The following is a 50611-nucleotide window of genomic DNA, read 5'->3' on the forward strand; positions in this document are numbered from 1 at the left end:
GTGACCGAAGCCGCAAAGTCACCGTTCTGGGTCATACGGTGGTGGATCAGTTTGTCGCGAATCGAGACGAATATGAGCTGTCCGAACTTCTGAAGAAGAGCCGTTTCATGGCCAATCTAACGTTTGAGGCCGGTCCCACATGGCATAACCATGTAGGATGGTTTGAGAAAGGAAGTGATTCGCACCTATGGTTGAATCAACTCAATGTTGATGCCATACGAGAGCCTAACTCAGGCCAGCTACTCGTTTTGGTGACCCATAATCAGGAGGTTAGATTTGCGGCACCGCTAGAGCTAACTGCGGTTGATGACTGTCTCGATGAAACGATGAATAAGCTTCACTCACAGAACAAGCTCGTTTTGGAAGAGTTGCTCAGCCCCGAAATGTCGAAGAAGATTGGTCTAGGCGGATGAACCATAACACTCTGAACGCATTTCGAGACGCCAACGCCGCCGCTGATTATCTGGCGTCTGATGATTTTTATGACGAGTCGGAAGAAGTTAGTGCCTATGATGTCGCGCTGGTAACAACGGCACGTTCTCTGCGACCCGGTCTTGGCTTGGCGCGCGATCCCTACCTTTCTGGGTCCTTCTCCACTTGCTCACAGGGTGTTGGCAAGTCTGGATGGATGGTCATCGGCCACTTTCCGATCGGATCTGAGCAGCAGCTTTACCTCATTGAGGCAAAAGACGAGAAGCTGCCATTTGCACCAGCTGAAACGGTCGCGGACAAGATAGTCCGTGAACTTGGCAGGGTGAAAGATGGGTGGGCAGGTCCAGGGACGGTTGCGCCTTCGAAACGTGTATTGGCCGATGTCGAAACTGTTGCGATGCGGCTTCCGCTTAATTTGAAAACTCCGATGATTGACATCGATGAAGAGGACGGCTCCGTCGCGCTGCGGTGGATTGCGGCAGACAAAGAGAGTTCGTTTTCCCTCGTGTTTCGAGGCAATGGCAAAGTCTTGGGCGTGCTTGCAACCATCGATCCTCCACGTTCCGTCTCCTGGAGTTTAGGGGTGCGCGAGGAAGTTCAGATCGCGTTCAAGCTGGAAGAAAATTCGGTCCGAAATCTTATTGCGAGCTGAGCATGCCTTGCGCACAGGTATGTGCTCGCGAACTAGTTTCGAGAGATCCCGGCGTTTCTCCAGGAGTTGTTCACTCGGAAGAGAGCATCTACCGGGGAATATTCCCGTCACAGATCAAAGGTGGACTAAAGGCCTCAGTCGTCACCGCTTCGCATCTCTGGAACGGTCAGCTTTCAGTTTGGCGGTTGGGCGAGACGGTTGCGCTTCAGCTGCCTGAGCTCCTGCAGCTTTTAGAGCCACTGATGGTTCGACCGAACGGCGAGCAGTTTCATCAACTCCGACCGGCAAGCGTTGCCGCCATTCGGGCATACGAAGTAAATGATGAGCGCGGCTTTTCCGTTCTAGACGAATGTGATCTCGACGATCAGGGCAGCAAACATCCAGCACACGCTCACATCGCGATTTGCGAGCGCCTGCGGGAGAAGATCACGCGCGATGATGAAGTGTTCGCAGGTTTACAGGAATGGCTGAAACTTCTCTTCGAGAAAAGTCCGCCAATTTGGGAGCGGACGTAAAACGTTTCTTCCACTGCTATTTTCGATGAACTGGGTCGAGCATTTCCGGTGCAAATGTCTCCCATTTCGGCGTGTACTCGGTGCCGTTCACGTTAAACCAATAACACGTACAGCCACCGCTTGAGTTCGCATTAGAAATTGTCATGACAGGCCCGCCTGATTTGAGCTTGACCGTGTCGCCCTTCTTAAATTCTGCCATCGGTTGCTTCCTGAGCTAAGTTCTCGGAATAGGATTCCGCATCCTTGGGGCGGGCACAAGCTCCGTATCCATCCGGGCTAGACCGCGGACAGGAGCTCACCGATCCCAGCGCTTGAGGAGCTCGGGGTCGTCCTTGTGCATCCTGATGAGCTCGGTCAGGTTCTCGATGCCGAAGTCGGTGAACGCCATGACCTGGTCGTCACCTATGCCGTAAACCCAGATGACGCCATCCTCAGTGTCCATTCCGTTGGCCACGTCCCAGAGCCAGTCCTCGTCTTCGCCGAGGTCTTTTGCGACGCGAGCGATGGTGAAGACGGCGTGAACCTTGTTGACGTGCATGGCTACGCCGCCGGGGCGGAGGACCTCGGCGCAGGAGGCGTCCAGTTCCAGGGCAGCAACTCGCGCAGGCGGTTCTGCGGCATGTCGGCGATGCGCGCGAAGACGTCGGCAAGCCAGGCTTTCGGGTCGATGTCGTTGAGACGCGCCGTCATGAGAAGCGTGGCCATCACGGCAGCCCGCTCGGCGCCGCGATCAGAACCGGCGAACAGCCATGCCTTTCTTCCCAGAGCAAAACCGCGCAACGCTCGCTCCGCTGCATTGTTCGTCATGCAGATCCGTCCGTCGTGGACAAGGCGGGCAAAGCCCTCCCAGCGGTTGAGCAGATAGTTGATCGGCTTAATCACGTTGGACGAGCGTGAGAGCCGGGCAGATTCCGCTCGGAGCCAAGCCTCAAGGTCGGTCAGCAGTGGCGCGCTTCTCTCCCGGCGGATCTGCAGCCGCTCCTCAGCGCTCAGCCCATAGATGTCGCGCTCGATCTCGAACAATTGGTCAATCCGACGAACCGCTTCCAGCGCAATGGGCGAGATCGCGGTCGCCGATCTTCCGCGGCGAGCGTTCTGGGCGATGTCGGCAAGTTCGAAGAACGCCCTCCGTCCATGTGCCCAACAGAAGGCGGGCGTGGCCGGCAACGCCTTGCGTCCGGGATCGAAGAGAGCGTTGAACCCGCTATAGGCATCGGCCTGCAGGATGCCAGCGAAGTTCTGAAGATGCCGCGCGGGATGCTCGCCGCGCCGATCACGTGAGGCGTAGAACAGCGCCGCCGGTGGATCTCGCCCGCCGAATGGCCGATCGTCGCGAACATAGGTCCAAATCCGGCCGGTATCTGCTTTCCCTTTCGCCAGGATCGGTATCTTGGTGTCGTCACCGTGGAGCCTGTCGGCGGAGAGCACATAGGCTTCGATCAGTTCAAAGAGCGGCCTGACCGCAAAGGCTCCTGCGCCCACCTGGTCCGCCAGCGTCGAGACCGACAGGTCGATCCCCTCGCATTTGAAGCGCTGGCTCTGTCGGTTCAACGGCTGATGCTGACCAAATTTGTCGTACAGGATCGTCGCCAGAAGCTGCGGTCCGATATAGCCCCGGGCTGTGGCATGGAACGGCGCCGGCGGCTGCGTGATCGCCTCGCAATCCCGACAACTGAACTTCTCCCGGACTGTGTCGATCACCTTGAACCGGCGTGGGATCTCCTCCAGTGTCGAGGTCACGCTTTCGCCGAGCTTCGACAGCCGCGTCGACCCGCAGCAGGGGCATTGCGTCGGAGCCGGCAGGATGACGCGTTCTCGCTCGATGTCGTCGGGGAAGGGCTGACGCACCGGCCGCTTGCGCTCAAACGAACGCACCTCTGTCTGCGTCTTCTCGGCCGCCTTCTCGGCGGCCAGCTCATCCTCGGTCGCCCCCGCCTCGAGTTCCTCAAGCTCTAGCTCCAGCTGATCGAGCAGCCGCGCCGACCGCTCGGAGCGTGCGCCATATATCGTGCGTCGTAGCTTCTCGATCTCGAGCTTGAGGTGGGCAATCAGCGCTTCGGTGCTCGATTGCTTCGCCTGGGCATTGGCCGCTTCAGCAAGCCTGGCTTCCGCCGCAAGCCTGGCAGCGCGCTCGGCCAGGATCATTGCATGCGCGGCGACAAGATCGGGCGGCAGGTCGGCGCTGGAGTCCATAGCCAGATGGAATCACATTCGCGGCCAAACTCAAATAACAAAGTCTCAGCCCACACTGGTCGGACGCCAGGACTCCTGGGGATTGCGCCAGTCGATGCCGGACAACAGATAGCTCATCTGCGCCTGCGAGATCGACACTACGCCGTCCGCCAGCGACGGCCAGACAAAACGACCTCTCTCGAGTTTTTTCGTAAACAGGCATGCTCCCTGGCCGTCATGCCAGATCACTTTCAATAGATCGCCTCTGCGTCCGCGGAAGCAGAACAAATGACCACTCAGCGGATCGCGGCGCAGCACCTCTTGCACCTGCAGTGACAATGAGGCGAAGCCTTTACGCATGTCGGTGTGGCCCGTCGCCAGCCACACCCGAACTCCCGTAGGAACCGGAATCATCGCGGATCCAAAACCTCGATGATCCGGCGAAGCGCCTCAACGTCAACGCCCGCATCAACAATGACCCGCCGCCTGCCGGTTAGCTCGATCTCGATCCGACGCTCCGTCGAATGTACGGTCGCGCTCTCCGATGACGCCGCCACCGACGCCGCGGGCACCCCTCGGCCACAACTGCCCTGACAAAGCCAGCCTCGGATTTGGTCCCCGTCGCCGCGAAGGCTCTTCGCCAGGTCACCAATAGAGAACGCGACAAGCCGTACCGCCGGGCTGTCGCCGCAACCAGGCGCGGCTCGGATAGGCTCTCCAAAACAATCCGCGCCTTCTCTTCCTCAGACCAACGCCGCCGCCGGCCCGTATCAACCACTTCCAGTCGATTCAACGTACTGATCGTATGGCTGTCCATACGTACAGTTCTCAACCATCAGGCCAGCCCGCCGCAAGGCGTCTCTCCTCGGAGGCTTACCAAGCTCCATTTGCAGTGGATTGACATTCTGAAGCCTTTGACGGGCCCCGACTCAGGCGCGCGCCTTTCTGCCTTCGGCGACTTTGTTCAAGAGGCTCAGTTGCGCCGGAGCGCACGCTCAAAATCGCTCACGAAATCTTCCGCTTGCTGCTGAGCCAGTCGAAGCTTGGTCACCGCCTCGCCCAAGGTTCGGCTGTCAAACAGAATAGAATTCAGCTGCTTGTTAAATTCAGCAGGATCGAAAGTGAAATGTTGGATGTCTGCGATGTGTTGCGCGGCCGCCATGTTAATGATGTTTCGTGCGGCATTACGCGCGTGCAAAGCCGCTGTTTCCATCGAATTGAGGAAGTTGTTCAGACGATGCATCTCTTCCGTTGTGAGAGCGATGCCAGCGCCGAATCGAGGCTGTTGATCTAGAAGATGCGCTCCAGATCTCGCATGCGCCTGCTCCAGAACCCGAAGAACCGATTCAGCTGCTTCAAAAGTGTCCTCAAGGTTGCGACGCAGGGTGCGGAGCTGTTGTCTCACATGATCAAGCGTTGGTTCACCGGCAGGAGGAATGCCCTCCCGCTGTTGGCGCAGCATTAGCCAGGTAGATGCTATAGTTGCCACGCTCGAGAGGGCCGACAGTGACTGAATGATTACGTCCAGAAACTCTGGATCTATCTCGGTATCTCGCTTTTGCATGTTTTCCCCGGCCCTGAAATCGGCACTCTGCGCCCGCGTCTTTGTTCCGCAACCACAGGGCGCACGCAAGCGGTTTCCCCCCATTTGAGGGGAATTGTTAATTGAAAAATCACCAAATCAGTGATGGATTGGTCAGTGGGCCTTAGAACCCTGACCTTGAGAGCGACAGCGACCGCTTGGCGGCGGTAGTGTCGAGCGCGACGAGCCTTGGCGGGCTTTTAGCGCAGTGGCTGCACCTTGGCGGGTGCGCCGACCTGGCTGTGACGTATCACGGCCGGGGTGGCGTAGCAATGCCTTGGGCCGCCAAGCCCACGGCTGATGTCCAAGGGGAAACCCCAAAGGCTACGCCGCGAGTCCTCAAGGCTCGTTCTAAGACCCCGGCTTTGCCGTCCGTCACGGCGATCGGCCCTTAGAAGCCAAACCTTGAGAAACCACCATGAAAACCACCATAGGAAGGCCAGCGGACTCCGCTGGTGAGCTTTACCGTCGAACCGACATTTCCCCCGAGCAGTTCTTCCAGGCGCTGGGGCGACTCCGCAAAGAGGCCCAGGACGAAATCGAGCGGCTGCTCGCCTTCCTCGATAGCACCGAGCCGGACCCGGACCTGGAGCCGTCCCTTGCCAGCCTCGGAGAGCATCATACCGACCAAACGCGATGGGCAGCAGGTGATCGGCGCGACCTTGAGCAAGATCCCGCGGAATCCGGCATCGACGATTGGAAAGGCCTGTATGAGCAGGTCGGCACGCAAGACTGGCAGCAGGGAGCGATGGCATGAGCAAGAAACCAAGCCGTCTTGCTCTAACGCGCCGTCGCGAGGCCGCGATACAGCGTCGAGAGTGGCGCAACTCGCCGGAAGGTAGGTTGGATGCCGCCGGCCGATCGAAGTACGAGCAGATGAACCGCCGTGCCCTTTGGTTGGCGATAGAGTGGCACCTGCCGCGCTGTCCAAAGATCGGGCGCACCATCACCGCGGAACTCGTCGACTACTGCCAGATCCATGGCGTGAGCGTGGAATGGCTGATCCGCGGCGACCTCAAGGGCCTGCAGCGAATGATGGAGGAGCGGCGCGCGCGCTCTGCGGCGGCGACACCTGAGAGCCTCAAGGAGAAGCTAAGCCGCCTCAGTGACTCCGAGCGTGAGATCATTCGCAGGATGATTGGGCAGATGGAGTTGTCATGAAGCGCACCCCCGATAGCGGCTGGCGGCGCACGCCCGCCGGCTGAGAGCACACGATACTGAGGCCCGCCTGCTTACGCTGGCGGGCCTCTCTACTGGCCACACCAGCTAGTCCTTGCGGCGCAGGGTGCTGTCGATGGCCAGCACTGCGACCAGAACAACCACGAGCAAGATCCATCCGATCGCTGCAACACCCATTCTGCGCCCCCGCTACCCTCGCGGAAACTGCGCCAACAGGTTGAACATGTCCCTGAGTCAAATTGACTCGCCGCTGCAGTAAACGCGAAATCCACCGCGTGAATGGCCTCACGGGTGGTTGGGTCAGATCGGCGCCTTGTCCGGAAGCCCGGGGACATCTGCGGCCTTGCCCTCACGGGGGCCGGTTAGAAACTCGGGAGACGGCGACTAGCGCTGCCCTTATCCGAGGAAGCCCAAAGCTACCACCCTCACCGCTCCTGCACAACCTTCCCATGGCATTCCCAGCAATATTTTCTGGGAAGATTAGAGCAGCGACGCGAGGCTAAGTGATTGATTTTGTTGGTCGGGGCAGCTGGATTCGAACCAACGACCTGCAGTACCCAAAACTGCCGCGCTACCAGGCTGCGCTATACCCCGAATGTCCGGCAAGCCTTGTCGATACACGCTTCCCAAGGCGCCAGCAAGCTTCCAAAGGCGCCAGCAAGCGTCCAAAGCCGCCCGCAAGGCCGGCAAGCGCCGGGGGCCTGCCCGCCTTATTTGCTGCCGAACAGAGGGTGGCCGACGCGATCACCAGGGCGGATGCCGTACTTTTGCGCCGTTCCCGCCACCACCTCCAGCACTGCCCGGGCGGGCCCCCGGGACGAGATGATTTTCGTCGACAACGGCTCGGTGTTCTCGGCGATGCGCAGGATGCGGCCGTCGGCGCGGATGAAGATCATGTCGAGCGAGACGTAAGTGTTCTTCATCCACATCGACACTTCCTGCTCGGGATTGAAGTCGAACAGCATGCCTTTGCCGTCGGCCAATTCCTTGCGATACATCAGGCCGGTCTGCTTCTCCTCCTCGGTCGTTGCCATTTCCACCGAGAACACCTGCACGCCGTTCTTGGTGACGATCTCGAGCGGCTGGAAGCTGGCGGCGCCGACAGGTGCGCTCGCGACGGCCAAGCCGGCGACGACGAGGATGGCGCCAAGCCAGCCCTTCGCAACGGACCAGACGGCCTTTCGATCAAAGTTCATGGGGGCTCTCAAGGCGTGGGACTTGGCCAGTCCTTACGCGGCGACCGCCGGAAAGGAAAGAGGCGCGCCAGCCAGCCGGCACGCCTCTGCTCACGATTGCGGGAACTCGAGCCTTTAGTGCGACTGCAATCCCGGCGATCCGGTTTCCGGATGGATCTCGGCCGCCATCATGCCCTTGGAGCCGGGCCCGAAGCGCACCAGGACATACTGGCCTGGCCTGAGCTCGGTCATGCCGAAGCGGCGCAGCGTCTCCATGTGCACGAAGATGTCGGGCGTGCCCTCGCCGCAGGTCAGGAAGCCGAAGCCGCGCAGCCGGTTGAACCATTTGACCTGGGCCCGTTCCAGCCCGCTGGTCGGGGTCACCGTGACATGGGTGCGCGGCGGCAGCATTTGCGCCGGATGGATCGCGGTCGACTCGTCCATCGAGACGACGCGGAAGGCTTGGTAACCCTTGGCGCGCTGGATGCATTCGACGACGACGCGGGCGCCTTCATAAGCCGTCTGGAAGCCGTCGCGCCTAAGCACGGTGACGTGCAGGAGGACGTCCGGCCAGCCATTGTCGGGAACGATGAAGCCATAGCCCTTGGAGGCGTCGAACCATTTGATGACGCCACGGACCTCGACGAGGTTGGCGCCGGTCTCACCAAGCCCGCTGAATGGATTGAGTGCGCCCTCGCGGCCGGCACCGCCGTGTTCGCCCGGCGTCATTCGCCCGGGCGAAGTGCCCTGTCCGGGAACTCCAAGCTTCTTGGACTCAAATCCGTCCGACGACCCCATAACCCCGGACCCCACACTGCCATGCTACCCGCCACATTGGCGGCGCTCGAATCACGCGTCTTAAGAGATTGTTCTCGGTTCGACGCGACGCGAATCTTCGACTCAAAAGATAACACTCCCGGTTGCGGCGCATAGACAAAAAAGAGATTCGCCGGAACCTATGAACAGCTTGCACAGCCGCGAATCAAACTGATGCCTCAATTGCCGACAAAGGGCCCGAGAGTCGCGCCGATGTCGTGGTGGATGACGAGGTCGGCGATGTCATCCTGATCCGTCGGCTCGCGATTGATGATCACGAGACGTGCACCTGCGCGCCTGGCCATCATCGGAAAGCCCGCGGCCGGCCAGACCACGAGCGAGGAACCGATCGCGATGAAGAGATCGCAGGCTTGCGACAGCGCGGTTGCTCGCTGCATCTCGTCATCCGGCATCATCTGGCCGAAGGAGATCGTGGCGGTCTTCACCGGCTCGTCGCACGTGGTGCAGTTGGGCGCCGCGCCATCGTCGTCGAAACGGCGCTTCACCCAATCGAGCTGATAGGCCTGCCCGCATCCGATGCAGCCCGCATAAGTGGTATTTCCGTGAAGTTCAATCACGTGTTCGGGCGCAAAGCCCGAGGCCTGGTGCAGATTGTCGATGTTCTGGGTGATGACCGCGGGAACCTTGCCGGCGCGGTAGAGCGAGGCCAGCGCGCGATGGCCGCGGCCGGGCTTCGCCGCCGCGAAGACCTCCTCCATCGCGAAGCGCCGGCGCCAGGATTCGTCCCGCGCCTCTTGGCTCGCAACGAACTCGTCGAATGGGATCGGACGGTTACGCGTCCAAATTCCACCCGGCGAACGGAAGTCGGGAATGCCGCACTCGGTCGAGATGCCGGCTCCGGTGAACGGCACGATGGTTCTGGCCTCGGCGATCATGCCGCCGAGGCGCTCGATGCCGCTCTGAAGATCCGATGCGATCAATCGCGCCTCCCGACTCGTTTTGCCTGACAGCAACATGCGCAAGCGGCAAGATCGTTGACTCTCTTATCAAGCGCGAACGCAATGCGCTCCGCAATTTTTCCCGGCCTACGCTTATCACAATCCTGCAATGCCTCCTCCCCATTGACGCCCCATTCAGGAGCGCCAATGGATGTGTTGACGCGACTCAACGTGATTGCGGCGGCAGCGCTTGAGTTCGGATGTGCACATACTCGGGTGTAGAGGGGATTTGACATGACCGAAGACGAAGAACGCAAGGTTCGTGAGCGCGACGAGATCGCCGCCCGTGTCGCCGCCTTCCGTGCCACGCAGGAAAAGTTCAAGCGCGAGCGCGAAGAACATTTCGTGTCGACACTGGAGAACGCCCGCAAGGTCGAGCGGCCATCGCTCTGGCCCTAGCATCATCGCGCAAGCAGGCGCGAAGGCGTACGAATGAAAAAAGCCCGGAGCATCGCTCCGGGCTTTTCGCTATTGGGGATTACCAATGCCGCCAGTGGTGGTGGCGGTAGTACGGTCCGCCATAATAGGCGTAGGGGCCCGGTCCGTAGTAATAGCTCGGGCCGTCATAGTAGGCGTAGCCGGGACCGTAATAGCCATAGGGGTGGGAGGCGGCGATCGCGCCCGCGGTGATCGCGCCGGCGGCAAGGCCGAACGCGAGGCCCGGGCCGATGCCGCGGCCACGCGCCTCAGCCGGTGCAGGCGCCGCGACGGCGGTCACGCCGACGGCCGCGATGGTGGCCAGAACTGCCAGTGTTTTCTTCATGATGTCCTCCTTCGCGTCTCGCGGGATAACCCCGGGCACCTGCCATGGTTGCGCGACCGGCAGAAACGACCACGGTGGAAAAATCTCGATGCAACGGGAACGAAATCGCCGAATGCAGATTGATTCGTCAGGTGTGAGCCTTGGCCATCCGGGTAGAGGCATCAGCACGTAACCCCGTCAGCATCTCCGCGATGCTGGCGGGGTTTTCAGTCTCACGGGAGCAAATGGCAGCAGACCACCATTGCTGCCAGCGGGGTGGACGATCGAGGAGGAAGGTTTGCCCTTATCCGCTTTGCTGGCCCGTATTCGCAAATTGGTTCCCAGATCCGACGATGAGCATTACGACGAGATCGTCCGCAGCTTCGGTGTCGGCGCGCTGCGCCCGCCGCCGACGCCGATGAGCGACCGCGAGCTGGCGCAGGCCATCGCCGAGTTCCTGAAGCAGCAGCCCTCGAGCGAATCCGTCGCGACCCTCGGCCGCCGGCTCGATCCCTCCTCTCCCGTCTGAGTTTCTTTGCGAGAGCAAGGAACCAGGATTGCGCGCAGACGTTGAGTTCCCTTACGCTGAGCGGAAAGTGGAAAGAGACCCCGAGATGCCCGCGTGGCTTGAGGTTTTGCTCAATCTGGTCGGCTATGCCGGCTTCGTGGCGCTCGCCTCGCGCGGCGCCGCCAGCCCGCAAGCGCCGGCCGACGATCGCAGCTACGGCGATGACAGCTAATTAGCGCGCGCCGTCTGGCCTGCCGTGCGCACCAGCCGGTCGGCCTTGATCGCAACGCGCGTGTCCTCCGCCTGCGGCCGCAGCGAGAAGCTGATCACCACGAAGGTAAGACAGAACAGCGTGCCGACGACGGCGACGCGCCGGTAGGTGTGCCGGTCGCCTTGAAAAAAGGACGGCTCCGAAAAAGGCATCATGGCAAAATTGCTTCTTGGCAAAGTCGTTTCTTGCTTGTCTTTGCCCGACACCTACCCCAACCCGCGGCAAGCGCAACGCGATTGGGCTTTTAACCTAACCGAAAAGGGTTATCGGCATCGGTGCAAGTTATCGTTAGGCAGACCAGAGGCGGCACCTCTGCCGCAAGCAGCGGTGAAAGAGCGGCCGGCTTTGTTCCAGCTTCGACTCCATTTCGTTCCCGAAGAACGAATCGGAATCACGGAAAACGGCGCGGAGCAGTTCTTAACGAATCCTCTTGCGACCTCGATCAGGCCGGCACACTTCCATGCGGCTCCTCCTTCACCACATTGCTTGCGGACAAGACAGCGGCGGGGACTGCGCCAGCATCACGCCATCTCGTTCCAATACGCGCGGTCGCATCGCCGCGGCCTGGCGCGACCTGTTCTGCATCCGACTCCATTTCGTTTTCGAAGAACGAATCGGAGTCGCAAAAATCAGCGTGGAGCAGTTCCTAATGATTGATGAAAGGGATGATTGATGAAAGCGCGCGCTGTCTCGGACGGCAGGACCCGTCGCAGGCAAATGCTGCGGCGACAAGCAAGCGCGCCCCTCAGAACGAGCCCGCGCCTGCGCATTGCCGCGTGTCGTTGCCGATGGATCAAGCCGCCCGCTTCGACTTGTCTTTCGAGAAGCATTCGAGGATCTGGATGCGGAGCTCTTCTGCGGCGGGCCCCTCGAGCTTCCTGAGCTCGTTCCACAGCCTGATCACTTCGCGCTGCTTTTCGACGGTCATGAGCACCCTCCCAATGGTCCACCAAGGCTGTCCACATTAGAACAAATAGAGAACAAAAAGTCCAGCCCTCGGGAGAGTTTTCGTGCTGAACCTTTTCGGCGCGGCAGAGACCTATGGAAGCTGGGGATTTCAGCGCCCAGTCACGCGGCAGCGCCGCCTGACGAACATACTCCGTCATTGCGGCGCCGTTGCTTTTTGGCATTTCAACTTTAAGTTACGCCCATGCTGACGGCCAGGCGCTGAAATCCCAACGCCGTCGGTGAGAAGAGCCTCGCGCGAAAGCGCGGGGTTTTTCTTGCGATGATTTGTAAGGGCGGATTGCGGCGACCGGAACGAGGTCTCGCCTTCTGCATTGACGGTCCGAAATCAGCGGGCCGGCAACCGCGCGGCGCAGCCGTTCGGCGCGATTGAAGCTCGTTCGGCGCGACTGAAGCTTGCGCCGCGGGACACGCCATCGAGCCGCTGATGATCTGCGAGTTCTGCGAGAACGAAATCCCGATCGGTCTTTCGCTCTGCCCGGCTTGCGGAAAGCCGCAGGGCGCGCCCGGACGGAGCGAGCGGCGCGCGCCGTGATTTGTCCTGATCGTCGTGGCGGTGTTCGGCATCGCCATCGCCGAGCACCACCTCTTCTTCAGCCATTGATCATTGCGCCGTCGCAAGAAGTCCGGCGACGATGACATCGTCGGCGGCTCAGACCGCGTCCTTCGCCACCTTCAAGGGCGAGGCCTTGACCGATTTGCTCGCGGGCTTCGCCGCAAACTGCATCGGCTCCTTGGTGAAGGGATTGATGCCCATGCGGGCTTCGGTCGCCGGCTTGTTCACCACCGACATCTTCACGAAGCCGGGAATGACGAACTCGCCGGACTCGTTGAGCTCCTTGTAGCCGACGGTCGCCATGTACTCGATCACCGACTTCACGTCGTTCTTCGAAAGCTGCGTGCCCTCGGCAATTGCATCGATCAATTGGGTCTTCGTCATCTTCGCCATGTCTGAATTCCTCTGAATGGGGGCGCGCGCAATTCCTGCTGGGGACGCGGCCGAACCGCGGGGGCACGCTGCTGATTCATGCCAGAAGTCATGAAGTGATCGGGCTTAGAACCCATCGAGGCCGAAAACGCAAGCACGGTTCTCGGGGACGCCCGGCCCTAATGATGCCGCCGGACACGCCCACCTTCTTTTTGAACCATTCAGCGGTTGACGCGTCTTATGTTTGAAGTCGCTGAACTTCGCCCCACCAGAGAGCCCCGCTGTCCCCAGGCGGGGCTTTCGCTGTTCGAGAGTCCAGTTGATCCCACCCGCCGCGTCACCTCCGCGTGAAACCTGTGGCTCCGCAGGCATTGTTGACGCTTCAGTAACCTAACGCGGCCAAGCTCCCATCAGGTTCGTTGCGTTGGAGTATCCCCACAGTGCTGGATTTTGACGAGCTGCGTGAACTCGCAGCTGATGTTCGTATTTTCGTCGACGTCGCCGAAGACAAGGCCGAAGCGCTCAGAGCCGTCATCGCGGCTTACGATGTCGTGCTGGCGATCTTCCCCACCGAGGAGGGCATGGGCCTCCACGTCATCAAGGGCAGCGAGATCCTGGACAGGATCGCGAAATCGCGGACGCATGCGATGTACAGCCACACGGCGATCGCGGTTCCCGATCTTGCACATGCAAGAGCGCTCAAGTTCCTGACGGCCCCTGTCGATCAGCGGATTGCGGCCTAAAGCATGATCCGGAAAAGTGCGAAGCGGTTTTCCGGAAAGATCATGCGTAAACAACAAGCTAAAGCGCGATGACGATTCATCCAAATCTCATCGCGCTTTAGTCTTCTGCAGCGCTTGCTTGTCGGCCACGCCGCTCCGCAGCAAAGCGGCGCGTGGTTCATTTCGCCCGACGGCAGAGGTGAACCGCGCATCTGCCGTCAGCGAAGCAGCGCGGGTAGTTCACCCCGATAGAGAACCCCGCCTCCTCAAGGGCGGGGTTTTCGCTTTTGCGCGCTGCATCAGTTCGCCCGGAATTTCAAGCCTCTCTTTGCCGTTGACCCGGTTCCCCTGCCGACGCACCCTCTCGAGGGGGCGGGGTTTGAGGAGGCATTATGCCGAAAACCCTTGTGGAATTCAGAGCGAAGAACCTTCGTTTACTTGAACAGCTTTGTCCCGACGACCCGCGATACATCCAAGCCTGGTTGAAGCAATTCGATGAGCAGAACGGGATCGCGCCCGAAGCTCGTCCGAAGTCCGGCAAAGCCCGACGGGCAGCTTCGCCGAAGAAGGCCGCTTCGCCCGGTCGGGCGAGGTCGGCGCCCTCCTCCTCGGCCTCGGCCCGCTGATCGGCGCAGCGACGTACGCGCCTCGGGCTTCGATCCGATGCACGAGCAACGATACGAGGGCATGGCCCTCACGGAATGTCCGCGGCCTTCCGCCTGTCGCCGATCGAAACCGGCTTGTTCAGGAAATATTCGCGGTTGCCCGTCGCGGCTTCGGCATACTGGTCGATGGCCACGATGATGGCCTGGACGTGGGCATAGCACCACCCTTCCCGCGTCGCTCGTCGGCGAACGTCTTCGAGCGCGGTCAGGAAGGGCGACAGGTCTCTCTCGTCGTCGAACCATCGCCTGCTCACCATGTCCTCCCGCCGAGCACCCTGCCCTTGTTGTGATGCGGTTCCGCATCCTTCAGTGCGTCCCGCTGGGCGCAGAGACTTTCGACCTTCGCCTCCATCCGCGACAGCAGCGCTTCGGCCGAAGCCGTCCCGATGCCCGCCCGCTGCAGCTGGAGGATCTCCTTCCTCTGCCTGCCGATTTGGATGCGCATCCGTTCGATCTCCTGCCTGACAAAATCCAGGTCCGGCATGTTCAGCCTCACGATTTGAATATGGCCCAATGAGAACAAAAACGGAACGACAAGTCCAGTCCGACGTTCTACGGAAAAGCGGAGATTTGCGATGGCGGACAACACCCGGAAGGAACCGAAGGACTGGGTTTCCGGAGGCGACCCGATGACGGGAGCCCAGGAATCCTATCTCAAGACCCTCGCCGAGCAGGCGCACGTAAAGCCGCCCGAGCGCGAGCTGACCAAGGCCGAGGCCTCGGAGCTGATCGACAAGATGCGGCAAGAGGCCGGGCTGGACGAGTGACCCGCATGATTGCAGGGACCCGAGTCCGTGTGTATGCAAACGAAATTGGGAATCGAAAATGCCTTATTTCGTTTGCGCCCGCGACGGTGCCGGGCAGATCATTTTGAAACGGGATACCAGGGAAGCGGCCGAGAAGAAGGCCGCCGAGCTCCGCGACATGGGCTATTTCGAAGTCGAGATCGTCGCGAAGGATGGCGAGAAGACGGCGTGAGGGACTGGACATGGTCGGCGGAGCTGGTTGTGCGTGACCAAACAATCGCTCCGGCATCAGCTGCCATCAAGGTCCGGCCAATCTGCTAATCGCTTCGAGGGTGGACTGCGCGGCAGCAGTCCAACAGGCGCTGACGCCGATCAGTCTCATCCTGACATCCCGATATTCGCGGTCTGGCCTGGTTCGCGCCGGGCTCAATTGCAACAACGAAGCAGCTTAGTCCTCTTCGGCGACACGCCTGCCTAGCTAGCGTCGTCTTGCATGTCCCTGGTCGCGAAGCGGCATCCAAACGCCAGCATGGCCAGGGTGAACGACGAGCCGAGCAGAATTCGGAGAGTCAATTCCATCCCCTCGCTCACATACCTGACGTCGTGCCGGTGCGCGTAACGCTCGGGATGCGCTGCATCGGGCGCTTGAGGAGAACTCGTCAAAGGCACAAGCCAGGCGACGGTGCCGCAAATCGCTGCAACCCTCGCAACCTTGCCTAACCTTGGAAGCCACCGCTTCATGCTTCCCTCAGCACCTTTATAACGCTGAGAATGACGAAAGCACCCAGACCGTAGATGAGCGCATTCACGAGCCACGACATGGCAATGCCGAGGAAGGTGGGTCCGCCGATCGCTCCCCAGAAGAAATATGCGGCGGTGATGCCAGGCCACTCCAGCGAAAGATAAGCGAAGTCGGTCAGCGGCTCGATGGCGAGGAGCAGCGCCGAAATGAGCGCCCCGACGGCCAGTGCGATGACGAGGTTCGTCTTCACGGAGGGCATCAGAGACCCAACAGCCCGGCGACAACAGGGATGAAGAAATAGGCGGCGATCCCGAGCAGGACGCCCACGACAAAGCGTGCAGCGCGGCCGTGAATCTTCGTATCGAGCCAGGCGCAAACGGCGACCGCAGCCTGCCTCAGCCAGCTACCGACGAGGCATCTGACGAGATCGAACAGGAGATCTGCGAAGAATGCGGCCATGGCGTTTAGTCGACCCCATCGCTGGCGGGGTTCAACTGCCGGCCGTTTGACCATGTCGGCCGGCACACTTCGGGATGCGGCGTAAAGCGGGAATTGGGCGAGCCGGCAGTCGGATGGCGTCCGAAGGCATGGCGACTGTCGGATACGGCGACATAGCCCCGAAATCGATAACCGCGAAGATCACCGCGGTCCTCGAGATCTGGGGTCAGTTGGTGGTCTGGAAAACACAAAAAGTCGCGCCGACAGCAAATGGGCGCGACTTTTTCGATGCCAAACTCGATCGGGAACGAGCCGTCGATTACTTCTCTTTGATGACGGTCGTGCCGCTGCTACTACCGACTGTCCCTTCCTCGCAGACTTTGGTCTGCTTGATGCGATCTTCGGCTTCCACGCGGCTCTTGAAAGCCATCGGACCAATCTGTGTTACGACCTCCTTGTCCGCCGGGCGTGTGGTGGTAACCGTGCATTGGCGGCTCGGACCTTGCACGACATAGTACTCATCGGCCAGTGCTGGGGCGGTGCATCCGATGATTAATGCGCCAGCAAGAAGTGGTGCCTTCATTGTCGCCTCTCTCTGTTCAAATGCTGCCGACCGACGCGATCAAGAGAGCTCCATCCTGTCGGCGGCTCTGTAACTCGTGCGGACTGCAAGAGTTCCGAAAGCCCCCTCCAGAGAACAAAGCCTGGAATGAGGCGAAGGTGCCGCAACGGCCAGTTGGTGGATGATGTGCTCAGGGTTTCAGGGCCGCTGCATGGCCCGCGGGCTTTCCTTCCAGAAGCACAAACAAAAACGCCGCCCGGAAGGAGCGGCGAGTGCTAAAACCTAGATAATGAGCGGAACTCACTTCTTCATGGCGTCCGCTGCGTCTCTCGCCGCATCCTTAACGTCACCTGCGGCCTTGTGCACAGCACCTTTCGCCTTGTCCGCCTTGCCTTCCGTTTGAAGGTCCTTGTCGCCGCTCAGCTTGCCGGCGCCTTCCTTAATCGTGCCCTTGGCCTTATCGGCGACACCTTTCACATGCTCGCGATCCATAACGCGCTCCTTCAATCTGGATGACGCCTAAACGCAGGAAAAGGATCAGGGTTCCTCGTACCGCCATTGACGAACAACTCGGCTAAGCAGCCAAATAAGATGTATTTTCTACTGTATTTTCGCGCTTCGACGCCATTTACCAGGAACCAGCCCGCCCGGCTTGGCGGCAACGAAGTTGAACGCATTACCGTCGCTTCGTTTCAATGCGTGCTCGGTGATGCAGAAGTCGCGGAGCGTTGCACATTTACAACCCGCACAGCCATTCGAGGTAGTAAGCTGGGCGATCAGAATGACTGAAACATATTTCGTGTTTACTTCGATCCGATCAGCGGGGGCGAAAAGTGTTTGATGTCTATCGCAATGGCAAGCGGGACTTGCTTGTTCTGAGCAACGGCTCTGCAATACCCGTCGTTTGCTCTCGGAGTAAGTGGCGCAAGAGCAGAATAAGAGTTGTCAAAGTCAGCGATGAAATCAAGTCAGCCGTTCAGCGACAGGGCTATTATGTTCGCAGCTTGCGGGTCACCAAGGAGCGGATGATCTAGCTTCGAGCAGGACGGCGGCTTCTCCAGTGCGCAACTCTACTGTTATTGTCCAGCTATTCCGCGTAACCGCAGGCGAACTGGCTTTGGGAGGTTAGGTCATCGTCGCGCGACCAACTGTGCCAATCCGGCCTCGCTCAGGCGCGTATTCGGCGAAGCTGTTGAACGAGGCAACGGTTCTCGGGCTTCAGCTCCAGCCGCGGCAATTGCGGCATGGTCTTACTTCTTGAGAATGCCGACATCGGTGTTGCCCAAGTTGTCTATGGCGCGATGGGCGGCGGGCGTATCTACCGCGTTATCGTGCGAGGTTGGAGCCTGAGTAACCGAGGAAGCATCCACGTCGCCGCCAGTCGATGCATGGCTGAGCGCATTGCCGACGTTGGGACCGGAGGAGCCAGCAGTGCCGCTTATGGCGTGCCCGGTCGATAGGGTGCCGCCCGCATAACCTGTGGAACTGGTGGCCGCAGTTCCGCCACTGCTCGATTCACCCGCACTCTGCGCCACGGCGAGCGAAGAGCCGCCAACGAGTAAGATCAAGATAATGGCGATGTGGTTCACAGGGCGGTCCTTGACATGAACAACCGGCTCAATGAGTTACACGTCCGATAGTTCCGTACGAGCTACCGCTCCCCCGGCCACACCGCTCCCCCGACCACCATGTCGAAGGCGATACACGTTACCTCTCGACCTGACAGTATCCCCATCGATCACCTGGTTTCAGATGAACCTTTGCAGGTCAGACGAGATGTCGCCCAATCAGCCACACCCAAACCCTCGGCGTCCGGAACGCCCCCCAAGATTCCCGACTCACCCAAGCCCGCACCGCAACAATCGTCGCGGTGCCAGCAGGTGACGTATCCTTGCGGGGTAAATAACAGTGAGACATGCACGGGTATGAGGTGCCAGTGAGAGGCCGCCTCGGCGGTCTCCTCATTTCAGCAGGTTTCCGTGGACGCCTGAAAGCGCTCGGCCGCCAGCTCGCGATTGCGCCACTCGGCCCGCGGCTGGCGCTCGGCCGCCAGCTGTAGACCGGCGACCGTCGTTGCGACCACGTCATCGATCTCCGAATTGCGGTGACAGTGTTGGAAACTCGCCTAATTGCTGTTTGAGTTGAGTGCACTGTCGGCGTAGTTGCCCGCGACGTCATCCAGCCTCTGCTTGCCCGAGAACACCGAGCACATTGCAGCCGGAACTGCGCCGATAAAGCCGAACTGCAAGGCCTCAAACACGCTGACATCGCGCATCAGGAGCCCCGCGCCAGCCGCAAGCGCGTACCCGGACAGCGCTGTCGGAAGAATGCGGGAGAGATGGTGCCGCCTGAGCAACCAGTCCACGAGCGCAGTTACAAGCGCCGGAACGATGCCGATCAGATATCCTCTCCAGATCATGCCCGGCATGACCTGCATGTCGGCAACCGAGCTGTCCTCGTAGAAAGAGAGTGCGCTCAGAATCAGCGTCAGTATCAGCGGGAATATCAGGACGAAAACAAGAAACCGTCTCATACGACCTCGCGGGACTCTCGGGACTCCGCGTCCGAATTGCGCCGCTCTCCGTTCATGGGCGTCAACGATCTCGGCGCCGGAGGCTCATCCCGCCCTGCCCTGCACCGCGATCAGGCAGCCCACGATGTATCGTTTGAACCAAGTCACGGCGAATGAATCTCGTTTCCGGGCATTCGTCGCGGCGAATGCTGCGCTGGTTCACCGCGCTATCGAGTCGATAGTGTCGTGCTTCCGTTCAAAAACTCCGGCCATGTAGATGCAATAAGTGGAAAGGTATGCGTGCGGGGCGAAACGAAAGAATTCGCCGTTAGTAGTAGCGGCTTTGCCCCTCAGCTTCGAGGTACATTGGCAGACAATCATTTTTGCGAGGCTTTTCTGCCCCTGCCGCTCCCCCTACTTTCCTGCTATCTCTCCTCCCGCCGTCCCGGCCCAAAGCAAAACCCTCCGTCAATCCAAGGGAGCAATAACCATGCGATACCTCCACACCATGCTGCGCGTGCGCAATCTCGATGTCGCGCTGAAGTTCTACCAGGATGCGCTGGGCTTGAAGGAGGTGCGGCGGATCGAGAACGAGAAGGGGCGGTTCACGCTGGTGTTCCTGTGCTCGGCGGACGATCTGGAGGCGCTGAAGCAGCAGCCGCCGACGCGGGGGGCGCCGCTGGTCGAGCTCACCTACAATTGGGACGAGGAGACGTACGGCGAGGATCGCTTCTTTGGCCATCTCGCCTATGAGGTCGACGACATCTACGCCACCTGCGAGAAGCTGATGAAGGCCGGCGTCACCATCAACCGTCCCCCCCGCGACGGCAACATGGCTTTCGTCCGGTCGCCGGACCTGCATTCGATCGAGCTGCTGCAGAAGGGCGAGCCGAAGCCGCCGCAGGAGCCGTGGGCATCGATGCCCAACACCGGCCACTGGTAAGCTTGCGCGCCGGAACAAGCGCTCGCGGCGGGCGTTCACCCTCCAGTGATGCGATTGGAGGAGGATGCGATGGCGAGAGGGCTGTTGCTGTGGCTGCTTGGCGTGCCGATCCCGGTGATCATTCTGTTGTGGCTGTTCTTCGGCCGCTGAGCGTCAGATCGAACTTTGCAATGAAAGCTCCGTCGCGTACGGAGCTTTTTGCATGAGGGGCGCGCAGGTATCGCGCATCGCTCCGAGCGCCGAATTCCGCTATCACCCGCAGCAAGGTGGATTTCGACACCGAACAATGCCGCGGGAGACGCTTCATGCCTGACACCAAGCTGACGATTTGGGGCCGCGCCAATTCGGTCAACGTGCAGAAGGTGCTGTGGTGCCTCACCGAGCTTGGCCTTGCTTACGAGCGGATCGATGCCGGCATGCAATACGGCAAGACCCGCGAGGCCGAGTATCTCGCGATGAACCCCAACGCGCGGATCCCGACGCTGGTCGAGGGCGACTTCATGCTTTGGGAGTCCAATTCGATCATGCGCTATCTCTGCCTCGCGCATGGGCGCGGCACGCCGATCTATCCGGAGGCGCCGAAGCAGCGCGCCTCGGTCGACCGCTGGCTCGACTGGACGCTGTCGACGGTGCAGCCTGTCGACCGCCCGGTGTTCTGGGGCATCGTGCGCACGGCGCCCGCCGAGCGCGACATGATCCAGGTGCAGCGCGATGCCGATGCCGCGGCCGAGGTCTGGGCCATCGCCGACCGCCTGCTCGCCACCCGCCGCTTCATCGAGGGCGAACAATTCACGCTGGCGGACATCGCGATCGGGTCCTATGCGCGGCGCTGGCTCGGCGTCGAAGGCATCAGCCGGCCGGCGCAGCCGCACCTCACCCGCTGGCTCGCCGAGCTCGGCAAACGGCCCGGATTTGCGCAATTCGTCGCACCGCCGATGTCGTGAGCGCCGGCGCGGCGCAAGCTGCGACGATCGCGCGAGGAACCGTCGTCGGAGCAAGCCGCGCGACCGATCGGCCGCATCTTTCGACCATGGCATCATACCCCTGTTTTGCCCGACGCCTCAAGCTCGATTTCGCAAAATCATAATTCTGAAAAACATAAGCATTTGCCGCGGCTTGGCTACTGTGCATGGGGTTGTTTTCGCGGTTTTTGTTTTTGGGGCCCTAGCGCCAGCCGCGCTCGACCACCACCACGCAGATGATCAGCAACAGAGTCACCGCGGCGGTGGCGAGGCGCGCGGTCCAGCTGAGGCCGCGGCCGACCCACAGCAAAAGCGCGCAATACATCAGCACGGGGACGATGATGTCGAGCCGTATCAGATCCGCAGGCATGGCACATCAGCGCCGGATGGTGGTGTCGATGCTGATCGCGCCGCCAATCTTGACGCAGGTGCCGGTGCCCTCGACCAGGACGAAGCGCGGGCCGTAGGAGGCGCAGGATCCTGTCCTCGCCGTCCGGGCCGTGCCCGCGAGCGGCAGCGCCTTGCCGGTCTCCTTGCCCGCCTGCGGCCGCTCGGCAGGCGGCAGGCGCAAGCTCTCAGCCGCAGTCGCGGACGTGACCAGCAACGAGATCAGGATGAGGAGCGGCGTGCGCATCACCGCCTTGTAGCCCGGACCGGCGCTGCGCGCCATCGGCGTCCGCGTCCGTGATCAGATGAACTTGACGCCGGCCGACTTGCCGCGGCGCCACACCACCTGGCAGCTCCGCCCGGTGCGCGCGTCGCGTGCGAAGGCCATCCGGATCACGCCCGGAAGCTGGCTCGCGTCCTCGTCCAGTGTGATCTTGGCGCCCGTATCCGAAATGTCCTGAACCAGGCAATGCCGCGCGGCGAAGCCGCCGTCGAGCGTGATCCAGGCGTGCCGCGACAGCAGCTTGCGGGCTGCGCGCTTCTTCGGCGGTGGCATTGGCGAAAAATCTCCCCTGTCCAGCGCTAAGCAGGGAACCCTAACAAACCGTTGAAATCGCGCCTCCGGATGATCCCGGAGCCGGTGCTGTCCACTGGAGCCAAAAGTCCGTTCCCGAATGGCTTGCCCGGGAGCGCAAAGGCCACTATACGTTCGCGCGCTGCAGCCGCCGGGCACTGCTCGGCCGGCCAGCGGCCGTGCCGCGGAAAGCGGCGGGGCCCTGCGTTTGCTCCCTTCGTCTATCGGTCAGGACGCCACCCTTTCACGGTGGAGAGAGCGGTTCGATTCCGCTAGGGAGCGCCATATCTGCCGCCGCTCCTCATCGCCGAAACACCTGAGTTGGAAAGCTGCTTCGAGTAGGCACGGACCTCGCCTGCGACTATTCGACCTTTGCGATCACGCGGTGGCTCAGTGGCGTCTGGGGTTAACCGGAAATTTACCCCTGCTCATGTACGCTGGTATCATTTGCTTAGAGTTTGACCGCTACCGTGGGAATACGGAAATCCCCCAAAACCCCGGTTTGCGTTCATGTCCGTCGCAGAGTTCCTCAGACAGCGAGCAGTGGACCTTGCGGTGAGCGGCAGCTATTCGCTGCCCCGCTGGTACGATTGCGAAGGCAAGCTCCGCAGCTTCGCCTGCCGCACCAAGCGTGTCTCGCCTTTCCGGATGATCGTGGACGTGCCTGTCGTCGGCAAGGTCGGCGAACGCGTGACCTCCTACTTCCAGGATTTCGGCGAACTCCAGTGCACCATCAGCGCGACGTTGAAGGCGGGCTTCCTGATGGAGCTCGAGATGACGCGGGCGCGGCGCGCCTGGATGTCGGAGAAGCTGACCTGGCTCGAGAAGAAGCAAAAGGATGCCAGCGTTCGCGAGCTGCGGCGTGACGCGCGTTTCGTTCCGCAGGTCTCGCACACCGTCCTCACTCTCGCCGACGGCAGCAGTCACCCGTGCTTCATCATCGACGTCTCGACGGCCGGCGTCGCGGTGTCCTCAGAGTACGATCCGCCGCTCGGAACCGCGCTCGCGGTCGGCGCCTGCGTCGGGCGGGTGATCCGCAAGTTCGACCATGGCTTTGCGGTCAAATTCGCCGAAAAGCAGAACCGGGACGACCTCAACCGCCTGATCGTCCGCACGCACTTGCTGAAGTCGGCCTGACCTCGCCGCCCTATAGCGGCCCCAATGCCGGATCAGCCTTTGCGCGTCCGTGCCGCGGGCCGGACGTCATTTTGCAGACTTGCGATCGGGGGACCGAATGGCAGTCGACAAGATCACAGTTGATAAGATCAAAGTTGGTAAGATCACCTGGGACAGGGTCGGCCGGGTGACCGAGCCCGGACGCTACATGTACACGTTCGGCTGGCTCACCATCACGGCCGGCGATCTCGAGATCTGGAAGCGATACCCACAGGCCGCGTTCACGCTGCTGGCGCAGCATTCCGAATCACATGAGTCGGCCGGCGAGGAGTTCCATCTCGGCGCCTTCGACGTCGCCCCCGACGCGCCGACGATCACCACGCACTGAGCCGGAAAAGGGCGGGCCATCACTGGGCCACTACAGCCGGCGCATGCCCCGCGGTGCTGCCGTCAGGACAACTGCGCCGGGAAGCGAAGAAACCCACGCACTTCCTTGATCTGGCTTGCCGAATCCCCATCCCATGTCGGGCGCATTGTTGTTGCGATGGATGACGAGCATTCTTTGTCATGCAATTGATTGCGCTTGTATTCTGCTTCTTGGTCCGGGCATCGATGAACGGAAGCTGTCGCGCGCGTTAAGCGCACCGACAGCAGGCGCATGACACATGGTCGCATCGTTGAACGTAGATAAGCGGAACAAGGGAACCTATCTTCGGCGCCGATGTACCTGATTGAAGCGCTCCCCACCGTCCTTGGAACTGCCGCCGTCGCCCCGGCGCTGCTAATGCTGTGGCTTGTCATTGCCGCCGAAGAGCGCCCAGGACCGCCGACCCAGGTCTGGACCGCGTTCTTGTTAGGTGCGGCCAGCATTTCGCTGCTGGGTCTCGCCCGCGCCCCCTTCGCCAAAATGGTCGCCGCCCCCGACGACCCCTGGGCGGCGCTGGCCATGCATTCGATCTTCGGCGTCGCGCTGCCTGAGGAGGCCGTCAAGGTGATCGCCATCGTGCTGGTCTCCTCGACCAAGCGGCGGACTTTTGCCAATCCGATGGACACCGTGGTCTATGGCGCCGCGGTCGGCCTCGGTTTCGCCGCCTATGAGAACCTCGCTTATCTGGTCCAGCACGCGGAGATGTGGCGCTCGCTGGCCGCTCTGCGCAGCGTGCTGACTGTGCCATTCCACGGCGCGCTCGGCATCATTGCGGGCGCTTACCTGACGATCGCGCGCGCCGGCACGGCACTGGGCGCCAACCGCCACCATCGCGATTGGGCCCGTTTTTCCAGCCGGCTGTTGATCTTCGCCGGCCCGCTCGCGCTGCATTCGGCCTTCGATTTCCCGCTACTGACCCTGCAAAGAATGCCCGACCTGGATCCGACGCTTCGCATGTGGCTGGGCGCGGCGAGCCTCCTGATCGGCTTCGGCTCGATTGCCTTCGCCATCCGCCTGGTCCGGCGCGTCGCGCGCCATCATGCGCCGCGGACTGATGTGGCACGCGAACGGCTCAGCCAGTTGCGGCGGATGTGGGCGCTGCTGCTTGCCGGCGGCGGCATCGGCTTTGTCGGGCTCGCCTTCGTGCTGACCTCGATCCACCACTGGCTGATCAACCCCGAACGCAACCTGACGCTGGCGCTGATCCCGATTGGTTTCGTCTCGATCCTGCTCGGCCTCGCGCTTCTGATTGTCACAACGGCGATCTACATTCTCGGCCGCAACCGCATTCGCACGAGTGGTGAAGGTTTTTCCTCAATGCAGGGCGGTGGCTGAGGCGCGGGATGGCAAGCGCGGTGCACACCTACTAGATTGGACCGCATGGAACGGCTTTCGAGATCGAGGCCATCATGACATCGCCTGAGGAATTTTCACGGCTGCAATCCGCGATGAGCCAGGCGGTCGAGGCGCATTGGAAGGCCTTCCTGTTCGAAGGCATCCTCCTTGCGGTTCTCGGCGTCGCCGCATTGATCCTTCCGCCGCTCGCGAGTCTTGCGACCACGATCTTCCTCGGCTGGATGTTCCTGATCAGCGGTATCGGCGGACTGATCGCGACCTATTGGGCGCGCAGCACGCCAGGCTTCTGGTGGTCGCTGATCTCGGCCGCGTTGGCCATGCTCACCGGTATGTTGCTGCTGGCCCGGCCGATGCAGGCCGTGCTGACGCTGACCATCGTGCTCGGCGCCTATTTCCTCGCCGAGGGCGTTGCCACTATCATGTACGCACTGGAGCACCGCCGCGAGCTGAGCAGCCGCTGGTCATGGCTCCTGATCTCGGGCCTCATCGACATCGCGATCTCGTTCATGGTGATCACGGGACTGCCGAGCTCGGCAGAATGGGCGATCGGCGTGCTCGTCGGTATCAACCTGCTGTTCGGTGGCGCCACCCTGACCGGCATGGCGCTGGCGGCGCGCAAGAGCAACACCTGAGACGCATCATCGCCTCCCGCGCATTTTTTTGGGGGTGACAATCCGCCAGCGGCACGCTATATGGCCTGCCATGATCACCGTCGCCACCAGCTATTTTTGGTACTTTAGCTACGACAGCTCGCTGGCGGCGGGAGGATCGCGCTCAATCTGACACATTGCAGCAAACGTCCGAACAAGCCGCCAGACCTGGCGGTTTTTTATTGGCCGGCAGGTTTCCAACACAGACAGGAGCCCGCCGTGCTGAGCACGACCGACGATCTTCGTATCCGTGAACTGAAAGAACTGAGCACGCCGGAAGAGGTGATGCGGGAGGTTCCGCGCACGCTCACCGCAACGCGCGTGGTGATGGCCGCCCGCAACGCCATCCACGCCATCCTGAGCGGCCAGGACGACCGCCTGCTGGTCGTGGTCGGCCCCTGCTCGGTGCACGATCCCAAGGCGGCGCTCGACTACGCCGAGCGCCTTGCACGCCTGCGCGAAGACCTTGCCGACCAGCTCGAGATCGTCATGCGGGTCTATTTCGAGAAGCCGCGGACCACGGTCGGCTGGAAGGGCCTCATCAACGACCCCGATCTCGACGGCAGCTTCGACATCAACAAGGGCCTGAGGCTGGCGCGCAACGTGCTGTCGGCGGTGAACAATCTCGGCCTCCCCGCGGGCACCGAATTCCTTGATATGACGACGCCGCAATACATCGCAGACCTCGTCTCCTGGGCCGCGATCGGTGCGCGGACGACCGAGAGCCAGATCCATCGCGAGCTGGCCTCGGGGCTGTCCTGCCCGGTCGGCTTCAAGAACGGCACCGACGGCAATGTGCGGATCGCAGCGGACGCGGTGAAGTCGGCCTCGCATCCGCATCACTTCATGGCGGTGACGAAGCTCGGCCGTTCGGCGATCGCCTCGACCGCCGGCAACGAGGATTGCCACGTCATCCTGCGCGGCGGCAGCAAGCCGAACTACGATGCGGCAAGCGTTGCGGCCGCCTGCAATGAATTGACCAGATCCGGCGTCGCGCCGCTGGTGATGGTCGATGCGAGCCATGCCAATTCGAGCAAGAAGCCGGAGAACCAGCCGCTGGTGATGGCCGATATCGCTGGTCAGATCTCGGGCGGCGAGAGCCGCATCATGGGTGTGATGATCGAGAGCAACCTCGTCGCCGGCCGTCAGGACGTGGTGCCTGGCAAGCCGCTCACTTACGGGCAGAGCATCACCGACGGCTGCATCGACTGGGCGACCACGGCAACCGCGCTCGAGCAGCTCGCCGACGCGGTCGAGATCCGCCGCAACACCCAGCGCGCAGGGCGCCACGAACGGTCGGCCTGAGAAATGACGCGGCTAAGTTGGCTTGATTACCTCTCCCCGCCGGGGGCCCCGCCGGGGAGAGGTGAAGCAATCAGCAGCCGCGGCAGATGCTCTTGATCTTGCGATCGAGCTCCGCATCTTCCTTGTTCGCGGGAGTGCTCGGATTGCTCAGATTCTTCTCGCTCGGCACATCGGCCGCGCGCGGCTGGCGGTGGCCGACGGGCGCCGGCAACACCGTTCCCGGGCCGCCGCCGGATGTCGAACCCTTGGAGCCGCCTGTCTGTGCGACCGCAGCGCCGCCGAGCAAGACCACGAGCGATGCTGCCAGCATGATCTTTTTCATGTCCGCTTCTCCATTCTCCAACCGGCTCGCATTTCAGCCCCGCTCATCTTTCGGGCGGATAGAGATGAACATCGCCGCAATAATCCACGATACGATAGCGCGTTTCGGCTCCCGCTTCACGCGCATCGTCCGCGATATTTCGTGCCTCCGACACATAATTTGGTCCGACCGGTGATTTGCCGGCGCCGCCGGGAATATCGATGACGTAGTCAGGCTGACACAACCCCGACACCCGCCCGCGCAACTGCCGCATCAAATCCTGTCCCTCGGCCAGCGTCGTTCGCAAATGCCCGGTGCCGGGCGCGAGATCACCGTGATGCAGGTAGTAGGGCTTGATCCGGCATTCGACGAAAGCTCGCATCAAATCCGACAGAGCGGCGATGTTGTCATTGACGCCGCGCAAAAGTACGGACTGGCTCACCATGGGAATGCCGGCGTCGACGAGACGCGCGCAGGCGGCGCGCGCCGTTCCGGTCAGCTCCCGCGCATGGTTGGCATGCAGCGCGACCCAGGTGGTGGCTCCCTCGACCTTCAGCGCCGCAATCATCTCCTCGCTGACGCGCGCGGGATCGGCCACGGGTACGCGGGTGTGAAGACGGATGATCTTGACGTGATCGATTGCCGCGAGGTCGGCCATGATCTCGCTCATCCGCCGCGGCGACAGCATCAGGGGGTCGCCGCCCGTCAGGATCACCTCCCAGATCTCGCCATGCGAGCGGATGTAGTCGATCGCCGCGCGATAGGCGCTGTCCGACAGCGCGTTCTCCTTGCCGGGCCCCACCATCTCGCGGCGGAAGCAGAACCGGCAATAGACCGCGCAGACGTGAACGAGCTTGAACAACACGCGGTCGGGATAGCGGTGCACGATCCCGGGAACCGGCGAATGCGGATGGTCGCCGATCGGGTCAGCGTTCTCGCCCGGCGTCAGGTCCAGCTCGGCTGCGGTCGGAACGAACTGCCGCGCGATGGGGTCGTCGGGATCGGCCATCTCGATCAGCTCGACCAGATCAGGCGTGATCGCCACGGCATAGCGCGCGGCAACGCGGTCGAGCGCCGGCAGCGCCGATGCGGGAGCCAGGCCCTCGGCCACCAGCTCGGCAGGCTCACGCAGAGTGCGTGCAAGATTCGTCTTCGTCATCTCTCATCCGCAGGCGGTGTCCACACCACCTGATCAATTCGTGTTGCGCCGCTCGCCAGCATGACCAGCCGGTCGAAGCCGAGTGCGATGCCACTCGCCTCCGGCATTGCGGCCACCGCAGCCAGAAAGTCCTCGTCGAGCGGATAGGCTTCGCCGTAGCGGCGCTGCTTTTCCGTCATCGATTCCGTGAAGCGTTTTCGCTGCTCCTCGGCATCGGTCAGTTCGCCAAAGCCGTTGGCGAGTTCGACGCCGCAGGCATAGACCTCGAAACGCTCGGCGACCCTCGGATCGCCCGCCTTCACCCGCGCCAGCGCCGCCTCTGGAGATGGGTACTCAAACAGAATGGTCAAACGCCCCTGCCCCAGACGCGGCTCGACATGCTCGACCAGGACCTTGCTGAAGATGTCGGACCAGGTGTCGTCGTCGGCCACACGCACCTTGCCGCGCGCCGCCTCGGCGAGCGCGGCACGGTTACCCTCGCCGCCCGAAATTGTCGACAGCAGGTCGATGCCGGCGAAGCGTTCGAAAGCGCCCGCCACCGTCAGGCGCTCCGGCTCGGCGAAGGGATCGGCAGTCCGGCCGCGGAAGGAGAAGGTCCCGATCCCGGTTGCCTGCGCCGCACGGGCGATCACAACGACGCAATCGGCCATGATGGTGTCGTAGGGAGCGCCTGCCCGGTACCATTCCAGCATGGTGAATTCGGGCAGATGCAGGTCGCCCCGCTCGCGGTCCCGGAACACCCGAGCAAACTCGAAAATCCGCGTCTCGCCTGCCGCCAGCAGCTTCTTGCAGGCAAATTCCGGCGAGGTCCGCAGGTATCGGCTGGCCCGGCTGCCGTCGGGCCGCATGATCTCGGTCCGGGGGGCGTGCAGATGGGTCTCATTGCCCGGGGAGACCTGCAGGACCGACGTTTCGACCTCCACGAAGCCCTGTTCGGCGAAAAAGCCCCGCAAAGCTCCGGTCACGGCGCCCCTGGCCTGCAGGAACGGCCGACGGTCGAGGTGCCGCGAGGGCGACCAGAACGGCGAGATCGGCTTGTCCCCAGCCATTAACCGACTGCCCCAACCAGCAGCAAAGTGCTGGCATCCAACGGCAAAATCAGTATGTTGCGGCCCGAAACGGGCGCCGAAGTCCGATTTGAGGCCCTAAGTCCCCCATCAATTTGACCACGCCCTGGCTGGTGCCGGGGCAAGCAAGCAGGAAATACAGCTTTGAGAGTCATCGCCAGTTCTATTCGCAAGGGCAACGTGATCGAGCAAGACGGCAAACTTTATGTCGTCGTGAGTGCCGAGAACATCCATCCCGGCAAGGGCACCCCGGTCAGCCAGATCGAAATGCGCCGAATCTCGGACGGGGTAAAGATCTCCGAACGCTACAAGACCACCGATCAGGTCGAAAAGGCCACGATCGAAGAGCGCAACTACACCTACCTCTATGAGGATGGCGACGGCTACCACTTCATGAACCCTGAGACCTACGACCAGGTCCAGGTCTCCAAGGACGTCGTCGGCGACGCCGCCGCATATCTCCAGGAGAGCATGACGGTCAAGCTGTCCATGCACGACACCAACCCGGTGGCGATCGCCTTGCCGCAGCGCGTGACGCTGGAGGTGGTCGAGACCGAGCCCGTGACCAAGGGCCAGACCGCCTCCTCCTCCTACAAGCCCGCGGTTCTCTCCAACGGCGTGCGCACCACCGTGCCGCCGCACATCACGGTCGGCACCCGCGTGGTGGTGATGACTGAAGACGGCTCCTACGCCGAGCGCGCCAAGGACTGAGCGAGCAATCGAGGATCGGAACGGGTACCGCCGGGGGGCGAGGCAGTGGGCAGGAAGAGTTTCCGCTTCGTCTCGCTTCTTCTTGCGTCGCTGTTGCTCCTCATTGCCGCGCCGCTTGCTGCGGATGAATTCCGCAGCCCCTCGCTCACCGCCTTGCGCGTCGACTGGCGCGCGGCGCTCGACCAGCTCCGTGTCGAGATCAACAGCCGCCCCCAGATTGCGGGCGACTTCATCTTCGCACCCCGCCGTTCGGTGCCGCGCTACGATCCGCGCGCGATGCCCGCACTGGTGCAGCTCAACGCGATCTCCTCGCGCTTTTTCACCGGCATTACCCGAAGTCCCGTGCCGGTGCTGCTGCCGTTCGATGCTGCCGCGTACCTCGAGGCGCAACGCAGCGGCGCGTCGGCGACGCTCGCGCTGTCGCGCTACCAGGCTGATTTCAATCCCGTCGACATGTTCGATGCCGGCCCCGCTGGCTACAGCGCAACCTTCTCGCTCGAGCCCGGCGCCGGCGAGGGCATGCCGAGCCGGGTGTTCGCAAGGCCCGTCGAGGTGCAGATCACGGGCTCGGCGCTCGTCTACGACATCGCCGATCCCTCTGGGGGCAAAGGCGAGCCAGTCAAGATGCTCGCAGCAATCTACCCGGATCTGCGCAAGTTCATCCGGGAAGGCTATGTTCGCTACGCCTTCACCCGTTTCGGGGTCGCCTATGTGGTGTCGATCCAGTGCCTCGACAGCGTTGCCAGGCCGCGGCGACTCGCCTGTAAGGAGGCCTATCCGGTTGCCGAGCGTTTCCTGAAGGCGCTGCGCGTCGCAGGGGGCCAGCGCATGCGGCCGCTGACGGACATTACCTCCAATGTCATCGATCGCCCCGCGGCGCGTTCGCCGGATTTCAGCTACCGGCCGAGCGGTGACATCATCCCGAACACCGGCTACCGCAAGCAGGGCGGCCATTCCGACACAATCGCGTATGCCCAGATCCGCTTTCCGCTGGAGAAGGCGCCCGCTTTCGTGCGTTCGCAATCCTATGGCAAGCGCGACAAGAGCGAAGGTCTGACCACCTATCCCTGGCGCGACAATTTCTGCGAGTCACGCAGTTTCGAGGTGTGGCAATGTGGTGGCGGCTACGGCCACCAGGGCGAGGACATCCGCGCCGCCGACTGCCCGCCGCCCGGTGAAGGCCGCGCGCCCTGCGATCCCAAGCAGCGCGGTGTCGTCGCCGTACGCGATGCGATCGTGATCCGCGCAGCCAAGGACCAGGCCGCGACGCTTCAAGTCAACAGCCGCACCGAGCACATCCGTTTCCGCTACATGCACATGAATCCGCAGGCGATGAACGCCGATGGCGTGCTCAATGGCCGTGTCGTCAGCGAAGGCGAGAAGATCGGCGTGATCTCGAATTATCTCGACCATCCTGCCGGCACGTCGATGCACCTGCATTTCGACGTCCAGGTGTTCACCCGCGACGGCTGGATCTGGGTCAGCCCCTACGTCACGCTAGTCTCTGCCTATGAGCGCCTGGTCCACGCCCGCGGCCGCGAGGTCGGGCCGGACATTGCGGGAGCCTCGCAGCCTGTGGCGCATGCGCTGCCCGAGGACGTGCTCAAGCCGGACCTGCGCGAGGGATCGAGCGGCGAGGAGAATTGAGGCAATTCGCGCCTCACCGCGCAGCTTCCCGTCTCATGCACGCGCGGAACTGGCCGGATCGGCGTCAGGTCACCTCCGAAACATCGCGCCTTCTCTGGCCCCGGAATTGCTTGGCTCCCGCTGGGCAAACTGGAAGAAGGGAAGCACATGCGTTGTCTCACCACGGCAGTCGTTCTGGCCGTCGCATTGGCCGTGCCGGCTCATGCGGAGGAATTGACCGGTACACTGAAGAAGATCAAGGAGACCGGCGCGATCACGCTCGGGGTGCGCGACAGTGCCGTACCCTTCAGCTATATCGACGAGAAGCAGAAAACCATCGGCTATGCCATCGACATCTGCATGAAGATCGTCGAGGAGATCAAGGTCGAGCTGAAGCTGGACAAGCTCGCGGTCAACGAGAACCTGGTCACCTCGTCCAGCCGCATTCCACTGATGGCCAACGGCACCATCGATCTCGAATGCGGGTCAACGACCAACAATGCCGAGCGCCAGAAGCAGGTCTGGTTCACCAACACCCATTTCCTCACGGCAAGCCGCTTCGTGTCGAAGAAGGCTTCAAAGCTCGACCAGGTCGATGACCTCAAGGGCAAGGCCGTCGTCTCGGTCTCCGGCACCACCAACATCACCCAGCTCAACAAGGCCAATGCGGCCCGGTCCCTCGGGATCACCGTGATGAACGCCAAGGATGTCCCGGAGGCGTTCCTCATGGTCGAGACCGACCGCGCGCAGGCCTTCGTCATGGACGACATCCAGCTTGCGGCCATGATCGCCTCGGCGAAGGATCCGTCGCTCTATGCCATCAGCACCGGCGCTTTTTCCGATCCCGAACCCTACGGCATCATGCTGCGCAAGGATGACGTGCCGTTCAAGGCAGTGGTCGATCGTGCCACCGCAAAACTCTACAAGAGCCCGGAGATCGAGAAGATCTACAACAAATGGTTCATGGAGCCGGTGCCGCCCCGCGGACTGAACTTCCACGTACCGATGCCCGTCTCGATGAAGAAGTCGTTCGAGCACCCGTCGGACAATCCCGACCCCGCATCGTATGGGGGCTGACGAGAGAGCCCGCTCGATGCGTGGCCCGGATGAGAGAGACGTCCGGGACCTTCGCGACGACGGCCCCGGGCGGCGCTGCGTTCACCCGGCGGTAGCGTCAATCCAGATAGGTCGTGAGCTGCGCGCCTTCGTCCGACACGAACACTGCGATCAATTCCGCAGGCTCCGTCGCGCTCGCGTTCGCCGATACGAGATGCGTCGAGCCCGGCGGCTCGAAGAACGACTGGCCGACGCCGAACGTCTCGACCGGACCGCCACCGAGTTGCGAGCGGATCTCGCCCTTGGTGATGTAGGCCGTAACCGAGCCCGCGTGACGATGCGGCCGCGAAAACCCGCCCGGACCATAGGACACACGCACGATGGTCACGCGCTTGCCCGGGACGTTCGGAAGCGCGTAGGAGCCGATCGGCTCGACCTTGTCGAGAGGCGAGCTCTCCGCTGCCGTTGCGCAAAGCGGGGTCAGCACGCCTGAGACGGTGTCCATCGTCACCGGCAGCGCTCTGCCGATCGCAAGCGCGCAGGCGAGCCCTGCGATGACGGCAAGCGCCGTCGAACGTGACGGCGCCGGATGCTGCGCGGCAGAAGCACTCATGACTGTCATCGCGATCTCCCCTGTCTCCATCAGGATGCAGCGGCGGCGGCTGCGGCCGGCCGCATTGCAGGTGTCCAGCGAAACGCCGCGCCAAAGCGGTTCCAGGCGTTGATGGAGACGACCGCCGACGTCAGATACGCCAGCTCAGTCTCGGAGAATTCGCCAGAGGCTTCGGCGTAGACCTCCTCGCTGACGCCGTCGGGCAGACAGGTCAGCGCCTCGGCCCAGGCCAGCGCGGCACGCTCGCGCGGCGAAAAGATCGGCGCCTCGCGCCAGACCGCGACGAGGTGGAGCTTGTCGACGGGAACGCCGATCCGTTCCGACAGCAGGACATGGTGCTGCACGCAGAAAGCGCAGCCGTTGATCTGCGAGGCACGCAGCTTGACCAGCTCGAGCAGCTGCTTGTCCAGGCCGGCCTTGGCCGCAAGCTGGCCCAGAGCCAGCAGCAGATCATACACATCGGGCGCGATCTTCTTGAAATCCTCGTGCTCGCTGCGGGCGTGTGACATTGCGATTCACCTCGTCTTGTTATAAGTGTACTTACTTATTATAAGAGTTCTGATATGGCACGCAAGACCGCTGCGACCGCAAGATCGAAAACCGCCCGCAAGACGCCAGCACGTGCCGACGGCGGCGCCGTGCATATTCCCGCGCCCGGCGAAGGCAAACGCGGCGAGCAAGGTTATCTCGGCTATCTTCTGCGCCAGGCTCACGCCGCGGTCCGGCTGAAGATGGAGCGCATGCTCGCCGATCTCGGCGTGACCTCACCGCAATTCGCGGTGCTGACGATGCTCAATGCCTATCCGGGCCTCTCGGGGGCCGATGTCGCCCGCCTCACCTTCCTGACCCCCCAGACCGTCGGCGTCATCATCCGCAATCTCGAACGCGAGGGCGCGATCGCGATGACGCCCCATCCGGTCCACGGCCGCATCCAGCAGTGGACGCTGACACCGCGCGGCGCCACGCTCCTGAAGGCGTGCCGGGAGCGGGTGATGCTGCTGGAGAAACGCTTGGCAAAAGGCCTCGATGACGGGGCGGAAATCACGATCCGGCGTTGGCTCGCCAACGTGGCAATCGAGTTGCAGAAGGAATAGAAGCGGGCAGCGCCTCAACCTTCATCGCATCCGCGACGAAGCCTGTGCCGCTGTCGAATGCCGCGGAGGCATGGCTCGCGGACGACAAAGCTTGCCGCTCAGTATTGGTTACCGATGCAATCTGAACGATCTCTAGACTTAGAGAGAATGCTCTAGCCATCCCGCAACGCATTTTTGACCTCGCCGTCCGACCAGGTCTCATCGGCCGGGATCACCCGCACACGGCTTTGATCTGCGGTATTCACCAGCACGTGCGAACTCGTCCGCTCAGCGCTCCGCTCGAGACGCAAATCGGTTTCGGGCTTCCAGCTCAACGTGGTCGCGAGGTCCCCGGGAAAGATCTTCCATAGCGATCCGTCGTCGAGTTCGACGACATGGCTTTCCGCATGCGTGCGTATCTTCATTCCACCCCGAAATTTCGATGAACAGACTGCATCCCGGAAGCGGGCCCGGCCCCGCGGCCGAATCTTCCCGTCCTTCCTGGCGTTGAGGGAATGCGGGAGTGCGACACTTGTTCCGGTGGGAACGGCCGCGCAATCAGCCAGAATTCACGCGTGATTGCTGTTCCGGGAACCGACTCACACGCGCCATCTTTCCGGCTAGAATGTGCACCATGAAACACGCTGATTCCCCGTCACGTCACACGCGCCGCGCCCTGCTCCAGTCGACGCTCGGCGCCGCCGCTTTGCTTGCAATCCCGCCGCACGCTCTCGCCTCGCCTCCGGCCTTCGACGAATGGCGCGAGAGCTTTCGTGCACGCGCGATGGCGAAAGGTATTTCCGGCGCGACATGGCAGCGCGCGATGGGGCGGGTCGAGCCGGACATGAGCGTGTTCGCGCAGATGCGCAACCAGCCCGAATTCCACGAGCAGGTCTGGCAATACATCAACCGCCGCGTCTCGGACTGGCGCATCATCAACGGCAAGATCGCGCTGAAGAACAACGAATCTTTGTTCGCCCGCATCGAGCGCGATTTCGGCGTCGAGCGCGGCACGCTGCTGGCGCTGTGGGGCGTCGAGTCCGCCTATGGCGATCCCCTGGTGCAGCAGAATCACATGAGGCCGGTATTTCCCTCGCTCGCAGCGCTGGCCTGGAACGAACCGCGCCGCAAGGCTTATTGGGAGACCGAGCTCATCAACGCGCTGCGCATCGTCGACAAAGGCTGGAGCACGCCGGAGGAGATGCGGGGATCCTGGGCCGGCGCGATGGGCCATTCGCAATGGATGCCGGAAGTCTGGCTCAATGTCGGCATCGACTATGACGGCGACGGCAAGGTGTCGCCGTTCGGCAAGCCCGATGACGCGCTGGGCTCGACCGCAAAATATCTCGTCAACCGCGGCAAGTGGCATCGCGGCGAACATTGGGGCTACGAGGTGCGCGCGCCCGGCAATATGAGCGGAAGCCGCACCTATGCGGCGTGGCAGGCGGCCGGCGTCACCCGCGCCGATGGTCAGCCGTTTCCGCATCCGAACGCATCCGCGCAGATGTGGACGCCTGTTGCGGGCGGACCAACCTTCCTGCTGGGGCCAAATTTCTATTCAGTGAAGAGCTACAACCCTTCCATGAATTATGCGCTGGCGATCTGCCATCTCGGCGATCGCTGCCTGGGAGCCCCACCGTTTATCCAGCCCTTCCCTGGCTCCGAGCGTGCACTGACGCTCGCCGAAGTGCAGGAGATGCAGACGCGCCTGACCAAGGCCGGCTTCGATACCGGCGGCACCGACGGGCGCGTCGGCAACGACACGATGAAGGCGATCAAGGATTTTCAGCAGCGCGCCGGGATTGTGCCAGCCGACGGCTATGGCGGGCTGAAGGTGCTGGCGAAGCTGCGGCAGGGGTCGTAGCTACCTTGTCATTCCGGGGCTCGTGTGGCGAGAACCCGGAATCTCGCGCCACAATCTCTGGATTCCGGGGTCGAGGCTTCGCCTCGCCCCGGAATGACCTCCCACATTCAGTGCCGGTACTGCGGCTCTTCCGCATCGAGCTGCCGGCGGATCGCGGCGAGATGCAGCCGCGCGGATTCGGTATCGCCCTCGCGCATCTGCCTGTAGGTCGCGGCCGCAATCGCTGGATCGACTGGCAGCACCTTGCGGCCCGTCGACATCGCCAGAACCTGCACCTCGGCGGCGCGCTCAAGATAATAGAGATCGTCCCAGGCTTCCGCGATGGTCGGCGCCAGCACCATCACGCCGTGATGCTTCATGAAGACGATGTCGGCATCGCCGACCGCCGAGGCGATACGTGCGCCTTCGCGATTGTCGAGCGCGAGGCCATTATAGGCCCGGTCGACCGCGGTGCGGCCATAGAATTTCAGTGCGGTCTGTCCGGCCCAGATCAGTGGATCGCCCTCAGTCATCGACAGCGCCGTTGCGTAGGGCATGTGGGTGTGGAAGGCGACCTTGGCGCGCGGCAAGCGCTTGTGCATCTCGGCGTGGATGTAGAAGGCGGTCGCCTCGGGTACGCCCTCGCCATCGAGCACGTTGCCGTGGAAGTCGCAGATCAAGAGCTTTGACGCCGTCAGCTCGCGGAAGGCGTAGCCATAGGGATTGACGAGGAAAAGATCGTCATGGCCAGGCACCACGGCCGAGAAGTGATTGCAGATTCCCTCTTCAAAGCCGTTGCGCGCGGCCATGCGGAAGCAGGCGGCGAGATCCTCACGCGCGGTGCGGATCGCGTCGGTGGCGAGGTCCGGCCGGTTGGACCGGAATGGCGCGGGTGAGGAAGCGTGAAGGCTGTGCGCCATGGCGAAGGATACCTCTGTCGGTCGGGAGCGGCTCCGAGTTGTACAGGGACGGCGCCTGCGCGTCAGCCCCTGCGACCGCTACCCTGCCCTGCGCGCCTCAGGCCCGCCGTGGCACCCCGCCCGCGTTCATGCCGCCATCGATGACGAGTTCGCTGCCGGTGACATAGCGCGAAGCATCGGAGGCGAGATACAGCACGCCGGAGGCGATCTCCGTGGCCTGGCCGGCACGGCCGAGCGGCGTGACGAGCCGCGCGCGCTCCTCCGGATCGATCGGAGCGTTCTGACCGGCGCCGGTCGCCCCCGTCGGCATCTTACCCCAGATCGGCGTGTCGATGATGCCGGGGTGAACAGAGTTGACGCGGATGCCGTCGCCAGCAGCCGCGCATTCCATCGCGATCGACTTGGCGAACAGCCGCACGCCGCCCTTGGTCGCCGAATAGGCCGATAACCCCGGCGCGCCGCGCAGGCCCGCCAGCGAGGACATCATGACGATCGAGCCGCCGCCGGTTTTGCGCATCAGGGGCAGACAATGCTTCACGGAGAGAAACACGCCGTCGAGATTGATCGCATTCTGCTTGCGCCAGTCAGCGAGCGTCATGTCGACGATCGATGGCACGGAGATGCCGATGCCGGCATTGGAGACGAGCACGTCAAGCCGGCCATAGCGTTTGCCGACTTCAGCGACGATCTCGATCCAGCGCTCTTCGCTGGTGACATCCTGCTCCAGGAAGATCGCCTTGCCGCCTGCCTTGGTGATGCGCGTCGCGAGCTCGGGGCCTCGCAGCTCGTCAATGTCGGTGATGACGACCGTTGCGCCCTCGCGTGCGAACAGCTCGACGATCGCCTCGCCGATGCCGGACGCGCCGCCTGTCACCAGCGCAACCTTGCCCTCCACCTGCCCTGCCATGTTCACTCCCTTTTTTGTTGTTCGAGGCCGTTGTCATCTAATCACGGATGGCCCCTGATCCGGTAGCGCGACGTCGACGACGCGAAATTGCACGCGCTCGGCGCCCTGGTAGCGATCGACCGAGAGCGAGCCCGCGACATGCATCTGCTGGCCGCGATTGGCGAGCAGCGCATTGCCGAGCTTCTGGCCGACCGAACGGAATGCGATGCCGTTGACGATAGCGCCGTCGCCCGCCTTGAAACGCAGGCGCAGATGCGCTTGCCCGACCTCGTCGGCAAACACGAGTTGATGCGCCGGCAGCGCCAGCACCGGCTCCGGATTGCCGCTGCCGAAGGGACCGGCGCGGTTGAGTGTCGTCGCCAGCTCCGGCGTCACCGCACGCGCGGAGACCGCGCCGTCGATGTAGAGCTCGTTGACATGGCGCGCCTCGGCGACGTCCTGCGCCAGCGCAGTCTCGAGATAGGCGCGGAACTCGGCGAGCTTCTCCTTCCGCAACGTCACGCCCGCGGCCATCGCGTGGCCGCCGCCCTTGAGCAGAATGCCGTCGGCAACCGCCTGCCGCACCGCCTTGCCGAGATCGACGCCGGCGATCGAGCGGCCCGAGCCGGTGCCGATGCCGCCGGGCTCCAGCGCGATGGCGAAGGCGGGCCGCGAGAATTTCTCCTTGAGACGCGAGGCGACGAGACCGACGACGCCGGGATGCCAGCCTTCAGACGCCGTGACGATGACGCCGAGCTTGTCTTCGAGACCAATCGCGGCCAGTGCCTCGGCCTCGGCCTGCGCTTCCGCCGCCTGCTCGATCACCCGGCGCTCATTGTTGAGCCGGTCGAGCTCGGCCGCGATCCGCGCTGCCTCGACACTGTCGGCTTCGAGCAGCAGCCGCACGCCGAGATCGGCGCGGCCGATGCGGCCGCCCGCATTGACGCGCGGCCCTAGCATGAAGCCGAGATGCCAGGCCTCGGGCGGGCCGTTCAGGCGCGCTACGTCCATCAGCGCGGTATGGCCGATATGATCGCGCCGTCGCATCGCGATCAGCCCCTTGGCTACGAAGGCGCGGTTGAGGCCGATCAGCGGCGCCACGTCGGCGACCGTGCCGAGCGCAACATGATGCAACATGCCGAGCAGATCGGGCTCGGGCATCTCGCTGCTCCAGAAGCCGCGCTGGCGCAGCTCGCGATTGATCGCGACCAGGGTCACCAGCACGAGGCCGACGGCGGCGAGGTGACCGAGGCCGGAGAGGTCATCGGGGCGGTTCGGATTGACCAGCGCGTCGACCTCGGGGAGATCAAGGCCGCATTGGTGGTGGTCGATCACCACCACGGACATGCCGAGCCGCTTGGCCTCGGCCAGCGGCTCGATGCTGGTGGTGCCGCAATCGACGGTGACGAGCAGCGTCGCGCCCTTCGCGGCGAGCGACTGCACCGCCTCAGTGTTCGGGCCGTAGCCTTCGAATATCCGATCGGGAATGTGGATCAGCGGATCAAGTCCGCAATGACGCAGATGCCAGGCGAGCAGCGCCGCCGAGGTCGCGCCGTCAACGTCGTAATCACCGAAGATCGCGACCTTCTCGCCTTTCGCCGCCGCATCGGCGATCCGCTTCGCGGCGGCCTCCATCTCTGTCACCGTGAACGGATCCGGCAGCAGCTTGCGGATGGTCGGATCGAGAAAATCCGGCACGGCGTCGATATCGATGCCGCGGCCGGCCAGCACCCGCGCCAGCAGCTCCGGCAGCCGGTGCCGCTGCACGATGGCGAGCGCCTGGGCCGCTCCGCGCCCGTCCAGCCGGTCACGCCAGAGCTTGTCTGTGAACGAGCGCGCCACGCCCAGGAAAGCCTGGGGCACTTCGATGGGCAAGGCGGTGGCGGGTGGCGTCATGACAGGAGGCAGGTTGATGGGAACTCGAAGGTCCAGGCGATCACGCGAACGCACGGTCCCTAGCTTCAAGAATTGGCCGGCAATCGGCCAGGATTTGCAACGGCCCGGCTACACAAAGCGGTGGATGACCCGCCCGACCGGCCGGAGTGACTACCATTTAGGCATTCCGCGGAACGGCAAATTAAGCGGGCGTTAGGCGGAATCCTCGAAAAAGAATCGTATTCGATCTGTGAGTTGTTGTTCCGGGTTCATTGCAGATCAGACCACATTGCCTAGGGAAGTCCCCGATGTCTGCTGCGCCGGGTCTGAAAGCCAAGCCGATTGCCACCGAACCTACGGACGATGATTCCGACATCTCCGCGCTGATCAACCGCCTCACCGCGGAGGTCAACCAGATCGCGATCGCCAAGACCAAGTCGATCCAGCAGATCACCAACCAGATGAAGATGCTGGCGCTGAACGCACTGATCGAGAGCTCGCGCGCCGGCGCGCAAGGCGCCGGCTTTGCGGTGGTGGCGCAGGAGGTGCGCGGCGTCGGCCAGCAGGTCGAGACCATCGCCCGCGAGCTCGAAACCCAATTGACGAAACGCACGGGCGATCTCGTCGCCTCGATCGAGCGCATGAGCCAGCGCTCCCGCGGCGAGCGGATGGTCGACCTGTCGCTCAATGCGATCGAGCTGATCGACCGCAATCTCTATGAACGCACCTGCGACGTGCGCTGGTGGGCGACCGACTCCGCCGTGGTCGATTGCGCGGCCTCGCCTGGCGCGGCGGCCGTCTCCCATGCCTCGCAGCGCCTCGGCGTGATCCTCGGCGCGTACACCGTCTATCTCGATCTCTGGCTCTGCGACCTCGACGGCAACGTCATCGCCAACGGCCGCGCCGACCGCTTCCGCGTCGTCGGCCAGAATGTCGCTCACACCAAATGGTTTCGCGAGGCGCGATCCTTGCACTCCGGTGACGACTATGTCGCCGGCGACGTCGAGAACCAGCCTCTGCTCGGCAATGCGCAGGTCGCGACCTATTGCGCCAGCGTCCGCGCCGGCGGCCAGGCCGGCGGCGCGCCGATCGGCGTGCTCGCCATCCATTTCGACTGGGAGCCACAGGCCCGCGCCATCGTCCAGGGCGTCCGCGTCGGCGATAGCGACAAGGCGCGTGTGCTGCTGGTCGATTCGAATTTGCGCGTGATCGCGGCCTCCGACGGCCAGGGCATCCTCACCGAGCGCATCTCGATCTCGCTGAACGGCCAGCGCTCCGGCTTCTATCACGAACGCACGGGTACGCTGGTCGCGTTCCATGCGACCCCGGGATACGAGACCTATCGCGGGCTCGGCTGGTACGGCGTGATCATCTGCGCGGCGTGAGGCGAGAGGCCGCCATCTCGCCTGCCCGATCAAAACTCGCGAAAACAACCCCATGCACAGTAGCTTGAGGTTTGTTTTCATTGGTGTTTTTTAAAGCCTTCGTTGCCGCCTCGCCTCCACCAAGACGCTTTGACACGTCGGGCAAAACACTGGCAATCTATCATCATCGCCGGTTGCGCTCACGGCCCGAGGGAATGATGCCCTTGCGATCCGATTTCGTGACGTCACAGCCCAGCTTCTAAAGCATTTTCCGGCAAGGCACGTCCGTTACAGGCAAGCGCCTGCGCCAAGGGTCGGATAGAGTCGCTTCGCATTACGTTGATCGACGCGAGAAGCGTGAGTTCCTCTTGGCCTGCATCGTCTCGCGCTCCGAAATAACGAGGAGACATGCCATGAAAATCGTCGTGATCGGCGGAACCGGATTGATCGGATCCAGGCTCGTGGCGAAGCTCAAACGGCAAGGCCACGACCCGGTGGCAGCCTCGCCGAAATCCGGCGTGAACGCCGTGACCGGCGAAGGTCTCGCGGCCGCCCTGGCCGGTGCTGATGTCGTCGTCGACGTCGCCAACGCGCCGTCCTGGGAGCCGGCCGCCGTGCTCGATTTCTTTCAGCGTTCGAGCAAGAATCTCGTCGCGGCAGAGGCTGCAGCGAGCGTGAAACATCACGTGGCGCTCTCGATCGTCGGAACCGACCGCTCACCCGACAACGCCTACTTCCGTGCCAAGCTGGCGCAGGAAACCATCATCAAGTCCGCCTCGGTCCCCTACTCGATCGTGCGCGCCACCCAGTTCTTCGAATTCCTCGGGGCCATCGCCGACGCCGGTGTGATCGACGGAAAGATCGTCGTTCCCACAGCTCAGTTTCAGCCGATCGCGGCCGATGACGTCGTCGATCGCCTCGCGGAGGTCGCGACCGGCCGGCCGCTCAACGGCACGATCGATATCGCTGGCCCTGAGAAGGCCCCCTTCAATGAATTCATCGCACGTCGCCTGAAGGCGTCCGGCGACACACGTCCCGTGATCGGAGATCCGACGGCGCTGTATTACGGCGCCCCCATCGACGACACATCGCTGAACCCGCTCGGTGAGGCGCGGCTCGGGACGACGTCGCTCGCAACATGGCTCGTAAGCCTCTGAGGCTCCGTCGGTCCTGCCATTACTCCAGCTGCAGCAGAGGGAAATCCCATGTGGAGATTGTTGATCGCAACGGCGGTTCATGCCGCAACCGTCCTGACCGCCCATGCGGCCGAGCCCGCCGCTCCATCGGCGAAGGTGTCGGTCGTGTTCGACCAGGCGCTGCCGAACGTCCCCGGCAAGAGCATGAAGGGTGTTCTGGTCGAGTATGGTCCCGGAGGCTCCTCGCCGGCCCACATCCACGCGCCCTCCGCCTTCATCTATGCCACGGTCCTGGAAGGCGCGATCCGCAGTCAGGTCAATGACGGCCCCGCAAAAGTCTTTCACAAGGGAGAGAACTTCTTTGAAAAGCCCGGCGACCGCCATGCCGTCAGCGCCAATGCCAGCGACACCGAGCCTGCGAAGCTGCTTGCCGTGTTCGTGGTGGATACAGCCGACAAGGAGCTGACGACACCGACCGCAAAGTAGCAGGGATTGACCATGTCGCGTTGCTGCGCGCGATGACCATGTCATCCTGGCGGCGCAGCGGCGTGTCAGCATAGACAATGATCAACTCGCCGCGACAAATGCCGCCAGAGAAGGCGCTCGCACTGATCGTCATTGATTGCCGACAGATGCAGTGCCCCATCCCACCGGTCCACCAAAGTTTCGTATCCTCTGGTCCGCTCGATCGGCGCGACAAACGGCAGATCCGCCTTGGACACCTTCTCGAGATTGAAATTAGCGTGACGCCGCGGCTCCGAAGCGGGTTGAAAATGTCGAGTTCATAACTCCATGTGCACGATCTCGATAGGCTCGCCACCAAGACCGTGGGAGAAATAGCCTCTTCCTGTGCTTCGAAAGCCGCACTTTCGGTAGAAGCCTTCGGCATTGATCGTCGCTTCGAGTCTTATCGGTCCGTTGTGGCCCAACCGCGCCTGGGCGATACCGATTTCGAGCAGACGCCGGCCGATTCCAGACCCCGCGGTTTCGGGCAAGACAAACAGCCTGGTTACCTCGCCGGGTTCGGCGTCGACAAATCCGACCGCAACGCCGTTTCGCAAGCATATGGTCATTCGTCCCCTGGCGATGAGCTCCTCATAGAACGCCGGCGTGCGCTCACCCATCCAGTTCTCCAGTTGCGCCCGCGAATAGGAGGCCGCTGCAAGGCCGCGGATCGATGCCAGAGTGATGTTGAAAACCGTTGCAGCGTCGTCGCGTCGAGCTGCCCTGAAGCAAAAGTCGCCGTCGAGTAACATGAGAGGTGGGCTCCGGGAGTACCCTTATCGGGTCAGCAGATTTGGATTGATAGCAATCCATGGCGGAGTCAATCCGGACGTGATTTTCTCTGCAGCGGGATGCGGCCGACAAGCCGTCGGCGATAGCCATCGCCAAGTCCCGCGTCAGCCCGAACCATCCACGAACGCGACCTGCGTACCCTTCGAGACGCTGGCTGCGACACGCTCTGCATCCCAGTTGGTGAGACGCACGCAGCCGTGCGACTGAACCTTCGAAATCTTTCCCGGCGATGGCGTTCCGTGAATGCCGTAGCCTTCGGCGGAGAGGTTGATCCAGACCGTTCCAACCGGATTGTTCGGGCCGGGATTGATCTTGAAGGGCCTGTGGGAACGAACATCCTTGAAGTGGTAGGCGGGATTGTAGCGGTAGGTCGGATTTCGGCTGATCTCCGTGACCTTGAACGTACCCGAGGGCGACGGCTTCTCCTCGCTGCCAACGGTCGCGGGATAGAACCCGATCAGCACGTTCGATTTGTCGAACAGCTTCACCGTCTGGCGCCGCTTGTCGATCTCGATCCTGTCGGCCTTGGTGGGGGACGCAGCGCTTCCGCCATGGGTGCTGTCCACCACGACGATGGTCTCGCCGGCGCGGTCAAATTGCCGGCCGGGGTTCAGCGCCGCCAGGAGCTGCTCGCTCATGTGAAATTTCTCGGCCAGTGCTTCGCGCGGACTGGTGAAGCTGAGCTTCGGGATGCCCTTCATCTCCTCCATCCTCGATGGCAGCTTGCGCAGGAACGGGCCCGCGACATCCTGCTCGGCGATGGTGTAGGTCATCGTCGCCGGTCGATCGTCCGCCCGCAGCGCCTTCCAGACCTCATCCGTCAGAGCGTCCGAACTCGGCAATTGCTGCGCTTCCGTATAGGCCCGGAGCGCCTTTCTGGCATTCTCGCCGAACCTGCCGTCGATCTCGCCGGGCGAGAAATGCGCCCTATCCAAGAGAACCTGCAGCCGCACCCCCGCCGGGGTGGGCTTGTCGTTGGAGAGAGTCGTCTTTGACGGTTCGGCGGAATTGATGGCGTCCACGGTCATCTCGGCGCCAAACGCCGGCAATGCCGCCAAGGCGAAGACAAGAAAGATGCAAATCTGCCCCGCTTTCGTCAGCGACATTGCCATCTCCTTTCATGGTTCCAACGGCTGCGTGTCGAGTCCTCGTGCTGCCGGGGCAATCAGCTCCCGGTATCGTTCTTCGTATTGTTGCGCCATTCGGCGTGCAGTGAAGCGCTCCTCGAACCGGGCGCGCACCCTCTTTCGATCCAGCTTGGCCAATTCGCCGACCGCCTTGACGGCTTGCTCCTCGCTCTCGACGATGAAACCGGTCAGGCCGTGTTCGATGACCTCAGGAACCGAGCCGGAGCGATAGGCGATCACCGGTGTTCCGCACGCCATCGCCTCGATCATGACCAATCCGAAGGGCTCCGGCCAAGCGATTGGAAATACCAGAGCGGCTGCTCCGCGAAGCAATGATTGCTTCTTCACGTCGTCGACTTCGCCGACGAGCTGGATCTTCTCGCCGTCGATCCGGGGCGCGAGGCGTTTCCTGAAGTAGGCAGTCTCGGCGCGCGGAATCTTCGCGGCGATGCGGAGAGGCATCCGGGCGGCGTGCGCGATACGGATGGCGTCCTCTGGACCCTTGTCCGCCGTGAGACGGCCAAGAAACGCCAGATAGGACCCGCCACCGTAGGAGGCGTGCAACAGCTCCGAGGGCAATCCGTGCTGGATCGTTCCAATCCATTTCGCCTCCGGAAGCGGCAGGCGCTGGTGATCGGAAATCGAGACGAACCTCGCATCGGGGAATTGCCGAACCACGTCAGGCAGCCCAGGCAGATCGAGCCGGCCATGCAGGGTTGTCAGGAACGGCACGCCAAGGCGGCTGAGCAATGGCAGATGCAGCCAGTCGACATGGGCGTGGATCACATCGAAGTCTCTGGCTCGTTTCGCGATTGCCTCCAGCAGCATCGCGCAGGCTGCACTCGGATCGGTGCCCTTCCGGCCGAGACGCAGCGCGCGCGGCCACACCGGGTGGAGCTTGCCCGTCGTTCGGGAGTCACCGCTGGCGAAGAGGGTGACGTCGTGGCCGCGCTCGACGAGCTCATCTACAAGCCAGGCCACCACCCGCTCGGTGCCGCCGTAGAGCTTCGGAGGGACGCTTTCGGCCAGGGGAGCGAGCTGGGCGATGCGCATGAGAGCCTGCTACACCGCTGAACGAAGAATGAACACGATAGCTGCGGATAGAAGATTCGAAATCGCCAGCAGCGTCCAATCCGGCCTCGCGCTTGCGCTCGCCACGCGACAGGCGAGGCCCTCAATGAACCTCAACATTCGTCATCGGAAAGCCGCTCGAGATAGGCAAGCCCGAATGCTGCGAGTTCCTGGGCGTCGCCGTTACTCTCCCGCGCTTCCCGCCTCCCTTGCAGATGACGCTCGAGCAGGCAGCGACGGCCATCCGCAGCATCGACATCGCGATGCCGGGCGCGGTACACGCACCATGCGGTGTCCACCGCAGTTCGTAGTGGGCCGTCATCGACCATGTTCCAGCTCCGACGTGGGAGATGTTCATGGGTCGCCAACTCGTCGCGACGGCGGAAGTTTCCAGTTTTTCCCTAAAGTCTAAGTCTGCGCGCAGGGCGCGCGCGGTAGTCGGCGCTCGCTCCCCCGGTGCGGGCAAAATCAGCCAGAACGAGTCCCCGCCATCTCCGTTGCGAGCAGCAGAGCAGCGCGGCTAGCGCCAATCGATGCGACGCCTTGCCCTGCGATGTCGTAGGCAGTGCCGTGCGCGGGCGTGCAGATCGGGAACGGGAAGCCGCCAAGCAACGTCACGCCACGATCGAAGCCCATCAGCTTCATGGCGATCTGGCCCTGGTCATGATACATGGTCAGCACGGCATCGAACGCGCCGGCCCTGGCGCGCAGGAACACGGTGTCGGCCGGGAACGGTCCCTCCGCGGCAATGCCCTCGCGCTGGCCGTCCGCGACCACCGGCGCAATCACCTCGATCTCCTCGCGGCCGAAATTGCCGCCGTCGCCGGCGTGCGGATTGAGGCCTGCGACGGCGATGCGCGGCCGCGCGAAGCCGGCCTTGCGCATGCAGGAATCGGTCAGCCTGAGCGCGCGATGAATGCGCTCGCTCGACAGCTTTGCAGCCACGTCCTTGAGCGGGATGTGCGAAGTGACCCGTGCATTCCAGAGCCGGTCCAGCACGTTGAATTCGCTTGCCGGCGTCTTGAGGCCGACGACCTCGGCCGAGAACGCGATCTCGTCATCGTACTCGGCACGGGCAAAACGCATCGCCTGCTTGTTGAAGGGGGTGAAACAGACCGCGTCGACGTGGCCGTCGCGGCCGAGTTCGAGCGCGTGCCGATAGTTCGTCAGCGCGAATTTGCCGCCGGCAAGGGTCGCGGTCCTCGGCTCGACCTCGCTGAGGTCGAGGTGGCGGAGATCGACGAACAGTGCATCTTCCTGCGCCGCGCGAAGGTCGACACCCTGGTCCACCATCGTCAGCTCCGGCTCGAGGCCGGCAATGCGCGCGCCTTCGTCGAAGATGCGGCGGTCGCCGATGACGACGAGCCGACAGCTCGCGCGGATGTCGTCCTGCGCCACTAGCTTCGCCGTCAGCTCGGGGCTGATGCCGGCGGGATCTCCCATTGCCAATGCAATGAGCGGCTTTGCGGTCATATGATCACCTTTTCCTGGGCTGGCGTGTCGATTGCGGGCGACGCTGGCCTGCGCCAGAGACGTGTGAGCTGCAAGACCAGCGGCAGCAGCAGCAGCGCGATGCCGCCCACGATCAGGCACGTCACCAACTTGTTCGCAAAGAAGATGCCAAGTGATCCCTTTGAGATCAGCATCGATTGCCGGAACGCGTCCTCGGCCTTGTCGCCGATCACGATCGCGAGCACGAGCGGCGCCAGCGGATAGAACAGCTTCTTGAAGAGATAGCCGACGATGCCGAACCCCAGCATCATGACCACGTCGAGATAGGAGTTCGAGACCGAATAGGCGCCGACGACGCAGATGATCACGATCAGGGGCGCGATCACGACGAAGGGAATCCGCATCAAGGCGGCGAACACGGGCACGGTCATCAGCACCAGCGCGACCGCGACGATGTTGCCGACATACATCGAGGCGATCAGGCCCCAGACGAAGTCCTTGCTATCGACGAACAGCATCGGCCCGGGATTGAGACCCCAGATCATCAACCCGCCCATCATCACGGCCGCAGTGGCCGAGCCTGGAATGCCGAGCGAGAGCATCGGCAACAGCGCACTGGTCCCGGCGGCATGATCGGCGGTCTCCGGCGAGATGATGCCTTCGACCTCTCCGGTGCCGAAATGCCGGCTGCGGCGGGAGAAGCGGCGGGCGATGCCGTAGCTCATGAAGGAGGCCGCGGTCGGGCCGCCCGGCGTGATCCCCATCCAGCAGCCGATCGCGGCGCTGCGCAGCAGGGCAACGCCATGCCGCGGCAGGCGCCCGACGGCGCGAAACACCTCGCGCCAATCGATCTTCGAGGAGACGGCGCGGGCGTGAAACTCCTCCTCGACCGCGACCAGGAGCTCGCCGATGCCGAACAGGCCCATCACCGCGACGACGAAGCTGACGCCCTTGACCAGCTCATCTACGCCCATGGTGAGACGCACGCTGCCGGAGACCGTGTCGATGCCGATGGCGGCGATCGCAAAGCCGATCGCCAGCGCCACGACGGTCTTGACCGGTGCCGCACCGCCCATGCCGACGAAGCTGGCAAAGGCGAGGAAATAGACCGCAAAATACTCGGCCGGCCCGAACGCGAGCGCAACCTGCGCCACCCAGGATGCGAGGAAGGTGATCAGGATGACGCCGATCAGCGCGCCGAAAGCCGCGGAGCCGAAGGCGGTCGCGAGCGCCGTGGTCGGCCGGCCGTCGCGTGCCATCGGATAGCCGTCGAAGGTGGTCGCGACCGACGATGGCTCGCCGGGAATGTTGAACAGGATCGAGGTCACCGAGCCGCCGAACAGCGCGCCCCAATACATGCTCGAGAGCAGGATGATCGCTGAGACCGGCTGCATGCCGAAGGTCAGCGGCAATAGCAGCGACACCCCGTTCGGCGCGCCCAGTCCCGGCAGCACGCCGACGAGAATGCCGAGCAGCACGCCAACCGCCATCAGGGCCAGATGCGGCACCGTGACCGCGATGGTGAAGCCGTGCAGGAGGTCCTGGAGATTGTCCATCTCGCTGCCCCCTCAGAAACCAAGCGCCGCGGCGAGCGCGCCGTGCGGCAGGCTGACTTGGAATAAGCGCTCGAACACGACGTAGAGCGCGAGCGCCGTGGCCGCCGCCATGGCGAGCGCGCGCGGCATGGATTGGTGCCTGGGGATCGCCAGCACCGAAAAGACATACAGAGCCGAGGCGACGTACATCCCGGCAAGCGGGATCGCAGCGACGAAGATCGCAGCCGGTACGAACAGGCCGGCGAGCCGCCGCAGCTCGATGGACGTGATGGCGATGGGGACGTTTGCCACTGTCGCGGCCGACAGCACGCCGCGCACCAGATTGTAGAGGCTCCCGAGCACGATGACGATGCCGGTCAGGAACGGGAACGTGCCGGCATCGACGCCTGCGCTCGACCAGCCGATGCCGTTGTCGACGCTGGAGACGACGACGGCGACACCGAAGCTGCCGGCGAGGACGGCGGTCGCAAGTTCAAGCGCACGACGGGAGATCATGGCGTAATGCCTTACTTGACCAGCCAGCCCTGCTCGCTCGCGACCTGCTTGACGTGATCGAGGTCCTCCTTGATGAATTTGTCGAACTCGGCACCGGTCAGGAACGTGTCGACCTGGGAGGTCTTCTCGATGTAGTCCTTCCACTCCGGCGTTGCCTGCACTTTCCTCATGAGGTCGACATAGAACGCGGCCTGCTCCGGCGTGACCTTGCCGGGCAGCCACACGGTGCGCGGCTGCTCATATTGCTTGATGTCGAGGCCCTGCTCGACGCAGGTCGGCACATCGCTCCAGCTTTCGGTCGCGGTGACCTTCGGCCCCTGCGGCAGCCGCTTCGGGCTGAACACGCAGAGCGGCCGCTGCGTGCCGCCCCGCCATTGCCCGAGGCTTTCGCTGGGATTGTTGACGTGGGAGTCGAGATGTCCGCCGGCGAGCTGCACGGCGGTCTCGGCGCCGCTCTTGAAAGGGATATAGGTCAGCTTGACCTTGCCGGCCTTCTCGATCATGCGCGTCAGCACCTCGTCGGTGTCCTTCGACTGCGCGCCGCCCATCTTGAATTCGCCCGATGCGGCCGCCTTGAGATAGTCGCCCGCCGTCTTGTACGGCGCGTCCTGCTTGACCCAGAGCAAGAACTCGTCCTGCGCCATCGCCGCGATCGGGGTGAGATCGGTGTAGTTGAAGGCGACCTTGGAGACGAGCGGTTGCTGCCAGGCATTCGAGGTGCCGAAGATCACCTTGTAGGGGTCGCCCGCGGAGGCCTTGCCGTAGACATAGCCTTCGGCGCCGCTGCCGCCGCCCTTGTTGACGACGACGATCGGCTGCTCCGTCAGCTTGTGCTTGGTGATGATGTTCTGCACCGCGCGCGCGAGATTGTCGGTGCCGCCGCCAGGCCCGGCGGTGGCGACGAACTCGATCGGCTTTTGTGGTTGCCAGGCGGCACTCGCCGGCATCGTGCCGACCAGCACGGCTACGGCCGCAGAGAG

70 protein-coding genes and 2 tRNA genes (2 of these 72 cut by a window edge) are annotated in these 50611 nt (G+C 62.8%); 28 read left to right on the top strand and 44 right to left on the bottom strand.

The genetic code is table 11. The annotated features are described in order from the left end of the window. The 3 genes from P6U27_RS18700 to P6U27_RS18710 all read left to right on the top strand — a co-directional run. Nucleotides 1–413: the 3' portion of a TIGR04255 family protein gene (locus P6U27_RS18700; RefSeq protein WP_407194397.1), read on the top strand. It extends 367 nt beyond the left edge of the window; the window shows 413 of its 780 coding nt (coding positions 368–780); the start codon falls outside the window, past its left edge; the stop codon is at nucleotides 411–413. Further along, nucleotides 410–1084: a hypothetical protein gene (locus P6U27_RS18705; RefSeq protein ID WP_407194398.1), complete on the top strand. Its 675-nt coding sequence runs from the start codon at nucleotides 410–412 to the stop codon at nucleotides 1082–1084. The genes P6U27_RS18700 and P6U27_RS18705 overlap by 4 nt, the downstream gene beginning before the upstream one ends. 242 nt (nucleotides 1085–1326) lie before the next feature. Continuing rightward, a complete protein-coding gene (locus P6U27_RS18710; protein ID WP_407194399.1) occupies nucleotides 1327–1599 on the top strand; it encodes a hypothetical protein in 273 nt (90 codons plus the stop codon). A gap of 16 nt (nucleotides 1600–1615) precedes the next feature. On the opposite strand, the gene P6U27_RS18715 is transcribed toward P6U27_RS18710, so the two are convergent. From P6U27_RS18715 to P6U27_RS18740, 6 genes are all read right to left on the bottom strand, one after another. Beyond that, nucleotides 1616–1798, bottom strand: coding sequence for a YodC family protein (locus P6U27_RS18715; protein ID WP_407194400.1), 183 nt, complete (start codon nucleotides 1796–1798; stop codon nucleotides 1616–1618). Between the two features lie 96 nt (nucleotides 1799–1894). Further along, on the bottom strand, nucleotides 1895–2137 hold the full coding sequence (locus tag P6U27_RS18720) for a hypothetical protein (protein WP_209296668.1): 243 nt from the start codon (nucleotides 2135–2137) through the stop codon (nucleotides 1895–1897). A 2-nt stretch (nucleotides 2138–2139) separates the two neighbouring features. Continuing rightward, on the bottom strand, nucleotides 2140–3792 hold the full coding sequence (gene tnpC, locus P6U27_RS18725) for an IS66 family transposase (RefSeq protein ID WP_407194401.1): 1653 nt from the start codon (nucleotides 3790–3792) through the stop codon (nucleotides 2140–2142). Nucleotides 3793–3837: 45 nt separating this feature from the next. Beyond that, nucleotides 3838–4185, bottom strand: a complete 348-nt coding sequence (gene tnpB / locus P6U27_RS18730; protein WP_209296670.1) for an IS66 family insertion sequence element accessory protein TnpB — start codon at nucleotides 4183–4185, stop codon at nucleotides 3838–3840. A gap of 79 nt (nucleotides 4186–4264) precedes the next feature. After that, nucleotides 4265–4588 carry a transposase gene (locus P6U27_RS18735; protein WP_407121615.1) on the bottom strand — a complete coding sequence of 108 codons (324 nt, stop codon included), beginning with the start codon at nucleotides 4586–4588 and terminating at the stop codon, nucleotides 4265–4267. Between the two features lie 156 nt (nucleotides 4589–4744). Further along, nucleotides 4745–5335 carry a hypothetical protein gene (locus P6U27_RS18740; RefSeq protein WP_407194402.1) on the bottom strand — a complete coding sequence of 197 codons (591 nt, stop codon included), beginning with the start codon at nucleotides 5333–5335 and terminating at the stop codon, nucleotides 4745–4747. Between the two features lie 436 nt (nucleotides 5336–5771). Here P6U27_RS18740 and P6U27_RS18745 point away from each other — a divergent pair, with 436 nt between their 5' ends. Beyond that, entirely contained in the window at nucleotides 5772–6110 is a 339-nt protein-coding gene (locus P6U27_RS18745; protein WP_407194403.1) for a hypothetical protein, read from the top strand. Next, complete coding sequence (locus P6U27_RS18750) at nucleotides 6107–6514, top strand: hypothetical protein (RefSeq protein ID WP_407194404.1); 408 nt, start codon at nucleotides 6107–6109, stop codon at nucleotides 6512–6514. The genes P6U27_RS18745 and P6U27_RS18750 overlap by 4 nt, the downstream gene beginning before the upstream one ends. Before the next feature lie 535 nt (nucleotides 6515–7049). Here P6U27_RS18750 and P6U27_RS18755 read toward each other — a convergent pair. The 4 genes from P6U27_RS18755 to P6U27_RS18770 form a co-directional block, all read right to left on the bottom strand. Continuing rightward, nucleotides 7050–7126: transfer RNA gene (locus tag P6U27_RS18755), tRNA-Pro, on the bottom strand. 116 nt (nucleotides 7127–7242) lie between these two features. After that, the gene (locus tag P6U27_RS18760) at nucleotides 7243–7728 is read right to left on the bottom strand and encodes a DUF192 domain-containing protein (RefSeq protein WP_129145704.1); all 486 of its coding nucleotides are present in this window, start codon (nucleotides 7726–7728) and stop codon (nucleotides 7243–7245) included. A 114-nt stretch (nucleotides 7729–7842) separates the two neighbouring features. Continuing rightward, nucleotides 7843–8436 (bottom strand): cold-shock protein, encoded by a 594-nt coding sequence (locus P6U27_RS18765; protein WP_407194405.1) that lies wholly within the window; start codon nucleotides 8434–8436, stop codon nucleotides 7843–7845. Nucleotides 8437–8702: 266 nt separating this feature from the next. Next, the gene (locus P6U27_RS18770; protein ID WP_407194406.1) at nucleotides 8703–9464 is read right to left on the bottom strand and encodes an SIR2 family NAD-dependent protein deacylase; all 762 of its coding nucleotides are present in this window, start codon (nucleotides 9462–9464) and stop codon (nucleotides 8703–8705) included. 252 nt (nucleotides 9465–9716) lie between these two features. On the opposite strand from P6U27_RS18770, the gene P6U27_RS18775 reads away from it, so the two are divergent. Continuing rightward, entirely contained in the window at nucleotides 9717–9881 is a 165-nt protein-coding gene (locus P6U27_RS18775) for a hypothetical protein (protein ID WP_407194407.1), read from the top strand. A gap of 79 nt (nucleotides 9882–9960) precedes the next feature. On the opposite strand, the gene P6U27_RS18780 is transcribed toward P6U27_RS18775, so the two are convergent. Next, a complete protein-coding gene (locus P6U27_RS18780; protein WP_122406684.1) occupies nucleotides 9961–10245 on the bottom strand; it encodes a hypothetical protein in 285 nt (94 codons plus the stop codon). A gap of 313 nt (nucleotides 10246–10558) precedes the next feature. Between P6U27_RS18780 and P6U27_RS18785 the strand changes: the two genes are divergently transcribed. Beyond that, nucleotides 10559–10753, top strand: a complete 195-nt coding sequence (locus tag P6U27_RS18785; RefSeq protein ID WP_407194408.1) for a hypothetical protein — start codon at nucleotides 10559–10561, stop codon at nucleotides 10751–10753. Between the two features lie 85 nt (nucleotides 10754–10838). Further along, nucleotides 10839–10964, top strand: coding sequence for a hypothetical protein (locus tag P6U27_RS18790; protein ID WP_283810994.1), 126 nt, complete (start codon nucleotides 10839–10841; stop codon nucleotides 10962–10964). On the opposite strand, the gene P6U27_RS18795 is transcribed toward P6U27_RS18790, so the two are convergent. The 4 genes from P6U27_RS18795 to P6U27_RS18810 all read right to left on the bottom strand — a co-directional run bounded on the left by P6U27_RS18795 (nucleotide 10961) and on the right by P6U27_RS18810 (nucleotide 12918). Continuing rightward, entirely contained in the window at nucleotides 10961–11158 is a 198-nt protein-coding gene (locus P6U27_RS18795) for a hypothetical protein (RefSeq protein WP_209294316.1), read from the bottom strand. The two genes, P6U27_RS18790 and P6U27_RS18795, sit on opposite strands and share 4 nt — an antisense overlap. A gap of 638 nt (nucleotides 11159–11796) precedes the next feature. Further along, entirely contained in the window at nucleotides 11797–11931 is a 135-nt protein-coding gene (locus P6U27_RS18800) for a hypothetical protein (RefSeq protein ID WP_283810521.1), read from the bottom strand. A gap of 366 nt (nucleotides 11932–12297) precedes the next feature. Continuing rightward, nucleotides 12298–12555 carry a hypothetical protein gene (locus P6U27_RS18805; protein WP_209294298.1) on the bottom strand — a complete coding sequence of 86 codons (258 nt, stop codon included), beginning with the start codon at nucleotides 12553–12555 and terminating at the stop codon, nucleotides 12298–12300. Nucleotides 12556–12621: 66 nt separating this feature from the next. Beyond that, a complete protein-coding gene (locus P6U27_RS18810; protein WP_008558895.1) occupies nucleotides 12622–12918 on the bottom strand; it encodes an HU family DNA-binding protein in 297 nt (98 codons plus the stop codon). 419 nt (nucleotides 12919–13337) lie between these two features. On the opposite strand from P6U27_RS18810, the gene P6U27_RS18815 reads away from it, so the two are divergent. After that, nucleotides 13338–13640: a hypothetical protein gene (locus P6U27_RS18815; RefSeq protein WP_122403337.1), complete on the top strand. Its 303-nt coding sequence runs from the start codon at nucleotides 13338–13340 to the stop codon at nucleotides 13638–13640. 673 nt (nucleotides 13641–14313) lie between these two features. Here the strand turns inward: P6U27_RS18815 and P6U27_RS18820 are convergent. Next, complete coding sequence (locus P6U27_RS18820; RefSeq protein ID WP_122403338.1) at nucleotides 14314–14541, bottom strand: hypothetical protein; 228 nt, start codon at nucleotides 14539–14541, stop codon at nucleotides 14314–14316. Continuing rightward, complete coding sequence (locus P6U27_RS18825; protein ID WP_407194409.1) at nucleotides 14535–14768, bottom strand: hypothetical protein; 234 nt, start codon at nucleotides 14766–14768, stop codon at nucleotides 14535–14537. Before P6U27_RS18825 ends, P6U27_RS18820 begins: the two co-directional genes overlap by 7 nt. Nucleotides 14769–14859: 91 nt before the next feature. On the opposite strand from P6U27_RS18825, the gene P6U27_RS18830 reads away from it, so the two are divergent. Further along, entirely contained in the window at nucleotides 14860–15051 is a 192-nt protein-coding gene (locus P6U27_RS18830) for a DUF3072 domain-containing protein (RefSeq protein WP_209294295.1), read from the top strand. A gap of 58 nt (nucleotides 15052–15109) precedes the next feature. Beyond that, nucleotides 15110–15262, top strand: a complete 153-nt coding sequence (locus tag P6U27_RS18835) for a hypothetical protein (protein WP_407194410.1) — start codon at nucleotides 15110–15112, stop codon at nucleotides 15260–15262. A gap of 505 nt (nucleotides 15263–15767) precedes the next feature. Here the strand turns inward: P6U27_RS18835 and P6U27_RS18840 are convergent. From P6U27_RS18840 to P6U27_RS18855, 4 genes are all read right to left on the bottom strand, one after another. Continuing rightward, nucleotides 15768–16031: a hypothetical protein gene (locus P6U27_RS18840; protein WP_407194411.1), complete on the bottom strand. Its 264-nt coding sequence runs from the start codon at nucleotides 16029–16031 to the stop codon at nucleotides 15768–15770. Then, entirely contained in the window at nucleotides 16031–16231 is a 201-nt protein-coding gene (locus P6U27_RS18845) for a hypothetical protein (RefSeq protein ID WP_122403343.1), read from the bottom strand. Before P6U27_RS18845 ends, P6U27_RS18840 begins: the two co-directional genes overlap by 1 nt. Nucleotides 16232–16529: 298 nt before the next feature. Next, complete coding sequence (locus P6U27_RS18850) at nucleotides 16530–16793, bottom strand: hypothetical protein (protein WP_162500288.1); 264 nt, start codon at nucleotides 16791–16793, stop codon at nucleotides 16530–16532. 279 nt (nucleotides 16794–17072) lie between these two features. Continuing rightward, nucleotides 17073–17264, bottom strand: a complete 192-nt coding sequence (locus P6U27_RS18855) for a CsbD family protein (RefSeq protein ID WP_122403344.1) — start codon at nucleotides 17262–17264, stop codon at nucleotides 17073–17075. Nucleotides 17265–17605: 341 nt separating this feature from the next. On the opposite strand from P6U27_RS18855, the gene P6U27_RS18860 reads away from it, so the two are divergent. After that, the gene (locus tag P6U27_RS18860; RefSeq protein ID WP_122403345.1) at nucleotides 17606–17806 is read left to right on the top strand and encodes a hypothetical protein; all 201 of its coding nucleotides are present in this window, start codon (nucleotides 17606–17608) and stop codon (nucleotides 17804–17806) included. A 216-nt stretch (nucleotides 17807–18022) separates the two neighbouring features. Here P6U27_RS18860 and P6U27_RS18865 read toward each other — a convergent pair whose 3' ends face one another. Both P6U27_RS18865 and P6U27_RS18870 read right to left on the bottom strand, forming a co-directional pair. Continuing rightward, the gene (locus P6U27_RS18865; protein ID WP_407194412.1) at nucleotides 18023–18361 is read right to left on the bottom strand and encodes a hypothetical protein; all 339 of its coding nucleotides are present in this window, start codon (nucleotides 18359–18361) and stop codon (nucleotides 18023–18025) included. 536 nt (nucleotides 18362–18897) lie between these two features. Beyond that, a complete protein-coding gene (locus tag P6U27_RS18870) occupies nucleotides 18898–19305 on the bottom strand; it encodes a hypothetical protein (RefSeq protein WP_407194413.1) in 408 nt (135 codons plus the stop codon). Between the two features lie 469 nt (nucleotides 19306–19774). Between P6U27_RS18870 and P6U27_RS18875 the strand changes: the two genes are divergently transcribed. Next, on the top strand, nucleotides 19775–20227 hold the full coding sequence (locus tag P6U27_RS18875; RefSeq protein ID WP_407194414.1) for a VOC family protein: 453 nt from the start codon (nucleotides 19775–19777) through the stop codon (nucleotides 20225–20227). Nucleotides 20228–20532: 305 nt separating this feature from the next. Then, nucleotides 20533–21171, top strand: a complete 639-nt coding sequence (locus tag P6U27_RS18880; protein ID WP_407194415.1) for a glutathione S-transferase family protein — start codon at nucleotides 20533–20535, stop codon at nucleotides 21169–21171. A gap of 220 nt (nucleotides 21172–21391) precedes the next feature. Here the strand turns inward: P6U27_RS18880 and P6U27_RS18885 are convergent, their stop codons facing one another. The 3 genes from P6U27_RS18885 to P6U27_RS18895 are packed head-to-tail and all read right to left on the bottom strand — an operon-like array spanning nucleotide 21392 to nucleotide 22132. Then, the gene (locus tag P6U27_RS18885; RefSeq protein ID WP_122403350.1) at nucleotides 21392–21559 is read right to left on the bottom strand and encodes a hypothetical protein; all 168 of its coding nucleotides are present in this window, start codon (nucleotides 21557–21559) and stop codon (nucleotides 21392–21394) included. A 6-nt stretch (nucleotides 21560–21565) separates the two neighbouring features. Beyond that, complete coding sequence (locus tag P6U27_RS18890) at nucleotides 21566–21823, bottom strand: hypothetical protein (protein ID WP_407194458.1); 258 nt, start codon at nucleotides 21821–21823, stop codon at nucleotides 21566–21568. 54 nt (nucleotides 21824–21877) lie between these two features. Then, nucleotides 21878–22132 (bottom strand): PilZ domain-containing protein, encoded by a 255-nt coding sequence (locus P6U27_RS18895; RefSeq protein ID WP_122403351.1) that lies wholly within the window; start codon nucleotides 22130–22132, stop codon nucleotides 21878–21880. 228 nt (nucleotides 22133–22360) lie between these two features. Between P6U27_RS18895 and P6U27_RS18900 the strand changes: the two genes are divergently transcribed. The 3 genes from P6U27_RS18900 (at nucleotide 22361) to P6U27_RS18910 (ending at nucleotide 23654) form a co-directional block, all read left to right on the top strand. Beyond that, nucleotides 22361–22435, top strand: a tRNA-Glu gene (locus P6U27_RS18900). A 225-nt stretch (nucleotides 22436–22660) separates the two neighbouring features. Beyond that, the gene (locus P6U27_RS18905) at nucleotides 22661–23287 is read left to right on the top strand and encodes a PilZ domain-containing protein (RefSeq protein ID WP_209294289.1); all 627 of its coding nucleotides are present in this window, start codon (nucleotides 22661–22663) and stop codon (nucleotides 23285–23287) included. Between the two features lie 97 nt (nucleotides 23288–23384). Then, nucleotides 23385–23654, top strand: a complete 270-nt coding sequence (locus P6U27_RS18910; RefSeq protein WP_162500289.1) for a hypothetical protein — start codon at nucleotides 23385–23387, stop codon at nucleotides 23652–23654. 62 nt (nucleotides 23655–23716) lie between these two features. Here the strand turns inward: P6U27_RS18910 and P6U27_RS18915 are convergent, their stop codons facing one another. Continuing rightward, a complete protein-coding gene (locus P6U27_RS18915) occupies nucleotides 23717–23926 on the bottom strand; it encodes a hypothetical protein (RefSeq protein ID WP_407192302.1) in 210 nt (69 codons plus the stop codon). A gap of 61 nt (nucleotides 23927–23987) precedes the next feature. Between P6U27_RS18915 and P6U27_RS18920 the strand changes: the two genes are divergently transcribed. The 3 genes from P6U27_RS18920 (at nucleotide 23988) to P6U27_RS18930 (ending at nucleotide 27004) form a co-directional block, all read left to right on the top strand. Continuing rightward, entirely contained in the window at nucleotides 23988–25028 is a 1041-nt protein-coding gene (locus P6U27_RS18920) for a PrsW family glutamic-type intramembrane protease (protein ID WP_407192303.1), read from the top strand. A 74-nt stretch (nucleotides 25029–25102) separates the two neighbouring features. Further along, a complete protein-coding gene (locus P6U27_RS18925) occupies nucleotides 25103–25681 on the top strand; it encodes an HdeD family acid-resistance protein (protein ID WP_407192304.1) in 579 nt (192 codons plus the stop codon). Between the two features lie 237 nt (nucleotides 25682–25918). Next, nucleotides 25919–27004, top strand: coding sequence for a 3-deoxy-7-phosphoheptulonate synthase (locus tag P6U27_RS18930; protein WP_122403355.1), 1086 nt, complete (start codon nucleotides 25919–25921; stop codon nucleotides 27002–27004). Nucleotides 27005–27074: 70 nt separating this feature from the next. Here the strand turns inward: P6U27_RS18930 and P6U27_RS18935 are convergent, their stop codons facing one another. Genes P6U27_RS18935 through epmA form a run of 3 tightly spaced genes read right to left on the bottom strand, consistent with a single transcriptional unit; the run spans nucleotide 27075 to nucleotide 29513 of the window. Continuing rightward, entirely contained in the window at nucleotides 27075–27326 is a 252-nt protein-coding gene (locus tag P6U27_RS18935; RefSeq protein ID WP_122403356.1) for a hypothetical protein, read from the bottom strand. Nucleotides 27327–27369: 43 nt separating this feature from the next. Further along, nucleotides 27370–28464: a lysine-2,3-aminomutase-like protein gene (locus tag P6U27_RS18940; RefSeq protein WP_407192305.1), complete on the bottom strand. Its 1095-nt coding sequence runs from the start codon at nucleotides 28462–28464 to the stop codon at nucleotides 27370–27372. Beyond that, on the bottom strand, nucleotides 28461–29513 hold the full coding sequence (epmA, locus tag P6U27_RS18945) for an EF-P lysine aminoacylase EpmA (protein WP_122403358.1): 1053 nt from the start codon (nucleotides 29511–29513) through the stop codon (nucleotides 28461–28463). The genes P6U27_RS18940 and epmA overlap by 4 nt, the downstream gene beginning before the upstream one ends. A 162-nt stretch (nucleotides 29514–29675) precedes the next feature. Between epmA and efp the strand changes: the two genes are divergently transcribed. The 3 genes from efp (at nucleotide 29676) to P6U27_RS18960 (ending at nucleotide 32945) form a co-directional block, all read left to right on the top strand. Next, nucleotides 29676–30242 carry an elongation factor P gene (efp, locus tag P6U27_RS18950; protein WP_024337831.1) on the top strand — a complete coding sequence of 189 codons (567 nt, stop codon included), beginning with the start codon at nucleotides 29676–29678 and terminating at the stop codon, nucleotides 30240–30242. 45 nt (nucleotides 30243–30287) lie between these two features. Then, on the top strand, nucleotides 30288–31889 hold the full coding sequence (locus P6U27_RS18955; RefSeq protein ID WP_407192306.1) for a M23 family peptidase: 1602 nt from the start codon (nucleotides 30288–30290) through the stop codon (nucleotides 31887–31889). A gap of 147 nt (nucleotides 31890–32036) precedes the next feature. Next, the gene (locus tag P6U27_RS18960) at nucleotides 32037–32945 is read left to right on the top strand and encodes an amino acid ABC transporter substrate-binding protein (RefSeq protein ID WP_122403360.1); all 909 of its coding nucleotides are present in this window, start codon (nucleotides 32037–32039) and stop codon (nucleotides 32943–32945) included. A gap of 97 nt (nucleotides 32946–33042) precedes the next feature. On the opposite strand, the gene P6U27_RS18965 is transcribed toward P6U27_RS18960, so the two are convergent. Together P6U27_RS18965 and P6U27_RS18970 are read right to left on the bottom strand one after the other, a co-directional pair. Next, on the bottom strand, nucleotides 33043–33546 hold the full coding sequence (locus tag P6U27_RS18965) for a cupin domain-containing protein (protein ID WP_407192307.1): 504 nt from the start codon (nucleotides 33544–33546) through the stop codon (nucleotides 33043–33045). 20 nt (nucleotides 33547–33566) lie between these two features. Beyond that, entirely contained in the window at nucleotides 33567–34046 is a 480-nt protein-coding gene (locus tag P6U27_RS18970; protein ID WP_407192308.1) for a carboxymuconolactone decarboxylase family protein, read from the bottom strand. Nucleotides 34047–34100: 54 nt separating this feature from the next. Between P6U27_RS18970 and P6U27_RS18975 the strand changes: the two genes are divergently transcribed. Next, nucleotides 34101–34631: a MarR family winged helix-turn-helix transcriptional regulator gene (locus tag P6U27_RS18975; RefSeq protein ID WP_407192309.1), complete on the top strand. Its 531-nt coding sequence runs from the start codon at nucleotides 34101–34103 to the stop codon at nucleotides 34629–34631. Nucleotides 34632–34783: 152 nt separating this feature from the next. On the opposite strand, the gene P6U27_RS18980 is transcribed toward P6U27_RS18975, so the two are convergent. Then, nucleotides 34784–35035, bottom strand: coding sequence for a hypothetical protein (locus P6U27_RS18980; protein ID WP_407192310.1), 252 nt, complete (start codon nucleotides 35033–35035; stop codon nucleotides 34784–34786). A 209-nt stretch (nucleotides 35036–35244) separates the two neighbouring features. On the opposite strand from P6U27_RS18980, the gene P6U27_RS18985 reads away from it, so the two are divergent. Beyond that, nucleotides 35245–36474 (top strand): lytic murein transglycosylase, encoded by a 1230-nt coding sequence (locus P6U27_RS18985; RefSeq protein WP_407192311.1) that lies wholly within the window; start codon nucleotides 35245–35247, stop codon nucleotides 36472–36474. Nucleotides 36475–36581: 107 nt separating this feature from the next. On the opposite strand, the gene P6U27_RS18990 is transcribed toward P6U27_RS18985, so the two are convergent. The 3 genes from P6U27_RS18990 to recJ form a co-directional block, all read right to left on the bottom strand. Continuing rightward, nucleotides 36582–37373 (bottom strand): aldolase, encoded by a 792-nt coding sequence (locus P6U27_RS18990; protein ID WP_407192312.1) that lies wholly within the window; start codon nucleotides 37371–37373, stop codon nucleotides 36582–36584. A gap of 97 nt (nucleotides 37374–37470) precedes the next feature. Continuing rightward, a complete protein-coding gene (locus tag P6U27_RS18995) occupies nucleotides 37471–38280 on the bottom strand; it encodes an SDR family NAD(P)-dependent oxidoreductase (RefSeq protein ID WP_162500290.1) in 810 nt (269 codons plus the stop codon). A 33-nt stretch (nucleotides 38281–38313) separates the two neighbouring features. Continuing rightward, nucleotides 38314–40155: a single-stranded-DNA-specific exonuclease RecJ gene (recJ, locus tag P6U27_RS19000; RefSeq protein WP_407192313.1), complete on the bottom strand. Its 1842-nt coding sequence runs from the start codon at nucleotides 40153–40155 to the stop codon at nucleotides 38314–38316. Between the two features lie 287 nt (nucleotides 40156–40442). Between recJ and P6U27_RS19005 the strand changes: the two genes are divergently transcribed. The 3 genes from P6U27_RS19005 to P6U27_RS19015 all read left to right on the top strand — a co-directional run bounded on the left by P6U27_RS19005 (nucleotide 40443) and on the right by P6U27_RS19015 (nucleotide 43120). Beyond that, nucleotides 40443–41519 carry a methyl-accepting chemotaxis protein gene (locus tag P6U27_RS19005; RefSeq protein ID WP_122403367.1) on the top strand — a complete coding sequence of 359 codons (1077 nt, stop codon included), beginning with the start codon at nucleotides 40443–40445 and terminating at the stop codon, nucleotides 41517–41519. A 392-nt stretch (nucleotides 41520–41911) separates the two neighbouring features. Continuing rightward, a complete protein-coding gene (locus tag P6U27_RS19010) occupies nucleotides 41912–42655 on the top strand; it encodes an SDR family oxidoreductase (RefSeq protein WP_122403368.1) in 744 nt (247 codons plus the stop codon). A 48-nt stretch (nucleotides 42656–42703) separates the two neighbouring features. Further along, complete coding sequence (locus P6U27_RS19015; RefSeq protein ID WP_407192314.1) at nucleotides 42704–43120, top strand: cupin domain-containing protein; 417 nt, start codon at nucleotides 42704–42706, stop codon at nucleotides 43118–43120. A gap of 296 nt (nucleotides 43121–43416) precedes the next feature. Here P6U27_RS19015 and P6U27_RS19020 read toward each other — a convergent pair whose 3' ends face one another. The 8 genes from P6U27_RS19020 to P6U27_RS19055 all read right to left on the bottom strand — a co-directional run. After that, nucleotides 43417–43890 carry a GNAT family N-acetyltransferase gene (locus P6U27_RS19020; protein ID WP_407192315.1) on the bottom strand — a complete coding sequence of 158 codons (474 nt, stop codon included), beginning with the start codon at nucleotides 43888–43890 and terminating at the stop codon, nucleotides 43417–43419. Between the two features lie 144 nt (nucleotides 43891–44034). Then, entirely contained in the window at nucleotides 44035–45036 is a 1002-nt protein-coding gene (locus tag P6U27_RS19025; protein ID WP_407192316.1) for a L,D-transpeptidase family protein, read from the bottom strand. Nucleotides 45037–45048: 12 nt separating this feature from the next. Beyond that, a complete protein-coding gene (locus tag P6U27_RS19030; protein ID WP_407192317.1) occupies nucleotides 45049–46110 on the bottom strand; it encodes a glycosyltransferase family 4 protein in 1062 nt (353 codons plus the stop codon). Nucleotides 46111–46241: 131 nt separating this feature from the next. Then, nucleotides 46242–46457 carry a hypothetical protein gene (locus tag P6U27_RS19035; RefSeq protein WP_122403373.1) on the bottom strand — a complete coding sequence of 72 codons (216 nt, stop codon included), beginning with the start codon at nucleotides 46455–46457 and terminating at the stop codon, nucleotides 46242–46244. A 139-nt stretch (nucleotides 46458–46596) separates the two neighbouring features. After that, on the bottom strand, nucleotides 46597–47601 hold the full coding sequence (locus tag P6U27_RS19040) for a 4-hydroxythreonine-4-phosphate dehydrogenase PdxA (RefSeq protein WP_407192318.1): 1005 nt from the start codon (nucleotides 47599–47601) through the stop codon (nucleotides 46597–46599). Continuing rightward, a complete protein-coding gene (locus tag P6U27_RS19045) occupies nucleotides 47598–49136 on the bottom strand; it encodes a tripartite tricarboxylate transporter permease (RefSeq protein WP_407192319.1) in 1539 nt (512 codons plus the stop codon). Before P6U27_RS19045 ends, P6U27_RS19040 begins: the two co-directional genes overlap by 4 nt. 12 nt (nucleotides 49137–49148) lie before the next feature. Continuing rightward, on the bottom strand, nucleotides 49149–49631 hold the full coding sequence (locus P6U27_RS19050; RefSeq protein ID WP_407192320.1) for a tripartite tricarboxylate transporter TctB family protein: 483 nt from the start codon (nucleotides 49629–49631) through the stop codon (nucleotides 49149–49151). Nucleotides 49632–49642: 11 nt separating this feature from the next. Beyond that, nucleotides 49643–50611, bottom strand: partial view of a Bug family tripartite tricarboxylate transporter substrate binding protein gene (locus P6U27_RS19055; protein WP_407192321.1) — the 3' portion only. It continues 24 nt past the right edge of the window; the window shows 969 of its 993 coding nt (coding positions 25–993); its start codon lies beyond the right edge, outside the window — the gene reads right to left on this strand; it ends in the stop codon at nucleotides 49643–49645.

The sequence above is a fragment of the Bradyrhizobium sp. STM 3566 genome (genome assembly GCF_045571445.1).
Classification (GTDB): Bacteria; Pseudomonadota; Alphaproteobacteria; order Rhizobiales; family Xanthobacteraceae; genus Bradyrhizobium; species Bradyrhizobium vignae.

What these genes read in the sequence shown, in the direction of transcription:
- P6U27_RS18705 (WP_407194398.1), top strand. Translation starts at nt 410, where the DNA reads ATGAACCATAACACTCTGAACGCATTTCGAGACGCCAACGCCGCCGCT.
- P6U27_RS18710 (WP_407194399.1), top strand. Translation starts at nt 1,327, where the DNA reads ATGGTTCGACCGAACGGCGAGCAGTTTCATCAACTCCGACCGGCAAGC.
- P6U27_RS18715 (WP_407194400.1), bottom strand. Translation starts at nt 1,798, where the DNA reads ATGGCAGAATTTAAGAAGGGCGACACGGTCAAGCTCAAATCAGGCGGG.
- P6U27_RS18720 (WP_209296668.1), bottom strand. Translation starts at nt 2,137, where the DNA reads ATGCACGTCAACAAGGTTCACGCCGTCTTCACCATCGCTCGCGTCGCA.
- tnpC (WP_407194401.1), bottom strand. Translation starts at nt 3,792, where the DNA reads ATGGACTCCAGCGCCGACCTGCCGCCCGATCTTGTCGCCGCGCATGCA.
- tnpB (WP_209296670.1), bottom strand. Translation starts at nt 4,185, where the DNA reads ATGATTCCGGTTCCTACGGGAGTTCGGGTGTGGCTGGCGACGGGCCAC.
- P6U27_RS18735 (WP_407121615.1), bottom strand. Translation starts at nt 4,588, where the DNA reads ATGGACAGCCATACGATCAGTACGTTGAATCGACTGGAAGTGGTTGAT.
- P6U27_RS18740 (WP_407194402.1), bottom strand. Translation starts at nt 5,335, where the DNA reads ATGCAAAAGCGAGATACCGAGATAGATCCAGAGTTTCTGGACGTAATC.
- P6U27_RS18745 (WP_407194403.1), top strand. Translation starts at nt 5,772, where the DNA reads ATGAAAACCACCATAGGAAGGCCAGCGGACTCCGCTGGTGAGCTTTAC.
- P6U27_RS18750 (WP_407194404.1), top strand. Translation starts at nt 6,107, where the DNA reads ATGAGCAAGAAACCAAGCCGTCTTGCTCTAACGCGCCGTCGCGAGGCC.
- P6U27_RS18760 (WP_129145704.1), bottom strand. Translation starts at nt 7,728, where the DNA reads ATGAACTTTGATCGAAAGGCCGTCTGGTCCGTTGCGAAGGGCTGGCTT.
- P6U27_RS18765 (WP_407194405.1), bottom strand. Translation starts at nt 8,436, where the DNA reads ATGACGCCGGGCGAACACGGCGGTGCCGGCCGCGAGGGCGCACTCAAT.
- P6U27_RS18775 (WP_407194407.1), top strand. Translation starts at nt 9,717, where the DNA reads ATGACCGAAGACGAAGAACGCAAGGTTCGTGAGCGCGACGAGATCGCC.
- P6U27_RS18780 (WP_122406684.1), bottom strand. Translation starts at nt 10,245, where the DNA reads ATGAAGAAAACACTGGCAGTTCTGGCCACCATCGCGGCCGTCGGCGTG.
- P6U27_RS18790 (WP_283810994.1), top strand. Translation starts at nt 10,839, where the DNA reads ATGCCCGCGTGGCTTGAGGTTTTGCTCAATCTGGTCGGCTATGCCGGC.
- P6U27_RS18795 (WP_209294316.1), bottom strand. Translation starts at nt 11,158, where the DNA reads ATGATGCCTTTTTCGGAGCCGTCCTTTTTTCAAGGCGACCGGCACACC.
- P6U27_RS18800 (WP_283810521.1), bottom strand. Translation starts at nt 11,931, where the DNA reads ATGACCGTCGAAAAGCAGCGCGAAGTGATCAGGCTGTGGAACGAGCTC.
- P6U27_RS18810 (WP_008558895.1), bottom strand. Translation starts at nt 12,918, where the DNA reads ATGGCGAAGATGACGAAGACCCAATTGATCGATGCAATTGCCGAGGGC.
- P6U27_RS18820 (WP_122403338.1), bottom strand. Translation starts at nt 14,541, where the DNA reads ATGGTGAGCAGGCGATGGTTCGACGACGAGAGAGACCTGTCGCCCTTC.
- P6U27_RS18825 (WP_407194409.1), bottom strand. Translation starts at nt 14,768, where the DNA reads ATGCCGGACCTGGATTTTGTCAGGCAGGAGATCGAACGGATGCGCATC.
- P6U27_RS18830 (WP_209294295.1), top strand. Translation starts at nt 14,860, where the DNA reads ATGGCGGACAACACCCGGAAGGAACCGAAGGACTGGGTTTCCGGAGGC.
- P6U27_RS18835 (WP_407194410.1), top strand. Translation starts at nt 15,110, where the DNA reads ATGCCTTATTTCGTTTGCGCCCGCGACGGTGCCGGGCAGATCATTTTG.
- P6U27_RS18840 (WP_407194411.1), bottom strand. Translation starts at nt 16,031, where the DNA reads ATGCCCTCCGTGAAGACGAACCTCGTCATCGCACTGGCCGTCGGGGCG.
- P6U27_RS18845 (WP_122403343.1), bottom strand. Translation starts at nt 16,231, where the DNA reads ATGGCCGCATTCTTCGCAGATCTCCTGTTCGATCTCGTCAGATGCCTC.
- P6U27_RS18850 (WP_162500288.1), bottom strand. Translation starts at nt 16,793, where the DNA reads ATGAAGGCACCACTTCTTGCTGGCGCATTAATCATCGGATGCACCGCC.
- P6U27_RS18855 (WP_122403344.1), bottom strand. Translation starts at nt 17,264, where the DNA reads ATGGATCGCGAGCATGTGAAAGGTGTCGCCGATAAGGCCAAGGGCACG.
- P6U27_RS18870 (WP_407194413.1), bottom strand. Translation starts at nt 19,305, where the DNA reads ATGAGACGGTTTCTTGTTTTCGTCCTGATATTCCCGCTGATACTGACG.
- P6U27_RS18875 (WP_407194414.1), top strand. Translation starts at nt 19,775, where the DNA reads ATGCGATACCTCCACACCATGCTGCGCGTGCGCAATCTCGATGTCGCG.
- P6U27_RS18880 (WP_407194415.1), top strand. Translation starts at nt 20,533, where the DNA reads ATGCCTGACACCAAGCTGACGATTTGGGGCCGCGCCAATTCGGTCAAC.
- P6U27_RS18885 (WP_122403350.1), bottom strand. Translation starts at nt 21,559, where the DNA reads ATGCCTGCGGATCTGATACGGCTCGACATCATCGTCCCCGTGCTGATG.
- P6U27_RS18890 (WP_407194458.1), bottom strand. Translation starts at nt 21,823, where the DNA reads ATGCGCACGCCGCTCCTCATCCTGATCTCGTTGCTGGTCACGTCCGCG.
- P6U27_RS18895 (WP_122403351.1), bottom strand. Translation starts at nt 22,132, where the DNA reads ATGCCACCGCCGAAGAAGCGCGCAGCCCGCAAGCTGCTGTCGCGGCAC.
- P6U27_RS18905 (WP_209294289.1), top strand. Translation starts at nt 22,661, where the DNA reads ATGTCCGTCGCAGAGTTCCTCAGACAGCGAGCAGTGGACCTTGCGGTG.
- P6U27_RS18910 (WP_162500289.1), top strand. Translation starts at nt 23,385, where the DNA reads ATGGCAGTCGACAAGATCACAGTTGATAAGATCAAAGTTGGTAAGATC.
- P6U27_RS18915 (WP_407192302.1), bottom strand. Translation starts at nt 23,926, where the DNA reads ATGCGCCTGCTGTCGGTGCGCTTAACGCGCGCGACAGCTTCCGTTCAT.
- P6U27_RS18920 (WP_407192303.1), top strand. Translation starts at nt 23,988, where the DNA reads ATGTACCTGATTGAAGCGCTCCCCACCGTCCTTGGAACTGCCGCCGTC.
- P6U27_RS18925 (WP_407192304.1), top strand. Translation starts at nt 25,103, where the DNA reads ATGACATCGCCTGAGGAATTTTCACGGCTGCAATCCGCGATGAGCCAG.
- P6U27_RS18935 (WP_122403356.1), bottom strand. Translation starts at nt 27,326, where the DNA reads ATGAAAAAGATCATGCTGGCAGCATCGCTCGTGGTCTTGCTCGGCGGC.
- P6U27_RS18940 (WP_407192305.1), bottom strand. Translation starts at nt 28,464, where the DNA reads ATGACGAAGACGAATCTTGCACGCACTCTGCGTGAGCCTGCCGAGCTG.
- epmA (WP_122403358.1), bottom strand. Translation starts at nt 29,513, where the DNA reads ATGGCTGGGGACAAGCCGATCTCGCCGTTCTGGTCGCCCTCGCGGCAC.
- P6U27_RS18960 (WP_122403360.1), top strand. Translation starts at nt 32,037, where the DNA reads ATGCGTTGTCTCACCACGGCAGTCGTTCTGGCCGTCGCATTGGCCGTG.
- P6U27_RS18965 (WP_407192307.1), bottom strand. Translation starts at nt 33,546, where the DNA reads ATGACAGTCATGAGTGCTTCTGCCGCGCAGCATCCGGCGCCGTCACGT.
- P6U27_RS18970 (WP_407192308.1), bottom strand. Translation starts at nt 34,046, where the DNA reads ATGTCACACGCCCGCAGCGAGCACGAGGATTTCAAGAAGATCGCGCCC.
- P6U27_RS18975 (WP_407192309.1), top strand. Translation starts at nt 34,101, where the DNA reads ATGGCACGCAAGACCGCTGCGACCGCAAGATCGAAAACCGCCCGCAAG.
- P6U27_RS18980 (WP_407192310.1), bottom strand. Translation starts at nt 35,035, where the DNA reads ATGAAGATACGCACGCATGCGGAAAGCCATGTCGTCGAACTCGACGAC.
- P6U27_RS18985 (WP_407192311.1), top strand. Translation starts at nt 35,245, where the DNA reads ATGAAACACGCTGATTCCCCGTCACGTCACACGCGCCGCGCCCTGCTC.
- P6U27_RS18990 (WP_407192312.1), bottom strand. Translation starts at nt 37,373, where the DNA reads ATGGCGCACAGCCTTCACGCTTCCTCACCCGCGCCATTCCGGTCCAAC.
- P6U27_RS18995 (WP_162500290.1), bottom strand. Translation starts at nt 38,280, where the DNA reads ATGGCAGGGCAGGTGGAGGGCAAGGTTGCGCTGGTGACAGGCGGCGCG.
- recJ (WP_407192313.1), bottom strand. Translation starts at nt 40,155, where the DNA reads ATGACGCCACCCGCCACCGCCTTGCCCATCGAAGTGCCCCAGGCTTTC.
- P6U27_RS19005 (WP_122403367.1), top strand. Translation starts at nt 40,443, where the DNA reads ATGTCTGCTGCGCCGGGTCTGAAAGCCAAGCCGATTGCCACCGAACCT.
- P6U27_RS19010 (WP_122403368.1), top strand. Translation starts at nt 41,912, where the DNA reads ATGAAAATCGTCGTGATCGGCGGAACCGGATTGATCGGATCCAGGCTC.
- P6U27_RS19015 (WP_407192314.1), top strand. Translation starts at nt 42,704, where the DNA reads ATGTGGAGATTGTTGATCGCAACGGCGGTTCATGCCGCAACCGTCCTG.
- P6U27_RS19020 (WP_407192315.1), bottom strand. Translation starts at nt 43,890, where the DNA reads ATGTTACTCGACGGCGACTTTTGCTTCAGGGCAGCTCGACGCGACGAC.
- P6U27_RS19025 (WP_407192316.1), bottom strand. Translation starts at nt 45,036, where the DNA reads ATGTCGCTGACGAAAGCGGGGCAGATTTGCATCTTTCTTGTCTTCGCC.
- P6U27_RS19030 (WP_407192317.1), bottom strand. Translation starts at nt 46,110, where the DNA reads ATGCGCATCGCCCAGCTCGCTCCCCTGGCCGAAAGCGTCCCTCCGAAG.
- P6U27_RS19035 (WP_122403373.1), bottom strand. Translation starts at nt 46,457, where the DNA reads ATGGTCGATGACGGCCCACTACGAACTGCGGTGGACACCGCATGGTGC.
- P6U27_RS19040 (WP_407192318.1), bottom strand. Translation starts at nt 47,601, where the DNA reads ATGACCGCAAAGCCGCTCATTGCATTGGCAATGGGAGATCCCGCCGGC.
- P6U27_RS19045 (WP_407192319.1), bottom strand. Translation starts at nt 49,136, where the DNA reads ATGGACAATCTCCAGGACCTCCTGCACGGCTTCACCATCGCGGTCACG.
- P6U27_RS19050 (WP_407192320.1), bottom strand. Translation starts at nt 49,631, where the DNA reads ATGATCTCCCGTCGTGCGCTTGAACTTGCGACCGCCGTCCTCGCCGGC.